The organism is Streptomyces sp. NPDC033177 (genome assembly GCF_055577715.1).
The window spans coordinates 351,008-405,962 of the sequence record NZ_JBVIPS010000003.1 but is presented as its reverse complement, the minus strand read 5'-3'; the positions used below and the strand labels follow the sequence as shown (position 1 = coordinate 405,962).

The 54,955-nt window shown below is 70.9% G+C and carries 56 protein-coding genes (2 of these 56 cut by a window edge); 36 read left to right on the top strand and 20 right to left on the bottom strand.

Features of this window, described 5'->3' with window-relative positions; translation table 11 throughout:
• Together ACZ5U5_RS13040 and ACZ5U5_RS13035 are read left to right on the top strand one after the other, a co-directional pair.
• On the top strand, positions 1-843 hold the 3' portion of the coding sequence (locus ACZ5U5_RS13040; RefSeq protein WP_469020116.1) for an aminoglycoside phosphotransferase family protein. It extends 54 nt beyond the left edge of the window; only the last 843 of its 897 coding nucleotides appear in the window; its start codon lies beyond the left edge, outside the window; its stop codon occupies positions 841-843.
• Positions 844-896: 53 nt separating this feature from the next.
• A complete protein-coding gene (locus ACZ5U5_RS13035; protein ID WP_469020115.1) occupies positions 897-1,661 on the top strand; it encodes an AraC family transcriptional regulator in 765 nt (254 codons plus the stop codon).
• A gap of 18 nt (positions 1,662-1,679) precedes the next feature.
• Here the strand turns inward: ACZ5U5_RS13035 and ACZ5U5_RS13030 are convergent, their stop codons facing one another.
• Positions 1,680-2,717: a GlxA family transcriptional regulator gene (locus ACZ5U5_RS13030; protein WP_469020112.1), complete on the bottom strand. Its 1,038-nt coding sequence runs from the start codon at positions 2,715-2,717 to the stop codon at positions 1,680-1,682.
• A gap of 168 nt (positions 2,718-2,885) precedes the next feature.
• Between ACZ5U5_RS13030 and ACZ5U5_RS13025 the strand changes: the two genes are divergently transcribed.
• Together ACZ5U5_RS13025 and ACZ5U5_RS13020 are read left to right on the top strand one after the other, a co-directional pair.
• On the top strand, positions 2,886-3,533 hold the full coding sequence (locus tag ACZ5U5_RS13025) for an HD domain-containing protein (RefSeq protein WP_469020111.1): 648 nt from the start codon (positions 2,886-2,888) through the stop codon (positions 3,531-3,533).
• A gap of 78 nt (positions 3,534-3,611) precedes the next feature.
• On the top strand, positions 3,612-4,346 hold the full coding sequence (locus tag ACZ5U5_RS13020) for a Clp protease N-terminal domain-containing protein (protein WP_469020109.1): 735 nt from the start codon (positions 3,612-3,614) through the stop codon (positions 4,344-4,346).
• Here the strand turns inward: ACZ5U5_RS13020 and ACZ5U5_RS13015 are convergent.
• Both ACZ5U5_RS13015 and ACZ5U5_RS13010 read right to left on the bottom strand, forming a co-directional pair.
• Positions 4,333-5,388: an isopenicillin N synthase family dioxygenase gene (locus tag ACZ5U5_RS13015; RefSeq protein WP_469020107.1), complete on the bottom strand. Its 1,056-nt coding sequence runs from the start codon at positions 5,386-5,388 to the stop codon at positions 4,333-4,335. The genes ACZ5U5_RS13020 and ACZ5U5_RS13015 overlap by 14 nt on opposite strands.
• Positions 5,389-5,438: 50 nt before the next feature.
• Positions 5,439-6,308 carry a (2Fe-2S)-binding protein gene (locus tag ACZ5U5_RS13010; protein WP_469020105.1) on the bottom strand — a complete coding sequence of 290 codons (870 nt, stop codon included), beginning with the start codon at positions 6,306-6,308 and terminating at the stop codon, positions 5,439-5,441.
• A gap of 496 nt (positions 6,309-6,804) precedes the next feature.
• Between ACZ5U5_RS13010 and ACZ5U5_RS13005 the strand changes: the two genes are divergently transcribed.
• The 4 genes from ACZ5U5_RS13005 (at position 6,805) to ACZ5U5_RS12990 (ending at position 13,113) form a co-directional block, all read left to right on the top strand.
• Entirely contained in the window at positions 6,805-8,001 is a 1,197-nt protein-coding gene (locus ACZ5U5_RS13005) for an ATP-grasp domain-containing protein (protein WP_469020102.1), read from the top strand.
• A 17-nt stretch (positions 8,002-8,018) separates the two neighbouring features.
• Complete coding sequence (locus tag ACZ5U5_RS13000) at positions 8,019-9,791, top strand: IucA/IucC family protein (RefSeq protein ID WP_469020854.1); 1,773 nt, start codon at positions 8,019-8,021, stop codon at positions 9,789-9,791.
• A 248-nt stretch (positions 9,792-10,039) separates the two neighbouring features.
• The gene (locus ACZ5U5_RS12995) at positions 10,040-11,914 is read left to right on the top strand and encodes an IucA/IucC family protein (RefSeq protein ID WP_469020101.1); all 1,875 of its coding nucleotides are present in this window, start codon (positions 10,040-10,042) and stop codon (positions 11,912-11,914) included.
• Positions 11,911-13,113 (top strand): type III PLP-dependent enzyme, encoded by a 1,203-nt coding sequence (locus tag ACZ5U5_RS12990; RefSeq protein WP_469020100.1) that lies wholly within the window; start codon positions 11,911-11,913, stop codon positions 13,111-13,113. The genes ACZ5U5_RS12995 and ACZ5U5_RS12990 overlap by 4 nt, the downstream gene beginning before the upstream one ends.
• 36 nt (positions 13,114-13,149) lie before the next feature.
• On the opposite strand, the gene ACZ5U5_RS12985 is transcribed toward ACZ5U5_RS12990, so the two are convergent.
• Both ACZ5U5_RS12985 and ACZ5U5_RS12980 read right to left on the bottom strand, forming a co-directional pair.
• Entirely contained in the window at positions 13,150-13,284 is a 135-nt protein-coding gene (locus ACZ5U5_RS12985; protein ID WP_469020097.1) for a hypothetical protein, read from the bottom strand.
• A 120-nt stretch (positions 13,285-13,404) separates the two neighbouring features.
• Complete coding sequence (locus ACZ5U5_RS12980; RefSeq protein WP_469020095.1) at positions 13,405-13,932, bottom strand: hypothetical protein; 528 nt, start codon at positions 13,930-13,932, stop codon at positions 13,405-13,407.
• A gap of 221 nt (positions 13,933-14,153) precedes the next feature.
• On the opposite strand from ACZ5U5_RS12980, the gene ACZ5U5_RS12975 reads away from it, so the two are divergent.
• Positions 14,154-15,092, top strand: a complete 939-nt coding sequence (locus ACZ5U5_RS12975) for a GlxA family transcriptional regulator (RefSeq protein WP_469020092.1) — start codon at positions 14,154-14,156, stop codon at positions 15,090-15,092.
• A 34-nt stretch (positions 15,093-15,126) separates the two neighbouring features.
• Here ACZ5U5_RS12975 and ACZ5U5_RS12970 read toward each other — a convergent pair whose 3' ends face one another.
• Complete coding sequence (locus ACZ5U5_RS12970; protein WP_469020090.1) at positions 15,127-15,855, bottom strand: class I SAM-dependent methyltransferase; 729 nt, start codon at positions 15,853-15,855, stop codon at positions 15,127-15,129.
• Between the two features lie 103 nt (positions 15,856-15,958).
• On the opposite strand from ACZ5U5_RS12970, the gene ACZ5U5_RS12965 reads away from it, so the two are divergent.
• Both ACZ5U5_RS12965 and ACZ5U5_RS12960 read left to right on the top strand, forming a co-directional pair.
• A complete protein-coding gene (locus tag ACZ5U5_RS12965) occupies positions 15,959-16,795 on the top strand; it encodes a slipin family protein (RefSeq protein WP_469020088.1) in 837 nt (278 codons plus the stop codon).
• Positions 16,796-16,817: 22 nt separating this feature from the next.
• Complete coding sequence (locus tag ACZ5U5_RS12960) at positions 16,818-17,645, top strand: hypothetical protein (RefSeq protein ID WP_469020085.1); 828 nt, start codon at positions 16,818-16,820, stop codon at positions 17,643-17,645.
• Between the two features lie 35 nt (positions 17,646-17,680).
• Here the strand turns inward: ACZ5U5_RS12960 and ACZ5U5_RS12955 are convergent, their stop codons facing one another.
• Positions 17,681-18,364 (bottom strand): alpha/beta fold hydrolase, encoded by a 684-nt coding sequence (locus ACZ5U5_RS12955; protein WP_469020084.1) that lies wholly within the window; start codon positions 18,362-18,364, stop codon positions 17,681-17,683.
• Between the two features lie 128 nt (positions 18,365-18,492).
• Here ACZ5U5_RS12955 and ACZ5U5_RS12950 point away from each other — a divergent pair, with 128 nt between their 5' ends.
• From ACZ5U5_RS12950 to ACZ5U5_RS12925, 6 genes are all read left to right on the top strand, one after another.
• Positions 18,493-20,928: a polysaccharide lyase 8 family protein gene (locus ACZ5U5_RS12950; protein WP_469020081.1), complete on the top strand. Its 2,436-nt coding sequence runs from the start codon at positions 18,493-18,495 to the stop codon at positions 20,926-20,928.
• A 357-nt stretch (positions 20,929-21,285) separates the two neighbouring features.
• Positions 21,286-21,729: a subtilase-type protease inhibitor gene (locus tag ACZ5U5_RS12945; protein ID WP_469020079.1), complete on the top strand. Its 444-nt coding sequence runs from the start codon at positions 21,286-21,288 to the stop codon at positions 21,727-21,729.
• 126 nt (positions 21,730-21,855) lie between these two features.
• A complete protein-coding gene (locus ACZ5U5_RS12940; protein ID WP_469020077.1) occupies positions 21,856-22,089 on the top strand; it encodes a hypothetical protein in 234 nt (77 codons plus the stop codon).
• A 132-nt stretch (positions 22,090-22,221) separates the two neighbouring features.
• Positions 22,222-22,572 (top strand): YciI family protein, encoded by a 351-nt coding sequence (locus ACZ5U5_RS12935; protein WP_469020075.1) that lies wholly within the window; start codon positions 22,222-22,224, stop codon positions 22,570-22,572.
• Positions 22,572-23,816, top strand: a complete 1,245-nt coding sequence (locus ACZ5U5_RS12930) for an RNA polymerase sigma factor (protein WP_469020073.1) — start codon at positions 22,572-22,574, stop codon at positions 23,814-23,816. Before ACZ5U5_RS12935 ends, ACZ5U5_RS12930 begins: the two co-directional genes overlap by 1 nt.
• A gap of 3 nt (positions 23,817-23,819) precedes the next feature.
• On the top strand, positions 23,820-24,347 hold the full coding sequence (locus ACZ5U5_RS12925) for a GNAT family N-acetyltransferase (RefSeq protein ID WP_469020071.1): 528 nt from the start codon (positions 23,820-23,822) through the stop codon (positions 24,345-24,347).
• A 24-nt stretch (positions 24,348-24,371) separates the two neighbouring features.
• On the opposite strand, the gene ACZ5U5_RS12920 is transcribed toward ACZ5U5_RS12925, so the two are convergent.
• From ACZ5U5_RS12920 to ACZ5U5_RS12910, 3 genes are all read right to left on the bottom strand, one after another.
• Positions 24,372-25,604: an epoxide hydrolase family protein gene (locus ACZ5U5_RS12920; protein WP_469020068.1), complete on the bottom strand. Its 1,233-nt coding sequence runs from the start codon at positions 25,602-25,604 to the stop codon at positions 24,372-24,374.
• Between the two features lie 29 nt (positions 25,605-25,633).
• Positions 25,634-26,509, bottom strand: coding sequence for a TauD/TfdA dioxygenase family protein (locus ACZ5U5_RS12915; protein ID WP_453635965.1), 876 nt, complete (start codon positions 26,507-26,509; stop codon positions 25,634-25,636).
• 265 nt (positions 26,510-26,774) lie between these two features.
• Complete coding sequence (locus ACZ5U5_RS12910) at positions 26,775-27,623, bottom strand: SAM-dependent methyltransferase (RefSeq protein ID WP_469020066.1); 849 nt, start codon at positions 27,621-27,623, stop codon at positions 26,775-26,777.
• A gap of 266 nt (positions 27,624-27,889) precedes the next feature.
• Between ACZ5U5_RS12910 and lpdA the strand changes: the two genes are divergently transcribed.
• Entirely contained in the window at positions 27,890-29,293 is a 1,404-nt protein-coding gene (lpdA, locus tag ACZ5U5_RS12905) for a dihydrolipoyl dehydrogenase (RefSeq protein WP_469020065.1), read from the top strand.
• A 164-nt stretch (positions 29,294-29,457) separates the two neighbouring features.
• Positions 29,458-31,638 carry an MMPL family transporter gene (locus ACZ5U5_RS12900; RefSeq protein ID WP_469020062.1) on the top strand — a complete coding sequence of 727 codons (2,181 nt, stop codon included), beginning with the start codon at positions 29,458-29,460 and terminating at the stop codon, positions 31,636-31,638.
• On the opposite strand, the gene ACZ5U5_RS12895 is transcribed toward ACZ5U5_RS12900, so the two are convergent.
• The gene (locus ACZ5U5_RS12895; protein ID WP_469020060.1) at positions 31,620-32,426 is read right to left on the bottom strand and encodes an isocitrate lyase/PEP mutase family protein; all 807 of its coding nucleotides are present in this window, start codon (positions 32,424-32,426) and stop codon (positions 31,620-31,622) included. The two genes, ACZ5U5_RS12900 and ACZ5U5_RS12895, sit on opposite strands and share 19 nt — an antisense overlap.
• Positions 32,427-32,613: 187 nt before the next feature.
• On the opposite strand from ACZ5U5_RS12895, the gene ACZ5U5_RS12890 reads away from it, so the two are divergent.
• The 4 genes from ACZ5U5_RS12890 to ACZ5U5_RS12875 all read left to right on the top strand — a co-directional run bounded on the left by ACZ5U5_RS12890 (position 32,614) and on the right by ACZ5U5_RS12875 (position 35,474).
• Complete coding sequence (locus tag ACZ5U5_RS12890) at positions 32,614-33,030, top strand: YciI family protein (RefSeq protein WP_469020059.1); 417 nt, start codon at positions 32,614-32,616, stop codon at positions 33,028-33,030.
• The gene (locus tag ACZ5U5_RS12885) at positions 33,027-34,262 is read left to right on the top strand and encodes an RNA polymerase sigma factor (RefSeq protein WP_469020851.1); all 1,236 of its coding nucleotides are present in this window, start codon (positions 33,027-33,029) and stop codon (positions 34,260-34,262) included. The genes ACZ5U5_RS12890 and ACZ5U5_RS12885 overlap by 4 nt, the downstream gene beginning before the upstream one ends.
• Before the next feature lie 14 nt (positions 34,263-34,276).
• Positions 34,277-34,936: a formylglycine-generating enzyme family protein gene (locus ACZ5U5_RS12880; RefSeq protein ID WP_469020057.1), complete on the top strand. Its 660-nt coding sequence runs from the start codon at positions 34,277-34,279 to the stop codon at positions 34,934-34,936.
• A gap of 211 nt (positions 34,937-35,147) precedes the next feature.
• Entirely contained in the window at positions 35,148-35,474 is a 327-nt protein-coding gene (locus ACZ5U5_RS12875) for a hypothetical protein (protein ID WP_469020055.1), read from the top strand.
• A gap of 23 nt (positions 35,475-35,497) precedes the next feature.
• Here ACZ5U5_RS12875 and ACZ5U5_RS12870 read toward each other — a convergent pair whose 3' ends face one another.
• A complete protein-coding gene (locus tag ACZ5U5_RS12870; RefSeq protein ID WP_469020848.1) occupies positions 35,498-36,052 on the bottom strand; it encodes a TetR/AcrR family transcriptional regulator in 555 nt (184 codons plus the stop codon).
• Positions 36,053-36,191: 139 nt separating this feature from the next.
• Between ACZ5U5_RS12870 and ACZ5U5_RS12865 the strand changes: the two genes are divergently transcribed.
• Complete coding sequence (locus ACZ5U5_RS12865; protein ID WP_469020053.1) at positions 36,192-37,139, top strand: DMT family transporter; 948 nt, start codon at positions 36,192-36,194, stop codon at positions 37,137-37,139.
• Here the strand turns inward: ACZ5U5_RS12865 and ACZ5U5_RS12860 are convergent.
• Positions 37,112-37,558, bottom strand: coding sequence for a cupin domain-containing protein (locus tag ACZ5U5_RS12860; protein WP_469020050.1), 447 nt, complete (start codon positions 37,556-37,558; stop codon positions 37,112-37,114). The genes ACZ5U5_RS12865 and ACZ5U5_RS12860 overlap by 28 nt on opposite strands.
• Positions 37,559-37,758: 200 nt before the next feature.
• Here ACZ5U5_RS12860 and ACZ5U5_RS12855 point away from each other — a divergent pair, with 200 nt between their 5' ends.
• The 4 genes from ACZ5U5_RS12855 to ACZ5U5_RS12840 all read left to right on the top strand — a co-directional run bounded on the left by ACZ5U5_RS12855 (position 37,759) and on the right by ACZ5U5_RS12840 (position 41,927).
• On the top strand, positions 37,759-38,655 hold the full coding sequence (locus ACZ5U5_RS12855) for a Gfo/Idh/MocA family protein (protein ID WP_469020047.1): 897 nt from the start codon (positions 37,759-37,761) through the stop codon (positions 38,653-38,655).
• Positions 38,656-39,101: 446 nt separating this feature from the next.
• Positions 39,102-39,923 (top strand): helix-turn-helix transcriptional regulator, encoded by an 822-nt coding sequence (locus ACZ5U5_RS12850; protein ID WP_469020045.1) that lies wholly within the window; start codon positions 39,102-39,104, stop codon positions 39,921-39,923.
• Between the two features lie 110 nt (positions 39,924-40,033).
• Positions 40,034-41,074, top strand: coding sequence for a PhlD (locus tag ACZ5U5_RS12845; RefSeq protein WP_469020044.1), 1,041 nt, complete (start codon positions 40,034-40,036; stop codon positions 41,072-41,074).
• 55 nt (positions 41,075-41,129) lie between these two features.
• Positions 41,130-41,927 (top strand): GNAT family N-acetyltransferase, encoded by a 798-nt coding sequence (locus ACZ5U5_RS12840; RefSeq protein WP_469020042.1) that lies wholly within the window; start codon positions 41,130-41,132, stop codon positions 41,925-41,927.
• Here ACZ5U5_RS12840 and ACZ5U5_RS12835 read toward each other — a convergent pair whose 3' ends face one another.
• From ACZ5U5_RS12835 to ACZ5U5_RS12825, 3 genes are all read right to left on the bottom strand, one after another.
• Complete coding sequence (locus tag ACZ5U5_RS12835; RefSeq protein WP_469020039.1) at positions 41,928-42,485, bottom strand: isochorismatase family protein; 558 nt, start codon at positions 42,483-42,485, stop codon at positions 41,928-41,930.
• A 258-nt stretch (positions 42,486-42,743) separates the two neighbouring features.
• Positions 42,744-43,184 (bottom strand): MarR family winged helix-turn-helix transcriptional regulator, encoded by a 441-nt coding sequence (locus ACZ5U5_RS12830; protein WP_469020037.1) that lies wholly within the window; start codon positions 43,182-43,184, stop codon positions 42,744-42,746.
• A 137-nt stretch (positions 43,185-43,321) separates the two neighbouring features.
• Positions 43,322-44,548: an acyl-CoA dehydrogenase family protein gene (locus ACZ5U5_RS12825; RefSeq protein WP_469020036.1), complete on the bottom strand. Its 1,227-nt coding sequence runs from the start codon at positions 44,546-44,548 to the stop codon at positions 43,322-43,324.
• 167 nt (positions 44,549-44,715) lie between these two features.
• Here ACZ5U5_RS12825 and ACZ5U5_RS12820 point away from each other — a divergent pair, with 167 nt between their 5' ends.
• Entirely contained in the window at positions 44,716-45,363 is a 648-nt protein-coding gene (locus ACZ5U5_RS12820; protein ID WP_469020034.1) for a TetR/AcrR family transcriptional regulator, read from the top strand.
• Between the two features lie 31 nt (positions 45,364-45,394).
• On the opposite strand, the gene def is transcribed toward ACZ5U5_RS12820, so the two are convergent.
• Positions 45,395-45,934 carry a peptide deformylase gene (gene def / locus ACZ5U5_RS12815; RefSeq protein ID WP_469020032.1) on the bottom strand — a complete coding sequence of 180 codons (540 nt, stop codon included), beginning with the start codon at positions 45,932-45,934 and terminating at the stop codon, positions 45,395-45,397.
• Between the two features lie 142 nt (positions 45,935-46,076).
• Between def and ACZ5U5_RS12810 the strand changes: the two genes are divergently transcribed.
• The 5 genes from ACZ5U5_RS12810 to ACZ5U5_RS12790 all read left to right on the top strand — a co-directional run bounded on the left by ACZ5U5_RS12810 (position 46,077) and on the right by ACZ5U5_RS12790 (position 50,575).
• Positions 46,077-47,315 (top strand): MurT ligase domain-containing protein, encoded by a 1,239-nt coding sequence (locus tag ACZ5U5_RS12810; protein WP_344519320.1) that lies wholly within the window; start codon positions 46,077-46,079, stop codon positions 47,313-47,315.
• A gap of 40 nt (positions 47,316-47,355) precedes the next feature.
• The gene (locus tag ACZ5U5_RS12805) at positions 47,356-48,084 is read left to right on the top strand and encodes a type 1 glutamine amidotransferase (RefSeq protein WP_160509220.1); all 729 of its coding nucleotides are present in this window, start codon (positions 47,356-47,358) and stop codon (positions 48,082-48,084) included.
• A gap of 164 nt (positions 48,085-48,248) precedes the next feature.
• Complete coding sequence (locus ACZ5U5_RS12800) at positions 48,249-49,274, top strand: 6-phosphofructokinase (RefSeq protein WP_469020029.1); 1,026 nt, start codon at positions 48,249-48,251, stop codon at positions 49,272-49,274.
• A gap of 104 nt (positions 49,275-49,378) precedes the next feature.
• Positions 49,379-50,329: a cytochrome c oxidase assembly protein gene (locus ACZ5U5_RS12795; RefSeq protein ID WP_469020027.1), complete on the top strand. Its 951-nt coding sequence runs from the start codon at positions 49,379-49,381 to the stop codon at positions 50,327-50,329.
• Positions 50,330-50,413: 84 nt separating this feature from the next.
• Positions 50,414-50,575 (top strand): hypothetical protein, encoded by a 162-nt coding sequence (locus tag ACZ5U5_RS12790; RefSeq protein ID WP_190078913.1) that lies wholly within the window; start codon positions 50,414-50,416, stop codon positions 50,573-50,575.
• 63 nt (positions 50,576-50,638) lie between these two features.
• On the opposite strand, the gene ACZ5U5_RS12785 is transcribed toward ACZ5U5_RS12790, so the two are convergent.
• Complete coding sequence (locus tag ACZ5U5_RS12785) at positions 50,639-51,058, bottom strand: SSI family serine proteinase inhibitor (RefSeq protein WP_469020025.1); 420 nt, start codon at positions 51,056-51,058, stop codon at positions 50,639-50,641.
• A 287-nt stretch (positions 51,059-51,345) separates the two neighbouring features.
• On the opposite strand from ACZ5U5_RS12785, the gene ACZ5U5_RS12780 reads away from it, so the two are divergent.
• Together ACZ5U5_RS12780 and ACZ5U5_RS12775 are read left to right on the top strand one after the other, a co-directional pair.
• Positions 51,346-52,074 carry a lysophospholipid acyltransferase family protein gene (locus ACZ5U5_RS12780; protein ID WP_469020022.1) on the top strand — a complete coding sequence of 243 codons (729 nt, stop codon included), beginning with the start codon at positions 51,346-51,348 and terminating at the stop codon, positions 52,072-52,074.
• Between the two features lie 23 nt (positions 52,075-52,097).
• Positions 52,098-52,583 carry a YbaK/EbsC family protein gene (locus tag ACZ5U5_RS12775; RefSeq protein WP_469020021.1) on the top strand — a complete coding sequence of 162 codons (486 nt, stop codon included), beginning with the start codon at positions 52,098-52,100 and terminating at the stop codon, positions 52,581-52,583.
• A gap of 78 nt (positions 52,584-52,661) precedes the next feature.
• On the opposite strand, the gene ACZ5U5_RS12770 is transcribed toward ACZ5U5_RS12775, so the two are convergent.
• Complete coding sequence (locus ACZ5U5_RS12770; RefSeq protein WP_469020018.1) at positions 52,662-54,266, bottom strand: alpha/beta hydrolase; 1,605 nt, start codon at positions 54,264-54,266, stop codon at positions 52,662-52,664.
• A gap of 151 nt (positions 54,267-54,417) precedes the next feature.
• Positions 54,418-54,955 carry the 3' portion of an urease accessory protein UreD gene (locus ACZ5U5_RS12765; protein ID WP_469020016.1) on the bottom strand. The gene runs 236 nt beyond the window's last position, so only the last 538 of its 774 coding nucleotides appear in the window; its start codon lies off the right edge, out of view — the gene reads right to left on this strand; its stop codon occupies positions 54,418-54,420.

Sequence of the window (54,955 nt, the reverse complement as noted above, 5' to 3'; positions counted from 1 at the left end):
CAGCAACCGGATCTCGCGGGCCTCGACCTCCACGGGGCGGTACGCGGCTGGGACAACCAACTGTGGCGGCTCGGAGCGGACTTGGCCGTACGCATCCCGTGCACCGAACGCGCCCCGGACCTGCTCCGCAAGGAGCACCACTGGCTCCCCGGCCTGGCCGCACGCCTTCCCCTGCCGGTGCCGACGCCCCTGCGGATCAGCGAACCGTCCGCCCGCTTCCCGAAGCCGTGGACCGTCACGGCCTGGGTCCACGGCGAACCGGCCGACCGCGCGCCCTTCACCCGCGGTGACCACGCGGCCGAGGCGCTGGCGAAGTTCCTGCGGGCGCTCCATGTGGAGGCGCCCGCGGACGCACCGGTCAACCCGACGCGCGGCCTTCCTCTCCATCACTACGCGCCCGGACTCGACGAAGGCCTCAAGGCTCTCGCCACCTTCAGTGAAGTCCCCGCCCGTGTACGTCACTTGTGGGAGGACGCCGTCTCGGCCCCCGAGCCGCCGGGCCCGCCGGTCTGGCTGCACGGCGACCTGCATCCCGCGAACGTCGTCGGCTCCGACGGCACTCTGTCCGGCGTGCTCGACTTCGGTGAACTCTGCGCGGGAGACCCCGCGACCGACCTCTCGGCGGCATGGCTGCTCCTTCCCGCGGGCGCGGCCTCACGGTTCTTCGACGCCTACGCCCTCGCGGACGAGGCGACCGTCAGGCGCGCCCGGGGCTGGGCGCTGCTCCGTGCCGTCGGCCTCATCCACATCGGCCGCGCAGGGGAGCAGGGGCTCCCCGGCGGGAAGCGGAGCTGGGGTGCGGCGGGCCGGGCGACGCTCGACCGCGTCCTGGCGGACTGCTGACACCTCGGCACGTCCCGACCTCACCCGTCCCCCTCCCGGTAAAATCCCCCCTTGTGCCGAACATCCGCCACTCCCCCCGCGCGACCACCGGCCTCCTCCCCCTCCGTGCGGGCGCGGAGGTCGACGCGCACCGGCACGACGAACACCAGATCGTGTACGCGGGCCAGGGCGTCCTGTCGGTCACCACCGACGCGGGCAGCTGGGTCGCCCCCGCGACGCGGGCCATCTGGATCCCCGCGGGAACCGTCCACGAGCACCGCGCGTACGGCGACACGGACCTGCACCTGGTGGGCCTGCCGGTGCCGGACAACCCACTGCGCCTCGACCGGCCCGCCGTCCTCGAAGTCGCCCCACTGCTCCGCGAGTTGATCATCGAGTACACCCGGAAGCCCGAGCCGCCCGAGCCTCGTGACGAACGCGGCGCCGAGCGCCATCGCCTGCGGGCCGTCCTGCTCGACCAGCTCCGCCACTCGACCCAGCAGCCCGTCCACGTACCGGCGGCCCGCGATCCACGCCTGGTCGCGGTGTGCGACATCCTCCGCGCCGACCCTGCGGACCCCCGGACCCTGGCCCAGCTCGGCGCCGCGACCGGCGTCAGCGACCGCACCCTCACCAGGCTCTGCCGGACCGAACTCGGCATGACCTTCCCGCAGTGGCGCACCCAACTGCGCCTGCACCACGCCCTGTGCCTGCTGGCCGACGACACCCCGGTCACCGTGGTCGCGCACCGCAGCGGCTGGGCGTCGAGCAGCGCCTTCATCGACGTCTTCCACCGCGCCTTCGGCCACACGCCCGGCACTTGGCGGACGCACACCTGACACCACCACGGCCAGGCCCTACCCCTGGGCACGTACCGCCGGATTGACCTCGACCCGTGTCGTACGAAAACGCGCGGCGTACGCGGATGGCGTCGTCCCCAGGTGACGGGCGAAGGCCCTGCGCAGGGTCTCGTCGCTGCCGAGGCCGCTGCGCTCGGCCGCGTCGGTGACGCTCGCGCCGCGTTCCAGGAGCATGCGGGCGGCCTCCAGCCTGAGGGACTCCACGTACGCGGCCGGGGTGGTGCCGAGCTGTCGCGTGAAGAGCCGGGTCAGATGCCGGGAGCTCACGGCTGCCCGCCCGGCCAGGGTCGCGAGGCGGTGGTCGGCCGCCGGGTCGGAGGCGATGGCGTCGAGGAGGGGGCGCAGCACCGGATGACGGGTCGCCGGGGCGCGCGAGGCCGCGGAGAACTGGGACTGCCCGCCGGGCCGCTGGAGGAAGACGACCAGATCACGGGCGACCCGCCGCGCGATGTCGGGGCCGTGATCCTGCTCCACGAGAGCCAGGCAGACGTCGATGCCCGCGGTGACCCCGGCCGAGGTGAGTACCGGTCCGTCCTGGACGTAGATGGCATCCGCCGTGACGGTGATGTCGGGGTACAGGCGGGCCAGTTTCGCCGCGTGCTCCCAGTGCGTCGTCGCCCGGCGGCCGCGCAGGAGTCCCGCCGCGGCGAGGGCGAAGGCGCCGGTGCACACGGCGGCCACCCGCCCTGCCCCGCTCGCCAGTCGGGCCACGAGCTCGACGAGGTCGGGCCGTTCGGCGAAGGTGACGAGTTCGGCGTGACCGGGCACGACGAGGGTGTCCGCGACGCCTGCGTCACCCGCTTCGCCCGCGTCACCCGCTTCGCCCGCCGGAAGATCCGCTGCGATCCGCAGCCCGGTGGAGGTCCTGACGTCCAGCCCGTCGGGGGTGCAGACCCGCACGGTGTAGCGGCCACCGGTGTAACGGCTCGCGGTGGCGAAGACCTCCAAGGGGGCCGCGACGTCGAGAAGGCGCACGCCGTCGAACGCGAGGACGTAGACATGGTGGGGGCGGGGCCCACTCGATTGATCGTTCACAGCGCCACGGTAGCGGGAGGGCGTGTCCAGATGTGTGGGGTACGTGTCCACAGAGACATGGCCGTCACACACGTACGACGAGCAGGCTGGTCCCAGGAGCCGACTCACCCTTCTCGATCTCCCCGATCTCGTCGATCTTTTCGATGACCTGACGACAGGAGCCACACCGTGACCACTCACGCCTCTTCCGCCGCCGGTGTATCCGTGCCGGACACCAAGCTGGCCGCCGCCGCCACCGAGCTGGTGCGGGACACGGCGAGCGAGCTGATCTACCACCACTCCCGCCGCGTCTTCTGGTTCGGCAGCTTTCAGGGCGCACGAAGGGACCTGAGCTTCGATCCCGAACTGCTCTACATCGGCGCGATGTTCCACGACCTGGGCCTGGGCGAGCGGTTCCGGGACAGCGGGCGGCGCTTCGAGGTGGACAGCGCCGAGGAAGCCCGCCGCTTCCTGCACGGTCACGGCGTACCGGAGGACAGCGTGCGCCGGGTGTGGACCGCCATCGCCCTGCACACCACCCCGGGCATCCCCGAGTTCATGGAGCCGGAGGTCGCCCTGGTCACCGCCGGGGTGGAGTACGACGTCCTGGGCATCGGCTACGAAGATCTCAGTGCCGCCGAGCGCGCCGAGGTCACGGCGCTGCATCCGCGCCCCGACTTCAAGCGGCGGATCCTGGAGGCGTTCACCGAGGGCATCGCCCCCAAGCCGGAGACCACCTTCGGGAACGTGAAGGCCGACGTCCTCGCGCACTTCGTCCCCGGCTACAAGCGAGGCGACTTCGTCGAGGTCATCCGGAACTCCCCCTGGACGGAGTAGACGAAGGGGAGGGTGGAGCAGAAAGAGGGTGTCAACTCGGGGTTGACGCCCTCCCGACTGTCAACCTACCGTTGACACATGACGCAACCCACCCAACCCATCCGCCTTGACGACCTAATCCAGGCCATCAAAAAGGCCCACCCCGAAGCCGCCCTCGACCAGCTCTCCGACGCCGTCATCGCCGCCGATCACCTGGGCCATGTCGCCGACCATCTGATCGGCCACTTCGTGGACCAGGCGCGCCGCTCGGGCGCCTCATGGACGGACATCGGCAAGAGCATGGGGGTCACCCGGCAGGCCGCCCAGAAGCGGTTCGTGGCCAAGGACCCCGGCGAGATGTCGGACCTCGACCCCCGGCAGGGCTTCGCCCGCTTCACCGACAGGGCGAAGAACGTGGTCATGGCCTCGCAGGAGGAGGCCCGCGCCGCGGGGAACGACGAGATCGGCCCCGGGCATCTGACGCTCGCCCTCCTGACCGAACCGGACGCCCTCGCCGCGAAGGCCCTCGTCGCGCAGGGGAGTTCGCTCGACGCGATCCGCGAGAGCGTCGCCGCGGCGCTGCCGCCGGCGGTCGGCGAGGTGCCCGACCTCATCCCGTACGACGCCGGGGCGAAGAAGGTCCTTGAGCTCACCTACCGCGAGGCCCTGCGGCTCGGGCACAACTACATCGGGACCGAGCACATCCTGCTCTCGCTCCTGGAGGCCGAGGGCGGCACGGGCACGCTCGCCGGGCTCGGCATCGACAAGGCGGCAGCCGAGGCGAACATCACTGAGACCCTGGAGGCGATCCGCGCCTCGCTCAACCAGGGGTGAGGGGACCGGTCCCGGCCGCACGCACTCGCGCCGCCTCCCGGACGGCCGCCGCGTTCGCCTTGCCCTGCCGGGACCCGGCGAGCTTCGCCTTGATGTGGTCACGCACGAGGATCGGTTCATAGCCGAACTCGTCGGAGGCGTCGAGGTGGCTCGGCAGCGTGGAGATGACCGCATCGACGTTGCCGTCGTGGAAGTAGGCGGCCGACCTGCGCCGGACGATGCCGCCGTCCACGATCGGCGGCTTGACCCGGTGCAGGGTGGACATCCAGCGGTCGTTGGTGAGCCGCGCCGTGAGATCGCCGAGGTTGACCAGGAGCGCGCCGTCGACGGGGGACACGTCGTGCCAGGCCCCGTCGGCGCCGAGCACCTGCAGCCCGGCGACCTGGTCCGCCCACAACACGGTGACCAGGCCGAAGTCCGTGTGTTCACCCATCCCCGTCAGCTCGCCGTCGAGGGTGACGGCGCCTTCGGGAAGGGCGTAGTTGTTCATGCGCAGGACGTCGATGGAGTGGTCGGTCAGCGACTCGAAGAAGTCGGCCGGCTCCCCCAGGGCGTCCGCGAAGACGCGGGTCAAGGTACGGGCCACGCGGCCGGCCTCGGCGAAGTACCTCAGCACGGCCGGTTCGAAGCCCTCGACCTGCGTGGGCCAGACGTTGAGTCCGTAGTCGTCCTCGGACAGGTCGAGCCCGGGGAACGAGCGGGCTTCGGTGCCGATGTTGAACGCCTCGAAGAAGTCGTTCATGCGCCCGGCCGACTCCACACCCAGGCTCAAGCTGAGGGATTCACTCTTGGGCGGGCTGTAGCCGCGGTTCGCACCGGTGACCCGGTAGCTCTTCCGCACCTCCAGGGGCAGGCCGAAGAAGCCGTCGACGGCGGCGGTCAGGCCGTCCACCGTCTCATCGGGAATTCCGTGCCCGAGGATCTGGATGAAGCCGACGCGGGCGCAGGCGTCATTCAACTCCTGTGCCACCCGCGCACGTTCGGATGCCGGTCCGTCCTCGACGTACGGCGTGATGTCGATGACGGGAACCTGGAAGGGCATGGGCGTCTCCTGGCACGAGCGAGGGGCTACGCCGACTCCCTATCATGACTTCACCCGCCGGATTCCGACTCCAGCCTCCGCAGACGTTCCGCGTCGCAGACGCGCGGGCAGGTGCCGCACGCCTCGGCGGCGCGGATCGTGTAGTAGAGGCAGCAGCCGAGCCGCGTACGGGTCGGGTGCCGCTCCCCGTCACGGGTCGTCAGATGACGGAAGGCCGCGCCACCGGGAAAGGGCTCGACCGGTCCGGGGAGCAGCGCGTCCACCGCCCGCAGCGCCTCGTCCTCCTGGCCGAGCATGCGCCCCAGGTACCAGATCCCGGAGATGAGATCGTCCCCCGCCATGCCCCACAACGCCCGCTGCCCGCGACGCAGTCGGGGCCCGATGGCGGAGAGCAGCGGTCGCATGTGCGCGACGACGGCGGCGCGCAGTTCGACGCGCAGCGACTCCTCGTCGGCGAGAACCCGCGTCCCGGGGAGCCCGGCCGCCGGATCGTCCGGGAAACAGGCGAAGGAGCCGGGGACGATCTCGAAGGCACCGGTCTCCAGGTGGACGCGTACGTCCTGCGGGCGGATGCGCGGTACGCGCCGCTCCAGGTACCAGGCACCGCTCATCAGCAGGGACACCGACCAGAGGTAGCCGTGCAGGGCGCGGGACGCGGCGACGTCCGGGCGCGGGGTGTGGTCGTGGCCGCCGCGGATGCGTGCGGCCTCCGCCGCGACGAAGGCTTCCATGACGTCGTGATGTGACGTCAGTTCGGCGCCGGTCACCCACCCTTGGCCCGCGTACGAGTCAGGTCGCGCCACCGCGACGGCGAGCGTGCCGCAGTGCGCGGTGAGTCGCCGATAGGTCGCGGCGAGCAGGGCGGCGGGGCTCAGGGCGGTGGCGTCGGGCGCCAGGTCCGGGGCCACGGTGAGCGGCACTCGTACTCCTTGGAAGGCAGGTCCATGGGTCGTCCGACGGCGGTCCCGCCACCGTCAACTAGGTAAGGCTTACCTTATTTTGCTTCAACTTGCCGCATCGTGAGCGGCGCGCCGCGGACCTCGATGTCGCGAGTGATGCACCGCTCACCGCGAGTTGACATCGTTAGGCATACCTAACCTAAACTCTCACCCCGTGTCCAAGATCGCTCGGGCCGTCCCGCCGGACAGCCTCTTCACACGGCGCGGTGGTGAGGACCCGCCTGGCCGGGGGCATCGCGGCCGTAGTGCCGGCGGGCCCGGCGGTGGCGGTCGCCGGGTCCGTCGCCCTCACCGGACCCGCGGGAGAAGCGTGGCCCTGGCGACGGGTGTCGCGTCCACGGTCAAACCGGCGCACCCGTAGGGCGGGCGGCGGGCCGTTCGACGCCTCCGCCCGCCCCTCCCCCTTCCCTCCCCGTCACACACGCACCTTCGCTCGCACCCGGAAGTGGACTCGCACATGCGGCTGTACGTCCTTGCCCGCAACCCCACCGACTCGGTCACCGAAGGCTTTCTGCCCGCCGCGCGCGGGCTCGGCCTCGACGTCACCCTCCTCACCGATCAGCCGGACGCGCACCGTCTCCCCGAAGGGCCGGCTACCCCGGAGATCCTGGAGTGCGACGTACGAGACTTCCGCGCTGTCATCAGCCGGATCTCCACCCACCGCTCCCCCGGCGCCATCTTCACCAACAGTGACCACCTGCAGACGCAGGCGGCGCTGACCGCCGAGTACTTCGGGCTGCCCGGCAAGGACTGGCGGGTGGCGCTGCGCACCAAGGACAAGGCGCACATGCGACGCCACCTCGCGGCCGAGGGTGCCGACGCGGTCTGGTCCGCGGAGCTGGCAGCGGGCCAGGACCCGGCCGAACTCGGCGCTCTCGACGTGCCGTTCCCCTGCGTGGTCAAGCCGAGGGAAGGCGTGGCCAGCGAGGACGTGGTGCTGGTCGAGGGTCTGGAGCAGTTGGTACGGCGGTGCGCGGAGATTCAGCAGCGGCGTCCGGGGGCCGCGCTGGTCGTCGAGGAGTATCTCGCAGGGGAGTTGTGCACCTTGGAGACGCTCGGCGACGGCCGCGTCCGGCATGTCCTGGGCGGTTTCCGTACGGAGGTGTCGCCGCCGCCGTACTTCATAGAGGAACGGATGACGTTCGCCCCCGCGCATCCGGCGCCGGTGGTGGCTCAGGTGCTGCACCAACTGGACGTGCTGGGAGTGGGGTTCGGGGTCTGCCACACGGAGTTCGTGGTGTCGGCAGGGCGAGCGCGGCTCATCGAGGTCAACTACCGCGCCATCGGCGACCAATGTGATCTGCTCCTCGCTCAGCTCCTGGACATCCCGCTCTTCGAGCACATCCTCCGTACGCATATGGGCGAGTCGCTGCCGTCCGACCTGGGTGCGCGAACGGACGGCCGGGCACGGCTCGACTACCCGTGCGCACGGCGTGCGGGAACGCTGACGGCAGCGCCACGCGCGACCGAGGTGACGGCGGGCGGGGTGCGCCTCACGTACCGCCCCCTGCGTGAGATCGGCGAGCGGCACGAACTCCACGGCACGAACCGCGACTTCCTCGGCGTGGTGCGCGCCACCGGCACCGACCAGACAGCGGTCGACCGAGCCGTGGCCGACTTCCTCGCCGCGCACCACTGGGAGATCACGCCGTGATCCGACCGCCTCGCGGCATGCCCGCGACCGGGGCCGAGGCCGACCTCCTCCTACGCGTGCTGAGCGCGCTCCTGCGCGAGGACGTCCTGGGGTGGCGCAACCGAAGCGAGGGCGTGCGCCGCCCTGACGGCTTGTGGCTGAGGCTGCCGGTGCCCGCTGCGAGAGGCGTTGACGGCGATGCGCTGCTCATGCCGGTCCGTGCCGATGGGTTTCAGGCCACCTACGCCGCCCGGCTCCCCCTGCTCCGTCGAGAGTCCGACGGGGGTGAGCTCGCCGACGCGGGCAGCGTGCTGGCCGCGCTGCGTGACCTCGCCGACCCCGTCGACCGTGGCGGGTTCGACGCGTTCGCCGTGGAGTGCGAGCAGGCCCTCGACGCGATGCGGCTGCACGCCGGGACGAAGGGCGAGGTGGAGGCCCTGCTTTCCGGGCGGTACGGCTCGGATCCCGCCGCCTGGACCGGGCTCGCGGAGGGAATCGGGTACGACTGCCTCGCCGCGCGCGCGGATCATCCCGTATATCCGACCTCACGCGGCCGCTCCGGGCTCTCCACCGCCCAACTGCGTTCGTACGCACCTGAGTTCCATCCCACCTTCGCACTGCGCCGGCTTGCCCTGCCCCGCGAGGCCGTCACCGTCGGCGGCGACAGCGATGCCTGGCTTTCTCCCCGCGCGGCGGGCGTGCCCGAGCTCGAAGGAAGTCACCTCGTGCTGCCCGTGCACCCCTTGACCGCGGACGGGCCCCTGCGGGACACGCTGCGGGCAGCGGGGCTCGACGGGCGGGCCCATTTCATCGACGAGCCCGGCCCCGACGTCGTACCCACCCTGTCCATGCGCACCGTCGCCCTCATCTCCGACCCCACCCGGCACCTCAAGCTGCCGCTCGCCACCGCCACGCTGGGCCTGCGCAATCGGCGCACCATCAAGCCGGACACCCTCACCGACGGTGCGGCGGGCCAACGGCTGGTCGAAGCCGTCGTCGAGCGCGAACCCCGGTTCAAGGGTGTCGTCCTGCACGCGGACGAGACCCGCTTCGCGCACGCGGGCCACGAACTCCTCGCCGTGCTGCTGCGCCGCTACCCCGCCGGGCTCGACAACGCCGTCGTCGTACCGATGGCCGCGCTGCTGTGCCCGGCACCCGGCGACCGCCTGGTCGTCGAGCACCTCGCCGACCGCTTCTACGGCGGTGATCCTCTCGCCCTCCTGGACGCCACGCTCACCCTCCTCTTCGACTGGCAGACCACACTCTTCACCTACGGGATCGCCCTGGAGTCACATCAGCAGAACATCTCGCTGGTCCTTGACCACCACCCCGCGGATGCGAGTAGGGGTCGCCGTACCCGGTTGCGACTGCTCTTCAAGGACAACGACGGGCCGCGCATCAACCTCGCGCGGCTGCGTGACGCCATGGGGCAACAGGCTCCGCATGCCGCTGAGTTCGATGATGCGCGCATCTTCGTCGTCGGCGATCGGCCCGTGCTCGACGTGTTCACCACCATCACCCTCCACCTCTGCGCCGGCGTCTACGCTTTCGGGCTCGCCCGGCACGGTCACGCCCCGCTGCGGCGGCTGCTCGGTCTCGTGCGCGAGCGGCTCGCCGAGGCCGTCGAAAGGCTCGGGCCCGGCGAACCTGGCACCCTTCTGAGGGCCCACGTCCTGGACGCGCCGGAGCTGCCCGTCAAGGCGATGGTGACCGCGGGCACCCTGCTGTCCAAGGAACGCTCCGGAGCAGCCGACATCAACAAGCACTACACGACGGGCCCCAACTACCTGCGCTGCGCGGGGGTTTCATGATGGCCGACGCGTCCACCGCCGAGTGTGCTCAAGGCAGATCTCCCGGCGGGAAGTTCGGCACGCTGGAGCTCGATTCCATAGGCGGCGCGGTCGCCGCCGGTCTCGTGGCAGCGGGCGCACACAGCCGCATCGGCCGGCCCGCCCCTCCTGACCGGCACCGCGACCGCCCTGGCAGCCTTGGCCGCCTTGGTCGCCGTCACTCTTCCCGCCCTGTTCCGCCGCTCGTCCCGCATCCGCTGGAGCCGTTGATGTCCTTGCCGACCGGCACATTCGCCGCCCCGTCCGCCGCACCCGCCCTGCCCACGGCACCCGCCCAGCCCGCCACCCTCGTCGCCTGTGCCCCCGTCGCCGGCGCCGCGCCCACCCGGCTGCCCAGCGCCGACCAAGCGGTGGCGCACACCCTGCTCAACTGCCTGCTGCGCGAAGTCTCCGGCCCCGAGCGCCAGACCGCCGTGGTCGACGGTGATCTCCTGCTCCGGCTGCCGCGCCGCGGGGTCCTCCTGCGTGTCGCGCTGCGCCGCACCTCCCTCCTGGGCGCCCACCGCTTCACCGGCCCGGTGACCGAGCAGCGGGACGGCACCTGGGTGGAGGTGGACTGGCCTCGCCTCGCCGAGTACACCCATGCCGAGCTCTCGCTGCGTACAGGTGTGAGCAATGAGGAGTTCCTGGAGCAGTTCGCCTCCAACCATGAGGGGGTCAGTGCGGGCCTCGCCGCCGCCCGCTCGGCGTCCGGCACGGGGACGGCCGCCGCGGCGGATGCGGCTCCCAAGTCGACGAAGACGGACCCGAAGTGGCTCGCGGACTACCTCGCCTCCGAGCAGTCCCTGCTGTTCGGCCACCGCTTCCACCCCACACCCAAGGCCCGCGGCGGCGACCTCGCCGACTGGTCCGCGTACGCCCCGGAGACCGGAGCCGCCTTCCCGCTGCGCCACCTCGCCGTACGGGACCACCTCATCGCCGAGGAGTCGGCGCGGCCGGGCGCCACGGCACCGCTCGACCGCCTCGGGCCGGCGCCCGAGGGCTACCGGCTACTCCCGGTACACCCCTGGCAGTACGACCTGCTGCGGGAGCACCCGGGGCTGCGCGCGGCCCTTGCCCGCGAGGACATCATCGACCTGGGCCCCGGCAGCTCCCCCTTCGCGGCCACCGCATCCGTGCGCACCCTGTTCGACGGTGACACCTTCCTGAAGTTCAGCCTGAACGTCCGCATCACCAACTGCCTGCGCAAGAACGCCAGTTACGAGCTGTCAGGTGCCGTCGCGCTCACCCGCGTACTCGAAGGCTCCCTGGACGACCTGGCCACCCGCTTCCCGGGCAGCGCGGTGCTGCGTGAGCCCGCCTACCGCAGCCTGGCGCTCACCGGGGCCGACGGGCGTACCGACCTCGCCCTACTGGAGGGCTTCGGCGTCATCGTCCGCGAAGGCCTGGCCGGGCGACTCCTTCCCGGTACGACGCCACTGCTCGCCGCGGCCGTCGCGGACGAGTACCCGACGGGTCCCGGCCACATCTCCCGCCTCCTGGCGGGCGCGGGTCCGCAGCGGGCGCTCGACTGGTGGCGGACGTACCTCCGGCTCCTGCTGCCGCCTGTGCTCGCCGCGTTCTTCGACCACGGCCTGGTGCTCGAACCGCATCTGCAGAACGTCCTCGTCTGCGTGGACGGCGCCGGCATGCCCGCGCAGGTGCTCTTCCGCGACCTGGAGGGCACCAAGCTGATCCCCGAGCATCATGCACGGACCCTGGACGCGCTCCCGCCGGAGGTCGCGGGGCCGATGACCTACGACGCGCAGCGCGGCTGGGACCGCGTCGTGTACTGCCTCCTGGTGAACCACGTCGCCGAGCTGCTCGCCGCCCTCGCCGACCTCCATCCGCAGACCGAGCCCGCGCTCTGGTCGCAGGTCCGCGCCACCATGCGGGAGTTCGCGGACACGCACGGCTGCCCGCCACGGCTCGGCGCCCTGCTCGCCGGGGGGCCGCTGCCCGCCAAGGCCAACCTGCTCACCCGCTGGGAGCGCAAGGCCGACCGGGACGCGGGCTATGTCCGGCTCACCTCACCCTTTCCGCTCGCCGAGCACGTACGGGACCTGGGTGTCCGTACCGACGCACCTTGGAGCACCGCCGGATGACCGCCCCCACTGCCGCCGTACGTGAGCATGCCCTCGGCCTCGCCACCGAGGAACTCCCCGCTTATCTCTACGACGTGTCCGCACTCGACGCCCATGTCGCCGCGGTGCGTGCCGCGCTCCCCCGGCAGGTCGAGCTCTACTACGCCGCCAAGGCCAACCCCGAGCCGGAGATCCTGACCGCCCTCGACCCGCATGTCGACGGTTACGAGGTGTCGTCGGGCGGCGAACTCGCCCATGTGGCCGCGGCGGTGGCCGGGCGCCCGCTGGCCTTCGGTGGTCCCGGGAAGACGCCGGACGAGATCGCCGCCGCCCTGGAGCTCGGCGTGGATCGGTTCCATGTCGAGAGCGTCTACGAGCTGCGGATGCTGGCCTCGATCGCCGCCCGCGTGGCACCGCACACCCGCGTGGGCGTCCTGCTCCGGTTCAATCTCGGCCTCGACGCCGCGTCTCTTGAGAGCAGTGCCCTCGCGATGGGCGGACGCCCCACGCCCTTCGGTCTCGACCCGGCCGAGGCGGACCCCGCGATCTCCCTGTTCACCGACGGCAGCCTGCCCCAGCTCCATCTGCTGGGTGTGCACGCCCATTTGGCCAGTGGGCTCGACGCACCGCGGCAGCTCGCCGTCGCCGAGTCCATCGTGACGTGGTCGCAGGCACTGGCCGTACGCCATGGCATCCGCCTCACGGAGGTGAACGTCGGCGGCGGGATGAGCGTCGACTACGCCGACCCCGGCGCACGCTTCGACTGGGCCGCGTACGGCGACGGCCTCACCCGGCTCTGCGCGGCGCACCCCGGACTGACGCTCCGCATCGAGCCGGGGCGAGCGCTGACCGCGTACTGCGGCTGGTACGCCACCGAGGTCCTGGACGTGAAGCGGAGCCACGGCGAGGAGTTCGCTGTGGTGCGCGGCGGCACCCACCATCTGCGCACTCCGGCGGCCAAGGGCCACGACCAGCCGTGCACCGTGCTCCCGGCGGCCGGGCCATGGCCGCACCCCTGGCCCCGGTCCGAGGCACGGACGGACCGGGTGACGTTCGCGGGGCAGTTGTGCACGCCGAAGGATGTCCTGGCCCGACAGGTTCCGGTGGCGGGCCTGCGGGCCGGGGACCGGGTGGTGTTCGGGATGGCGGGCGCGTACGCGTGGAACATCTCGCACCACGATTTCCTGATGCACCCGCGGCCGGGCTTCCACTTCCTCTGATCACCCTCGCCTGCCCGACGGCGTGGCGGCACCCGCTCATCGGCGGTTCCTGCTCCGCATCAGCAGAGCCACGAGGGCTATCGCGAAGACGACGAAGACGATGACGAACATCGTCGCTCCGCCGCGTGACGCCCACACCTTGGCGAGCTCGACCGACGTATCTGGGTGCACGTCCTGTCTCCTTCCATGCAGCCCGGTCAGAGTTGACGGAAGTCCGTGTGCCCCCGGCTTCACGGTTGAAGCTCCAGTCCCTCTGGGTCACCGCACGAGGTTGTCGGTTGAAGGGCGGGATCAGGCGCCGGTCGTGGAACCCGGCCTGATGATCATGAGGACAGTGACGGTGGCCCAGAGAAGGTTGAAAATGCCTGTGTACATGGCGAGTTGAGAACTGGTGCGCTCCCCCACGGCCACCACGCCCGCTCCCTCGGCGAGTTGGCCGCCCGCATGACCGTCCGCGTCCGCACCACCCTGCCCTGCTCCTGCCACCGCTTCGAGCGCCGCCTCCTGGCACGGCAGGACGAGGACGATGAGCACCACGGCCGCCGCCATCGTGAGGATGATCGAGGCGATCAGCCAGGCGCTGCCGAGCACGCCCAGGCTCTGCGCGGTCACCAGCCCGGTGACGGGGACGGCGACGCCGACGAACGCGTAGACCGAGCAGATGCGCTGCAGCAGCCGCAGCGAGGCGAGGGCCCCCGCGTCCCGCGGGTCGGCCTGGGCGCGCCGCAGGGCCGCGGGGAACATGCTGGCGGCGACGGTGACCGGGCCGACCGTGAGGATGGCGGCCAGCACATGCAGCGTCAGGAAGAACTTGGTCACGACGGGCCCTCGGGATTCGAAGAACGGGGATGGTCACACGGCCCCGACCGGGACCCGCCCGCCGAGATTAGTCAGCGTCCCCGCCCGGCGAACAGTGGCATTAGTGACAGGCTTCGCAGAGATACCGCCATCGGATGCCAGGCCAGTTCATGGGCGGGGAAGAGCCATCCACGCCGGTGCATCCGCTTGGCGGGATCCCGACTCTGACGTACGTTGCCGCCATGCATACCGTGGCCGTCCTGGCGCTGGACACCGTCATCCCGTTCGACCTGTCCACCCCCATCGAGGTCTTCGGGCGCACCCGGTTGCCCGGCGGTCGGCCCGGCTACCGGGTGCGTGTCTGCGCCGCCGCGCCCGAGATCGACGCCGGCCTGTTCACCCTCCGGGCTCCGTGGGGCCTGGAGGGGCTCGCGGACGCGGACACGATCATCGTGCCCGGCAGCGCCGACCTGTCCCGGCCCCTCCCCGACGCGGCACTCGACGCGCTGCGGGACGCTGCCGCCGACGGGACACGGATCGCCTCGATCTGCGCCGGAACCTTCACGCTCGCCGCGGCCGGTCTGCTCTCCGGGCTGCGCGCCACCACGCACTGGGCGGCCGCGGCCGAACTCGCCGCACGCCATCCCGACATCGACGTCGACCCGGACGTGCTCTACGTCGACAACGGGCAGATCCTGACCTCCGCCGGCGCCGCCGCCGGGCTCGACCTGTGTCTGCACCTGATCCGCAGGGACTACGGCTCAGCCGTCGCGGCGGACGCCGCCCGGCTCTCGGTGATGCCCCTGGAACGCGAGGGCGGCCAGGCCCAGTTCATCGTCCCGGAGGCTCCGCCCACACCGCAGGGCTCCGAGCTCGAGCCGCTCCTGCGCTGGCTGGAGGAGAACGCCGGCCGTGAGCTCACCCTGGAGGACATCGCGGGCCGGGCGGGCATGAGCACCCGTACGCTGCTGCGCCGCTTCCGGGAGCAGACGGGCAGCACACCGCTGCAGTGGCTGCACCGCGCCCGCATCCGGCAGGCCCAGCATCTGCTCGAATCGACGGGGCACTCCGTCGAGCGCATCGCCGTCCAGGTCGGCTTCGGTTCGCCCACCGCGTTCCGCGACCGCTTCAAGCGGGTCGCCGGAGTCAGCCCGCAGGCGTATCGCAGGGCGTTCCAGTAACGCCCGCCACCGCCGTCAGGGGCCGCTCAGCCGTTCAGACCTTGCGCGCCTCGACGAGGCACCAGTGGGGGCTGCCGTCGGCGCGGCGCCCGAACTCCTCCAGCGGGTGCAGCCGCATCGTGAAGCCGGTCCGGAGCAGGTCCTCGAGCACACCCCGCAGCGGGAAGGTCCTGTAGTACATGACGAACGGCGGACGCCACAGCAGGTTCCGCACCCGCATCATCCCGTCGAAGCCGAGCAGCGCCCAGTACAGCGGTGAGGTCAGGGGCGGTGGCGCGCCGATCGGGAAGGCGAAGACCCCGCCGGGCCGCAGCGCCCCGCAGACCTCCGCGAACAGCTTCGGCCGCTCGGCGGGCAGGAAGTGCCCGAACGCCCCGAAGCTGACCGCCAGGTCGAAGACGTCGACGAAGGGCAGGGCACGGGCGTCGGCCCGCACCCAGTCCACGGCGGGCCCGCCGTGGCGCGGGACCACGGCCGCCCGTGCCTCGGTCAGCATCCCCGAGCTGAAGTCGACGCCGGTGACCCGCTCCCGGCACAGCGGCAGCAGCGTCTCGACGCCCGCGCCGGTGCCGCAGCAGACATCGAGCCCGGCGTCGAACGGCCCGAGGCGCCCCAGCGTGTCCGCGACGGCGTGCAGCATCCGGTCGGGCGTACGGAAAGGGGTGTGGTCGAACTTCGGGGCCAGCAGGTCGTAGCCGTCCTCGATGGAGGAGAGAGCCTGCACGGCCAGTTCGCGGAGTGTGGGTCCCTGGGAGGTGAACACCGTCCCCACCCTAGTCAGCGGCGGGGCGGCCGGGGCTCGACCCCGGACAAACCGGGGCATATCTTGGTATGGAGACGGGCGACTCGGAAGAAGGGGGGTCGTCATGGTCGAAGAGCTGCTCACGGCAGGTGCCGCGGTCGCGGCTGCCGGGTTCATGTACATGGCATCGGCGGCCCGTGTGGTCAAGCAGTACGAGCGCGGCGTGGTGTTCCGCCTCGGGCGGCTGCGGGAGGAGGTCCGCCAGCCGGGATTCACCATGATCGTTCCTGGTGTCGACCGCCTGAACAAGGTGAACATGCAGATCGTGACGATGCCGGTCCCGGCGCAGGACGGCATCACCCGGGACAACGTGACCGTGCGCGTGGACGCGGTCATCTACTTCAAGGTGATCGACGCGGCGGACGCGGTGATCAAGGTCGAGGACTACCGCTTCGCGGTCTCGCAGATGGCGCAGACGTCGCTGCGTTCGATCATCGGCAAGAGCGATCTGGACGATCTGCTCTCCAACCGCGAGAAACTCAACCAAGGCCTTGAGTTGATGATCGACTCCCCCGCCATGGGCTGGGGCGTACAGATCGACCGGGTCGAGATCAAGGACGTGTCGCTCCCCGAGACCATGAAGCGCTCCATGGCCCGGCAGGCCGAGGCCGACCGCGAGCGGCGGGCCCGCGTGATCAACGCGGACGCCGAGCTGCAGGCCTCCAAGAAGCTCGCCGAGGCCGCACATCAGATGGCGGAGGAGCCCGCGGCGCTCCAACTGCGGTTGCTGCAGACCGTGGTGGCCGTCGCCGCCGAGAAGAACTCGACCCTCGTCCTGCCCTTCCCCGTGGAGCTCCTGCGCTTCCTGGAGAAGGCCCAGCAGTCGCAGGCGCCGCCGACCGCACCACCGGCCACGGCGGCGGCCCCGGAACCGGGACGACCGGAGGCGGCACGGGCATGAGCACGAGCAGGAGGCATGCCTCATGACCGGTGCCCGGACCACCACCGCGGCGGGCAAGACCCGGTTCGACGACATCTACGACCAGCCTGACCCCCGCGCGTACTTCCGCACGCTTGCCCCCTTGCGGTACGAGATACCGCAGCAGGCTCAGGGCGTCTTCCGGCGCACGCTCGCCCAGCGCTCGGCGGTGCGCGGCACCCGTCTCCCCGTCACGGTCCTCGACCTCTGCTGCTCCTACGGGATCAACGCGGCGCTGCTCAATCACGACCTCACGCTCGCCGACCTGTACGCGCACTACACCGGCGCCGAGACCGCGGCCCTGACCCGGGGGGAGCTCGTCGAGGCCGACAAGGAGTTCTACGCCACGCGGCGGCGCACCGGCGCCGTCCCGGTGATCGGTCTCGACACCGCCGGCAACGCCACGCGCTACGCCCTGGAGGTGGGGCTGCTCGACGAGGCCCACGCCGAGAACCTCGAGCGCCACCCGCCCAGCGCGGGGCTGCGCGACGCCATGGGGCGCGTCGGCCTGATCACGGTCACCGGAGGCATCGGGTACATCACCCATCGCACCTTCGACGTGCTCCTCGACGCGACCCGCATCCCGGTGTGGGTGAGCGCGTTCGTCCTGCGTACGGTGCCTTTCGGGGAGATCCTCGCGACCCTGGACGCGCACGGTCTGGCCACCGACACCGATCCCGAACGGACGTATCCGCAGCGGATGTTCACCGACATCGCCGAGATGAGCAGCGCGGTGGACCAGGTGCTCAAGGCCGGTGACGATCCCACGGGCCTGGAGGCGGAGGGCCGTTACTACACGCGCCTCCACCAGTCACGGCCCCGGCCGGTGTAGCGCACCGCGCCCGCCTCCGGGACCGCCCCACCCGGTCAGCTGGTGAAGAACTCGCTGACCTGCTCCGCGAACTGCTGCGGGCTCTGCTCGTGCACCTGGTGACCGACCGGGATCGAGATCACCCGGGAGTCGGGGATCGCGGCGGCCATGTCGGGGATGCGTTCCTGCGGCATGCTGCTGTCCGGGCCGCCCGCCACGATCAGCGTCGGCGCGACGATCTCGGCCAGGCGTTCGGCCCACTCCGGGTCGGGGTCGAAGATCTGCGCGCGGACCGCGGGAGACACGGGCCAGTCGAAGTCGATGGCCTCGTCGGGGCGCGGGGCCTCGACCCAGTCGCGCGGGTAGGGCGGCGGCGTCTCCTCCAGGACGAGGCGCTCGACGCGGTCCGGGTGCTCCTGGGCGAGCAGGTAGGCCACGACCCCGCCCATGGAGTGGCCCACGACGCCCACCCGGTCGAGGGAGAGCTCATCGAGGAAGCCGAGCACGTCGTCCCGCATCAGCTCGACCGTGTACTCGTCCGGCCAGTCGCTCTCCCCGTGCCCGCGCAGATCGAGCGCGTACACCCGCCACTCCTCGCCGAGCGCCTGCCCGACCTTCTCCCAGCCCGCCGAGGAACCGCCGAGCCCGTGCAGCAGCACGACGGGCGCTCCGTACGAGTCGCCCCAGGTCCGATAGGCCAGGCGTACGTCGCCCACATCCACCACTGCGTGATCGCTCATGCCCCTGACGCTACAGCGCGTTGCGCGACCCATTGAGCAGTGGCCCGGACCCATGCTAGAAAGCGCTTGCTCTTCTCGCGGCCCGCGCGCCTCCTCCGCCGCACCTTCCCCTCACCATCGGAGAACCCATGCACTCTCCTTGGTCACGCCGCGCTTTCCTGCTCACCACCGGTGGCTCCGCGCTCGCCCTGACGGCCTCGGGACTCCCCGCCGACGAGGCGGCAGCGACGGAGCGAGCGGACGCCTACGAGGCGCTGCGCACCAGGTGGCGCACCCTGCTTCTCGGCGAGGACTTCTCCCCGGGGGCCGAGCCCTTCAAGAGCCGCCTCGCCGAACTCGGCGCCACCGCGCGGGAACTGCGCGACTCCATGGCCCCCGCCACGGGCTCTCTGTGGCCGGACCTCTCGTACGCCGACCCCGATCCGGACACCGACCAGGAGTCGTACGGATACTCCGCCAACGTGGTAACCGGTTACAGCAGGCTCAGCATCATGGCCCAGGCCTACCGGCAGGAAGGCACGGGCCTGATCGGCGACGCGAGCCTCAGGGCCGGCATCCTCCAGGGCCTCGATCATCTCTACGTCGAGGTCTACAACGAGAATCAGGCACCCTTCGGCAATTGGTACAGCTGGCAGATAGGCGCCCCGCAGGCCCTCCTCGACGTCTGCGTGCTGATGTACGACCACCTGTCGGCGACCCAGGTGGCCGACTACTGCAAGGCCGTGGACCACTTCGTGCCCGACTCCGCGGTGGGCAGCTACACCGGGACGAGCACCGGAGCCAATCGTGTCGACCTGTGCCGGGTGCTCGCGCTGCGCGGGGTCGTCGGCGCCAGTGCCGCGAAGATCGCGCTGGCCAGGGACGCGCTCTCCCCCGTCTTCCCTTACGTGACGACCGGCGACGGCCTCTACACCGACGGCTCGTTCATCCAGCACACCACCGTGCCCTACACGGGCTCGTACGGATCGGTGATGCTGGGCGGCCTCGGCATGCTCTTCTCGTTGCTGCGGGGCTCCAGTTGGGAGGTCACGGACACCAAGAAGCAGATCGTCTTCGACGCCGTGGAGAAGGCGTGGGCGCCGTTTATCTACAACGGCCTCGTCATGGACGGAGTGGCGGGGCGCGCCATCAGCCGCGGCCTCTCCGCGTCCGACACCAAGAAGATCCAGGCGGACGACCACCGGCGCGGCCACCCCATCATGGCGGCCGTGGTGCTTCTCGGTCAGGGCGCCGGCACCGCCGAGAACGCGCGCTGGCGCGGCCTGGTCAAGGGCTGGATGCGGCGCGACTACTACAGCCCGCCGCTGAGCGACTCCTCGCTCGGTCTGACAAGTCTGGCCCGGCTGCAGGGCGTCGAGGACGACGCGTCGGTGACCGCCCTTGCCGAGCCCACCGGCCACCGCCTCTTCCCCAACATGGCGCGCGCCACGCACCGGCGCCCCGGCTGGGCCGCGTCGATCAGCATGGCCGACCCCCGCATCACGTACTACGAGACGGGCAACGGCGAGAATCTGCGCGGCTGGCACACCGGCTCCGGCATGCTCTATTGGTGGGGCGACAGCTACGCCAACGGGCAGTACAGCGACGCCTTCTGGCCCACCGTCGACCCGTACCGGCTGCCCGGCATCACGGCCTCCCGCAAGGCGCTCGCGGATGCGGCGGGCGGCGACTGGGGCGCGTCCCTGCCGGACGTGAAGTGGGTGGGCGGGGCCAGTGACGGGCAACGCGCCGCCATCGGCCAGTACTTGAAGGGCCTGCAGAGCACCCTGCGTGCGAAGAAGTCGTGGTTCTGCCTGGACGACGCGATCGTCTGCCTGGGCGCGGGCATCGCCTGCACGGACGGCGCGGCGGTCGAGACAACCGTCGAGAACCGCAACCTCGGCCCGACGGGCACCACCTCCTTCCAGGTGGACGGCGCCGCCAAGCCGGCCGCGTCCCCCTGGTCGGCGACGCTCACCGGCGCCAAGTGGGCGCACATCGGAGGCCACGGCGGCTACGTCTTCCCCGGCGGCGCGACGGTGAAGGCGCTGCGCGAGGAGCGCACCGGCAGGTGGAGCGACATCAACAAGGGCGGCGCGACGACCGCGATCGCCCGCAAGTACCTCACGATGTACGTCGACCACGGCACCGCCCCGACGAACGGCACGTACGCCTACGTCCTGATGCCGGGCGCGGGCGCGGCGCAGACGGCGACCCGGTCGGCGGCCACCGGATGGCTCCAGATCCTTGCCAACTCCGACAACCAGCAGGGCGTTTCCGTCCCCTCGCTCGGCTTCACCGGGGTCAACTTCTGGTTCGGCGGCACGGTCGGCAAACTCACCGCGAGCGCCCCCTGCTCCGTGCAGATCAGCGAGAAGAGCGACGGCACCGCGGTCATCTGCGTCAGCGACCCGATGCGCGCGCAGACCTCTTTGACGCTGACCTGGAGCCGCGCCGTGGCCGCGGTGACGGCCAAGCCCGTCACGGTCACCTCGGCGGCGACGGGGGCGTCCCTGAAGCTGACCTTCGGGGATCTCAGCGGCACGAAGGGGGCCACGCAGCGGATCACGGTCAGGCTGGGCTGAGGTCGGTCGGGGCGCGGTCGCCGCACGGTCGCCACGCACCGCGTCCCGTAGCCTCAGCACCCTTAGCACCGATGCTTTCCGGTCGACCCTCGATTCCGGTAGAAAATCAAATCAACTGTCCTCGCAGGTCAGGCAGTTGTTCTTGCTTGCACCATCGCTTCCGGTCCATATGTTGGACACGCGCGAGGCCTCTCCTCACACGCTTGCCGCCCGCCCTGAGCTGCCCGAACAGTCGTCCGTCAACCGCTCAGCGGACACATGCATCCGGAAATCGACCATGCATTTGGTGCTCACTCTCCGCACCGGCAAGACTCCCGTCAGCAACCAGGACCACACCCGCATCAAAGGAGAGTTGACGTGCGTTTCTTCCTCAAGACGGTGGGCGCCACCGCTGTCGTGGCCGCCTGCGTGATGTCCGGAACCTCTGGCACGGCACAGGCGCAGCCCAAGGCGGCCGACGCCGGCCTCCACGCGCCCTCGTCACTGGTCCTCGCCGTCGGCCAGGGCGAGGAGGCGGACACCGCGACCATGCAACGCGCCGTGACGCTGAACTGCGCGCCCAAGGCCTCGGGTACCCACCCCTCGGCCTCCGCCGCCTGCGCCGAACTGCGCTCCGTGAACGGCGAGTTCGCCCAGCTGGTCAGCACCTCACCCGCCGCGTTCTGCACGAAGGAGTGGCAGCCCGTCGTGGTCACCGTCGACGGTGTGTGGCAGGGCAAGCGCGTCTCGTGGAGCCAGACCTTCGGCAACGGCTGCGAGATGCGGGCGAGCCTCGCGGAAGGCGCCGCCTTCACGTTCTGAGCCGCCACCTGCCGCGCACCTGACGGTAATTGGGTGGACGCGACCTCGCCCCTGACGGTGGGATGAGGCCTCGTCCTTCACGACCGCGCCTTGGACGACGCCCCAGCGACGTCCAAGGCGCTTGCCATGGCAGGGAGTTGCCCACGTGACAGAGCAGGCGGACCCGAAGACCGTCACGCCACGCGGGACCTCGACGCCGGCCGCGAAGCGGACCGCGACCCGCTCATCGACACGGACCCGCGGGGCCGCGGGATCGCGCTCGCGGGGTCGCTGCCCGTCCCCGACGACCCGTTCTTCGACGATCCGGCGCGGGTGACGGCGGCGCTGCGGCACCTCGACGCGGTCATCACCGATCGCTGAGAATCCACTCACGAAATGTCGCCGGAAAGTTTTCTCCCGGCATGTCGATCCGGCCGATCGCCGTTCGTATGGACAGTGAGAGGCCGGCAGCGGCCGGCCAGGGTGATCCGCCACTCCGCGGGAGAGACAGCCATGAACCAGTACTTGATCAGCGTCTACCAGCCCGACGGCGGCGTGCCGGAGCCGGAGATCCTCGAGCCGATCATGCGTGACGTCGAGGCGGTGAACGCCGAGCTCAGGGAGGCGGGCGCCTGGGTGTTCGCCGGGGGCCTCTTCCCGCCGAGCACGGCGACCGTGCTGCGCCTGAAGGGCAGCGAGGTGCTCACGACCGACGGCCCGTACGTCGAGGGCAAGGAGCACCTGGGCGGCTTCACCGTCATCCGGGCGGCCGATCTGGACGAGGCGCTCGCCTGGGGCGCCAAGGTGGCCCGCGCCATCACCCTGCCCGTCGAGGTCAGGCCGCTGCAGTCCGGAACCTGCTAGTGACCTCGGGTCCCCCGGAGGTCACATCGGAGGTCATCGAGCAGGTCTTCCGTGCGGAGTACGGGCGCGCGGTGGCCGTACTGGTCCGCGTCTTCGGCGACATCGACATCGCCGAGGAGGCGGTCCAGGAGGCGTTCACCACGGCGGCGCAGCGGTGGCCCTCCACCGGTCTGCCGCCGAGCCCGGCGGGCTGGATCATCACCACCGCCCGCAACCGAGCGATCGACCGCCTGCGCCGCGAGGCGTCCCGCGAGGACCGGCACGCGCAGGCCGCCCTGCTGCACGCCCACGAGCCACCGGCCTGGGAGGGACCCGTGCGCGACGACCGACTGCGTCTGATCTTCACCTGCTGCCATCCGGCGCTCGCCCCCGCGGCCCGGGTGGCCCTCACGCTGCGCCTCCTGGGCGGTCTCACCACCACGGAGATCGCCCGCGCCTTCCTGGTGCCGGAGCCGACGATGGCCCAGCGGATCGTGCGGGCCAAGGGCAAGATCCGCGACGCGCACATCCCGTACCGGATTCCCAGCGACGCGGATCTGCCGGAACGGCTTCGCGCGGTCCTGGCCGTCGTCTACCTCGTCTTCAACGAAGGGCACACGGCCAGCGCGGGCGACACGCTCGTCCGCGACGACCTCTGCGCGGAAGCCATCCGCCTGGGACGGCTCCTGACCGAGCTGATGCCCGACGAGCCGGAGGCCCTGGGGCTGCTCGCGCTGATGCTGCTCTCCGAGTCGCGGCGGCCGGCCAGGACCACCGCCGACGGCGGGCTCGTCCTCCTCGCCGACCAGGACCGCGGACGATGGGACCGCGCCCTGATCGCCGAGGGCCAGGAACTCGTCCGCCGCTGCCTGCGCCGCGGCCGACCGGGGCCGTACCAGATCCAGGCCGCGATCAACGCCGTGCACAGCGACGCGACGACCGCGGCCGCCACGGACTGGGGCCAGATCCTGCAGCTGTACGACCAGCTCCTGGCCGTCGCCCCGAGCCCGGTCGCGGCCCTCAACCGCGCGGTGGCCGTCGCCGAAGTCAAGGGCCCCGCCGAGGCGTTGACCCTCGTCGACGAGCTGGGCCTCGACGGTTACCACGTCTTCCACGCCGTCCGCGCCGACCTGCTCCGGCGCCTGGGCCGCACCGACGAGGCGAACGCCGCGTACGATGCCGCCCTCACCCGCACCGAGAACGCGGCCGAGCGGGCGTTCCTGCTGGGCCGCCGGCAGCAGGGGCCGGCCCCGCGGTTAGGCTGACGCATGCCCACGGTCCACGCCCAGGAGATCAGCACCGCCCGCCTCGTCCTCGTACCCCTCCGGGTCGAGCACGCCGACGAGATGGCCCTGGCGCTCTCCGATCCCGCCCTGCACACCTTCATCGGTGGCTCTCCCGACGATCCGCAGGCGCTGCGTGCCCGCTACCGGCGGATGACCGCCGGGTCCCCCGACCCCGCGGTCTCCTGGTGCAACTGGGTGCTGCGGCTGCGGGACGAGGAGTGCCTCGTCGGGACCGTGCAGGCGACGGTGGTGCCCGCCGACGCCGGTGGCGAGCTGGTCGCCGAGATCGCCTGGGTGGTGGGAACTCCCTGGCAGGGGCGGGGCATCGCCGTGGAAGCGGCCCGCGCCCTCGTCGGCCGGCTGGCCGAGAACCCGGCCGTGCACGCCATCATCGCCCACGTCCACCCGGACCACCGGGCATCGGCCGCCGTCGCCACCGCCGCGGGGCTCACCCCCACGGACGAGTGGCAGGACGGCGAGGTCAAGTGGCAGCGAACGCTTGGGCGTTGAGCGAGGCCACCGTGCGCGCCTCGCTCAGCGTCGGCCGCGGAACGTGCGGCGCAGGTCGCTCACCCAGCCGTCGGGCAGCTCCCACGGGATGAAGTGACCGCCGCGCTCGTGCGCGGTGAGGTTCACGTGGTGGTACCAGTCGGCCCGGTCACCGGCGAGCCAGCTCTCGACGCGCTGCTCGGGGGTGGTGACACCGGGCGGGTTCTCGTGGGCGACGAAGGTGATGCCGGTGGGGGCCTCGACGGCCGGCTGCCGGTCGTGCGAGGGCGTCCAGGGGTAGCGGTTGTTGTTGGCGTAGTAGCGCACCGACGTACCGATGGTGTTGTTCACCCAGAAGATCATGGCGTGGGTGAGGAGGTCGTCCTTCGAGAAGACGCTCTCCACGTCGCCTCCGTTGTCGCTCCACCTGTCCCAGCGCTCCAGGATCCAGGCAAGCAGGCCCACCGGTGAGTCGCTCAGCCCGAAGGAGAGGGTGCTCGGCCCGAGGACGTGCACGGCCAGGTGCGCGGCGAAGCGCTTCTCCAGGGACAGCAGTTGGCGGTGCGCGGGCTCGGGCAGACCTTCCGGGAACGGCTGACCGCCGCTGAGGTCCCAGCCCCGGTCGCCGTTGAACATGGTGAGTTTCTGGCCGGAGCCGATGTGGATGCCGTGCAGTTCGTCCGCGTACTTGTGGCCGAGCTGGCCGGTGACGAGGGCGCCGACGTCACACCCCGCGGCGGCGTACATCTCGTGGCCGAGCGTCTCGGTCATCAAGGTGTGCCAGAGGTCGGCGACCTTCCAGAAGTTCATGTCGGGGTGGTCCGGCAGCGGCGACGAGAAACCGAAGCCGGGCAGCGAGGGCACGATGACGTCGAACGCGTCGGCCGGGTCACCATCAAACGCGGCGGGGTCGGCGAGCCGGTCGACGACCTTGGACCAGTGCCAGAAGGTCCAGGGCCAGCCGTGCGTGAGGATCAGCGGGGTGGGGGCGGGGCCGACGCCGGGCCTGCGCATGAAATGCACGGGCACACCGTCGACCCGCACCCGGTAATGCTCATAGGCGTTGATGGCCGCCTCGGCCTTGCGCCAGTCGTAGCCGTCGAGCCAGTACTCGGCCAACTCCTGGAGGTAGCCGCGGCGGACGCCGTAGTAGCCGTCGTCGTTGCCCACGTCGTCGGGCCACCTCGTCAGCCGCAGCCGCGCCCTGAGGTCGTCGAGCACCGCGTCGGGGACGTGGATCGGCTCGGGCGTCAACGGGAAGCGCGCTGCGGCTGTCATCAGGAATCAGGTTCCTTCCGAGAGGTAGCTCAGTACGGGCGGTCGCCCGCGATCGCGACGCGTTCGGCCACGCGGCGGTGCGGGGCGTAGTCGTCGACGGCGTAGTGCTGGGTGGAGCGGTTGTCCCAGAAGGCGACGTCACCGGCCTGCCAGTGGAACCGCACCTGGTACTCCGGGACCTGCGCCTGCCGCACGAGGTAGCTCAGCAGCCGGTCACTCTCGGCCCGCTCCATGCCCACGATGTGCGTGGTGAAGGAGGTGTTCACGAAGAGCATCTTCCGGCCGGTCTCCGGGTGCCTGCGCACCACGGGGTGGGTGACCGGCGGGAACTGCTCCTGGAGCGGGATCAGCTTCTCGGGGCCGTAGAAACGGACGAAGCCGGGAATGAAGTCGTGCACCGCGTGGGCGTCCTCGATGCGGGCCTTCACCTCGTCGGGGAGGTTGTCGTACGCGGCGGCCATGTCCGCCCACATCGTGTCGCCGCCCACCGGGGGCACCTCGCGCAGCTGCAGGACCGCGCCGAGCGCGGGGCGTTCGCGGAAGGTGACGTCGGCGTGCCAGACGTTCTCGTACGTGGGTGTCGCGCTGCCGCCCTTGTCGAAGCGGACGACGTCGTCGGCCGAACCGCGCGCGAGCAGCGGGTTGGTCTCCAACTCGCCCCAGTTCAGGGCGAAGGCGCGCTGCTGCTCGGAGGTGATCCCGGCGCCGCGGAAGAAGAGCACCTTCCACTCCAGGAGGGCGCGGTTGAGCTCCTCGCGCAGCGCGGGCGTCAGCGGCTGAGCGAGGTCGACGCCGCGGATCTCGGCGCCGATGAGACGGCCCTGGGGGACGACGTCAATCAGTTCGTACGGGCGCTCCTCCCAGCCCTCGGGGACGCGGCGCAGGGTGCGACGGCCTTCGTACATGCCGTCGGCGGGTACGCGGGCGTCACGGAGCGTGGGAGAGCCGGTGGAGGCGGGAGAGGCAGGTGAGACGGCAGGGGAAACCACGGCCATGGTGATCCTTCAGTTGTGAGTGAGCGGGCGGCGTCACGGAGCAACAACCCCGGACGGCTGGAGACGAATCCCCGGGCAGCTAGCGACCCGATCGCTCGCACCCACAGCGCCACGGGACCTGGAAGGTCCTCACGGCGGCGGTCAGGTGCTGGATCATGCACACCATTGTGTATGGCTATGCCTTGCGGAGCAAACCCCCGTACTCGTAGATCCCCTTGTTCTGCTCGGTGGCACCCACATAAGGGGCCAGGTCCTCGTGGACCGGTGCCAGCGGGGGCTGGCCGGCGTCGGGGCGCCAGTCGACCAGGTTCACCAGGCCGGGCTCGACCGGGTCGAGGCCGTCCAGGAGGGTGTCGACCTCGGCCGGGGTGCGGGTCTGCCACGGGACGCCGCCGCCGGAGATGTGCGCGCTCATCGCGGCGCCGCGGGCGGGATCGTCGGCGACGACCTGCGAGAGGCCGAGATAACTGCCGGGCGCCGCCTTGTCGATGAGCGTGCGCAGCACGTGGCGGGGGTCATCGGCGTCGGTGAGGTGGTGCACCACGGAGAGGAAGAGCACGGCGACCGGCTCGTCGAAGTCGATCAGCCGGACGACGTCGGGGTGATTCAGGATCGCGTCCTGGTCACGCATGTCGCCGTGGACGACGGCGGTGGTGGAGTCGTCGGCGAGCAGCGCCCTGCCGTGCGCGAGGACGATCGGGTCGACGTCCACGTAGACGACGCGGGTGTCGGGTGCGAAGCGCCGGGCGACCTGGTGGACGTTGTCGTCGGTCGGCAGACCGCAGCCCATGTCGATGAACTGGCGGATGCCGGCCTCGGTGAGGTGGCGCACGACACGGAACAGGAACTCGCGGTTCTGGCGGGCGATGTCGACGCACTCGGGGAAGTCGGGCAGCGTCCGCAGCAGGAACTCACGGTCGACCGCGTAGTTGTCCTTGCCGCCGAGCATCCAGCCGTAGGCGCGCGCCGATGTCGGCACGTCGAAGGGAATGGACATCAACTCGGCTTGGTCGTCTGCCGCCACAGCGCGTTCTCCACCTCTCCCGAAGGGACATGCGTTCTGCTCCGTCACGGCGACACTATCCCGTGACTCACGACCGGGTGAACCTGGGACAGACCGCCAACGGGCGTGCCCTCAGGGGTGGTTGGGGAGACGGGCCAGAACGGGTGGCATGACATCGGACACCCGACCGCCCGCGGGGCGGCCGGATGACGCATGATCGGACGTGCGCGAGTCACCCACCACCGGATACGTGCCACCGGACACGTACCACCAGAGAGGACCTCCCCATGGAAGACCGCTTCGACGTCGTCGTGCTCGGAGCAGGACCCGGCGGCTATGTGGCCGCCATCCGCGCCGCCCAGCTGGGCAAGCGGGTAGCGGTCGTCGAGGAGAAGTACTGGGGAGGTGTCTGCCTGAACGTCGGCTGCATCCCGACCAAGGCGCTGCTGCGCAATGCCGAGCTGGCCCATCTGTTCACGCACGAGCAGAAGACGTACGGCATCAAGGTCGACGGGAACGTGTCCTTCGACTACGGCGAGGCGTTCAACCGCAGCCGCACGGTCGCGGACGGCCGCGTCAAGGGCGTCCACTTCCTGATGAAGAAGAACAAGATCACCGAGTTCTACGGCCGTGGCACGTTCCTCGACGCGAACACGCTCCAGGTCGCCAAGTCGGACGGCTCCACGGACACGATCACGTTCGAGAACTGCATCATCGCCACGGGCGCGACGCCGAAGCTGCTGCCCGGCACGCAGCGCTCCGAGCGGGTCGTGACGTACGAGGAGCAGATCCTCGCCGACTCCGTGCCGGAGTCCATCGTGATCGCGGGCGCGGGCGCCATCGGCATCGAGTTCGCCTACGTCCTGCACAACTACGGCGTGAAGGTCACGATCGTCGAGTTCCTCGACCGCATCGCGCCGCTGGAGGACGCGGACGTCTCCACGGAGCTGGCCAAGCAGTACCGCAAGCTCGGCATCGACGTGAAGACCTCGACCCGCGTCGAGTCGATCGACGAGTCCGGTGCCAAGGTCAAGGTCACGGTGACGGGCAAGGACGGCAAGCAGGAGGTCCTGGAGGCGGACAAGGTCCTCCAGGCGATCGGCTTCGCGCCGAACGTCACGGGCTTCGGCCTGGAGGCGGCGGGCGTGGCGCTGACCGAGCGCGGCGCCATCGACATCGACGGGCGCGGACGGACGAACGTGCCGCACATCTACGCCATCGGTGATGTCACCGCGAAGCTGATGCTCGCGCACACCGCCGAGGCGATGGGTGTCGTGGCCGCCGAGACCCTCGCGGGCGCCGAGACGATGGAACTCGACTACCCGATGATCCCGCGCGCCACCTACTCCCAGCCGCAGATCGCCAGCTTCGGCTGGACCGAGGCGCAGGCCAAGGAGAAGGGGTTCGACGTCAAGGTCGCCAAGTTCCCGTTCATGGCGAACGGCAAGGCGCACGGCCTCGGCGACACCGTCGGCTTCGTCAAGATCATCAGCGATGCGCGGTACGGCGAGATCATCGGCGCCCACCTGATCGGCCCGGACGTCACCGAGCTCCTGCCCGAGCTGACCCTGGCCCAGCAGTGGGACCTGACCGTGCACGAGGTCTCCCGCAATGTGCACGCGCACCCGACGCTCGGCGAGGCGGTCAAGGAAGCGGTGCACGGCCTGGCCGGGCACATGATCAACTTCTGATCCCCGTCCGGACCGCGGGGCGGGATGCCTTCTGATCCCCGCCCGGACTCCGGGGCGGCCCCGCCCTTGCGCCGAACGGCTCAAGTGGCGGGGCCGCCCGGTCCGGAAGATCCTTGGTCAGAACGTGCCGTTACGCCTCGGGGGCGAGGGAGAGGCAGCAGCCGATGTTCTCTGGCCTGGGCCGATTCGTGGTCCGTCGCCCGTGGTGGATCATCCTGGCGTGGGTCGTGGTGGCCGGCGCCGTGATCTCCCTGGCGCCCAAACTCACCTCCAGCAGCGACGAGGCGAGCTTCCTCCCGGACCACTACGAGTCCATTCGCGCGGCGGACGTGCAGGAATCGGAGTTTCCCAAACAGCAGAACGTCGGCGCGATCATCGTCTTCCAGCGTTCCGACGGCGGAAAGCTGACGGCGGCCGACTCCGCGGACATCACCCGCGTCTCCAAGGATCTGCAGGCCAAGAAGATCCCCGAGGTGCAGGCGGTCGTGCCGGGCGCGGTCTCGCCCAACAGGCTCGTGCAGACGTCGGTCGTCGCGATGCCGAAGATCACCAACCCCGAGGACACCGCACAGCAGGACGCGGTCGAGGAGCTGCGCTCCGACCTCAGGCCCGAGCTGAAGGGCACGGACCTCTCGGCCGGGATCACCGGTTCCGCCGCCCAGGCCCTGGACGAGAGCGACGCATCGGAGCGGGCCGGACTGCTCGTCGGCGTGGGCACGATCGTGATCATCATCGTGCTGCTCCTGGTGATCTTCCGGAGCCCGATCATCGCGCTGCTCCCCGTGGTCCTGATCGGTCTCATCTCGCCGATGGCGACCGGCCTCATCGCCTCCGCGAACAAGGCCTTCGACATGAAGGCCGACTCCTCCATCCAGGAACTCCTGACCGTCGTCCTGTTCGGCGTCGGCACCGACTACATCCTGTTCCTGCTCTTCCGCTACCGAGAGGCTCTGCGGGCGGGCGAGGAACCCAAGGGCGCCATGGTGCACGCCGTCGAGCGGGTCGGCGAGGCGATCACCTCGGCGGCGGGCGCCGTCATCGTCGCGTTCGCCGCCCTCACGCTCTCCTCGCTCGGCATGCTGCAGTCCATGGGTCCTGCCCTGGCCATCGCGGTCTTCGTGACGCTGCTCGCCGGGCTCACCCTGGTCCCCGCCGTCGTCTCGCTGCTCGGCACCAAGGTGTTCTGGCCCTCGAAGTCGTGGCAGCGGGAGCCGCAGGGCACCGGGTTCGCACGGCTCGGCGCCTCCATCGCCCGTAAGCCCGCGATCTGGGCGCTGGTGTCGGCGCTGTTCATGGGCGCTCTCACGCTCGGCGCCCTCGGCTACCGGGCCAACTTCGACCTGGCGGGCTCCTCGCTGCCCAAGGACAAGGAGTCGATGGTCGCCCTGAAGGACCTCCAGAAGGGCTTCCCCGCGGGCACCACCGACCCCACCTTCGTCTACCTCACCTCGACGGACGACGGCTCGCTCCCCGCAGCGCGGACGGCCGCCTTCCGAGGGCAGCTGGACAAGGTCGACGGCGTGGGCGAGGTGTCCCCGCCCCGGCTGAGCAAGGACGGCGGCACGGCGTCGTTCTCCGTGGTGCTCGCGGATCCGCCCGCCTCCGACCAGGCCCTGGAGACCGTCAAGGACCGCCTGCGCCCGGTCGCCCACGAGGACGCCCCGGCCGGCACCGAAGCACTCGTCGGCGGCACCACCGCGGTGTACGTCGACATCAACAAGGCCGTGGACCGCGACTACTCGGTGGTCTTCCCCGTGGCCGCCCTCGCCATCATGGTCATCCTCGGCCTGCTCCTGCGGAGCCTGGTGGCGCCCTGGTACCTGATGCTGTCGGTCGCGCTCGGCTTCGGCGCGACCCTGGGCGCGACCTCGCTGCTCTTCCAGCAGATCGGCAGCCAGCCCGGGCTGATGTTCATGCTGCCCGTGATCATGTACTTGTTCGTGGTCGCCCTCGGCACGGACTACAACATCCTCATGGTGTCGCGGCTGCGCGAGGAGGCCCGCGAGGGCCGGACCCCGCACGACGCGGCGGGCACGGCGGTGCGCCACTCGGGCCCGACGATCGGCTCGGCGGGCGTGATCCTGGCGGGCACGTTCGCGACGCTGATGCTCGCGGGCAACTCGACGCTCTCCCAGATGGGCTTCTCCCTCTCCTTCGGCATCCTCATCGCCGCCTTCGTCATGGCGATGATCTTCACGCCCGCGCTGACGGCACTGATCGGGCACAAGGCGTGGTGGCCGGGCCACGGGGACGAGAAGCGCGACGGACGCGGATCCCGGGACGGCGGAGGCGAGAGGCCCGACGGGTCCGACGCCGACGGGCCGCCCTACACCTCATCGCCGTAAGCCGCCGAGAGCGCCTGGGCGTCCGCGTACGAGGGCAGGTCCTGTGGCACGGCCCCGCCGCGGGCGATCGCGCGCGCCGCCTCGACGGCTCCGTGCAGCGCCGCACGGAAGAGCAGCGAGCCGCTGCTCACCCGGCGCACGCCGAGCTCCGCGAGGCGCTCGTAGGTCAGGGATCCGGGTGCGAAGAGGATGTTGAGCGGCATGCCGACCACGCCTTCGACCAGTCCCGTGATGACCTTCTCGTCCTGCAGCCCGGGGACGAACAGGCCGTCGGCTCCCGCCAGTTGGTAGTCGGCGGCCCGGCGCTCGGTCTCGCCCGCTCCCCCGGCGCGCAGCCAGTACGTGTCCGTGCGCGCGTTGATGAACAGGTCGGGGGCCGCCTCCTTGACCGCGCGGATCAGCTCGCACTGCAGCACGGTGTCGGTCAGCGTCCCGTCCGGGCGGCCGTCCTCGATGTTCACGCCCACGACACCCGCCCCCGCGAGTTCCGCCGCGAGCGCCGCGACCTCCCCCGGCCGGTCGCTGAAGCCGCCCTCGATGTCCACGGTGACCAGGGCGGGCAGTCTTGCCAGGCCGCGGGCCAGGCTCAGGGTCTCCTCCCGGGTGCCACCGGTGGCGTCCGCCTTGCCGGCGGCGGCCGCCACGCCCAGGCTCGTGGTGCCGATCGCCGGGAAGCCGCCGTGGGCGAGGGCCGCGGCGGAGGCGTGGTCCCAGGCGTTGGGCAGCAACAGGGGGGCACCGGTGCGGTGCAGGGCGCGGAACTGCTCGGCTCGCTGTGCGTACGTCATGGCGGGACCGTAGCCGCGCGTCGGTTCGGGGGCCACCGAAACGTGCTGGTGGGCGCGGGCCGGGCGGCTCTCTCAAGAAGTCACGAGGTTTCTTCCGGCGTAATGTCGAGAACAGGTGGCCGGCCCCGACGTCCCCTGTGAGAGTTGCCCACAAGGGGTGACCACCGCACAGTCGAGGAGAGACGTCATGAAGTACCTGGTGATGGTGCAGGGCACGCAGGCGGACTACGAGGCGCAGAGCGGCAAGGCCAACGCGACGAGCCCGGCGTGGAGCGAGAAGGACCTGCAGGCGATGTTCGCCTTCATGGGCGCGCTCAACGACGATCTGGCCGAGTCCGGCGAGATCGTCGACGGGCAGGGTCTGGCCGAACCCGCCCGGACCCGCCTGGTCGACGTGGACAAGGAGGGCCGCCCGGTCATCACGGACGGTCCCTACGGCGAGACGAAGGAAGTCCTCGCCGGTTACTGGGTCCTGGAGTGCGAGAGCCTGGACCGCGTCACCGAGATCGCCAACCGCATCCAGCAGTGCCCGATTCCCGAGGGCGCCCCGAACTACCCCGTGGTGATCCGCCCCATCATGGGCGGCCCGGACGACGCGTCCTGAACAGCACGGTTGCGGTCGAGGACCTGCTGCGCCTGCACGCGCCGCAGGTCCTCGGCGCGCTCGTGCGCCGGTACGGGCACTTCGGCGAGGCCGAGGACGCCGTGCAGGAGGCGCTGCTCGCCGCGGCGCGGCAGTGGCCCGAGCAGGGCGTTCCCGAGAATCCCCGCGGCTGGCTGATCAGGGTCGCGTCGCGGCGGCTCATGGATCAGCTGCGCAGTGACGAGGCCCGGCGCAGGCGCGAGGAGGAGGCGGCCCAGCTGTCGCCCCGGGACACCTTCACGGCGCCCCCGCCGGGCGAGAGCCGCGCGCCGTCCGACGACGACACCCTGACCCTGCTCTTCCTGTGCTGCCATCCGGCGCTGAGCCCGGCCGCGCAGGTCGCCCTCACACTGCGTGCGGTCGGCGGGCTGACCACGGCCGAGATCGCCCGTGCGCATCTCGTGCCCGAGGCGACGATGGCGCAGCGCATCAGCAGGGCGAAGGCGAAGGTCAAGGGCGAGCCGTTCCGGCAGCCGGGCCCTGCGGACCGTGACCAGCGGCTAGCGGTGGTGCTCCAGGTGCTCTACCTGATCTTCAACGAGGGGTACACGGCGACCTCCGGCAGCGCCCTGCACCGCTCGGATCTGGCGCGGGAGGCGATCCGGCTCACCCGGTCCGTGCGCACGCTGCTGCCCGACGAGGGCGCGGTGACCGGGCTGCTCGCGCTGATGCTGCTCACCGAGGCCCGCAGCGCGGCCCGTACCGGCCCGCACGGAGAGCTCATCCCGCTCGACGAGCAGGACCGCTCGCGCTGGGACCGGCGCGCGATCGAGGAAGGTTCCGGTCTGGTCGAGAAGGCCCTGTCCCAAGGCCCGGCGGGCGCCTACCAGTTGCAGGCGGCGATCGCCGCGCTGCACGACGAGGCCGCGCGCGCCGACGACACCGACTGGCCGCAGATCCTCGCTCTCTACGACCTCCTCGTACGCCGCGCCCCCGAACCCATGGCCGAACTCAGCCGGGCCGTGGCCTTCGCCATGGTGCACGGGCCACGCGCCGGCCTCGCCGAAGTGGCTTCGCTGGAGGACCGGTTGGCGGGTCATCACCGGCTCGATGCCGTGCGCGCCCATCTCCTGGAGCGGGCGGGCGAGACGGAAGCGGCCCTCGCCGCCTACCAGTTGGCGGCCAAGCGTACGCTGAGCATCCCCGAGACGCGCTATCTGCAGATGCGTGCGGCCCGCCTGCTGTCGACCTGAGTACGGAGCACGAAATGATCAGCGTCCAGGCGGGGCAGGTGACGCTGTCGGACAGGCGGACACAACGGAGCTGGGTGGTCGAGGTCGCGGCCCACGAACTCGCGCCGTACCCCGTCACCCAGCAGCAGTACGCCCAGGTCACCGGCGAGCGGCCGAGCAGCGCGCGCGGCGACCGGCTGCCCGTGGAGGGCGTCTCCTGGCTGGACGCGGCCCGGTTCTGCAACGCGCTGTCCCTGCGGGAGGGTCTCGCCCCCGCCTATCGCCTGCCCGCCGATGACGCGGAGGGAGACATCGAGTGGGACACGGCCTGCGGCGGTTACCGGCTGCCGACCGAGGCCGAGTGGGAACACGCGTGCCGGGCGGGTACGACCGGTGCGCGGTACGGGCCGCTCGACGAGATCGCCTGGTACGGCGGCAACGGCTCGGGGCGCATCCACGAGGTGGGCGCCAAGCAGCCCAACGCGTGGGGCCTGCACGACATGCTCGGCAACGTGTGGGAGTGGTGCTGGGACCTCTACGACCCCGAGGTGTACGGCGCCTATCGGGTGCTCCGTGGCGGTGGGTGGTTCGACGAGCACTGGAGCTGCCGGGCCTCGGTGCGGCGCCGCAGCCACCCCACGTTCCGCATCGACGACGTGGGTTTCCGCGTCGCGCGTTCCCTTGTCGGCACGTAACGCAGCTCACAACCACAGGCTCCCTACCTGGGAACACTGACCGTTGGTTCACCGTTTAACATTATGTAGGTCCCGATCGCGATTCCCCCGTCCGGTCGGGGCCTACCTCTCTTTGCGACCGCTCATGTCCACTCGGGGCCGTTTCACGCCTTCGAGGGCGAATATGCCAACCGCACCGCGCGGCGCACCCCCCGGGCGGCATCATGCGTTCATGGACGGTGCCAAGCCTGTGCAGGTCTTGTTCACACCCGACGAGTACGAGGCGGTCCTGCGGAACGCGGACCAGCTCGGGCTCCCGGTCGATGAGTTCATACGCCGGGCCGTGACCGTCGACGCCACGGAATCACCCTGCCCCGCCGCCGGGACCCGGCGCGGTGCGGACGCCCCGGCGACCGTGCCGCCCATCCGCCGCAGCCTGGGCCCGGGTGGCGCACCCGCTCTCCAGCGCTTCCTCGACACCCTCGCGACCACGGTGGAGCCCGACGCCGAGGACCGGGTCCCGCCGCAGCCGACGGTCCGCAACTGCTCGGGACAGTGAGACGGAGGTGAGGCCTGGGCCCGTCAGGCTCGGGCCGGGAGCAGTGCCGCCGCCTGGTCACGGGCGTGCTCGATCGCGTCCGGGAAGATGTGCAGGCCGTGCGCGACCAAGGCGCCCTCGTGCAGCAGCATGAGCGTCCGGCCGAGTTCCACCGCCCGCCGGGGCGCGATGTCGCGGGCCAGACCGGTGAACAGGGCGAGCATCCAGGCTTTCTGGCCGGTGATGACCCGATAGGCGGGGTGCGCGGGATCGCTGATCTCGGCGTGCGCGTTGACCATGCTGCAGCCCTTGCCGCTGAACGCACCGGCCCAGTCGCGCGAGGCGTCGAAGACGGCCAGGATCCTGGCCCGCGGGGTGGTCGCGGACTCGACGTACGGCGCGAGGAACGCCTGCCAGCGCTCGTCACGGGCCGCCAGGTACTCGACGACGATCTGCTCCTTGGAGCTGAAGCGGTCGTAGAGCGTCTTCTTGGTGACTCCGGCCTCGGCGGCGATGAGGTCCACCCCGACGGCGTGGATGCCGCGGTCGTAGAACAGCGCGCTCGCGGCGTCCAGGGCTCGCCGCGCGGCAGGCGTCATGACGATCCTGCGCGGTGCGTCCTCGGCCCCGCCGACGTTCTTCACGATCTCGCTCAGCTCGGTCATGCCTCCATAGTAAACCGATCTGTATACTCGTGCCGGAGTAGACAGATCTGTATACCTCGCTCGGAGGAACGACATGAACGTCCTGCTCTCGATCGCGTTCGTACTGACCTGGAGCTCGGGCTTCATCGGGGCCAAAATGGGCGCCGGGAGCGCGTCAGCCGTGACGGTCCTGATGTGGCGGTTCCTGCCCTTGGCCCTCGTGCTCGTGGTCATCGCCCTCACCGTGGCGCGGGCGTCCTGGCGCGGCTTCACGGCACGTGACGCGGTACGCCAGGCCGCGGTCGGCGCGCTGTCACAGAGCGGCTATCTGCTCACCGTGTACTACGCGATCCAGCTCGGCGTCTCCAGCGGCACCACCGCCCTTATCGACGGCACCCAGCCACTGGTGGCGGGCGCCCTGGCCGGACCGCTGCTGGGCCAGTACGTCTCGCGCACCCAGTGGGTGGGCCTCGCTCTCGGCGTGACCGGGGTCGTCATCGTGACCGCGGCGGACGCCACGGGCGGCACCGACGCTCCCTGGTGGGCCTACGCCGTGCCGTTCCTCGGGATGTTCTCGCTGGTCGCGGCGACCTTCCTGGACCGCCGCTCCCCCCGCCCGGTCGCTCCGGCGGTCTCGATGACGGTCCATTGCGTGACCAGCGCCGTCATCTTCACGGCGCTGGCCGCGGGCGCCGGCGCCGCGACACCGCCGGCGGAGGCGTCGTTCTGGGTGGCGATCAGCTGGCTGGTGACGCTCTCCACCTTCGGCGGGTACGGCCTCTACTGGCTGATCCTGCGGCGCTCCGGGGTCACGCAGGTCAACACGCTCATGTTCCTGATGGCACCGGTCACGGCCGTGTGGGGAGCCTTGATGTTCGGCGAACACTTCGGCGTACAGACGGCGTTGGGCCTCGCGGTCGGGCTCGCGGCGGTCGGCGTCGTGCACCGCGGGAAGAGCTCCGCGCCATCGGTGGTGTGCTCGTCGCAGGACACGCCCGCGACCGCGACGCCTCGTCAGTCCGCGAGCCGGAAGTCCGCGTAGTCGAAGCCGGGCGCGACGACGCAGCTCACCAGGACCGGTTCGCCACCGGCGGGGCGCGCCGCCTGCCACACGCCACCGGGCACCAGGATCTGCGGGCGCTCGCCGCGCTCGACACCCGGGCCGAGGCGCATGGGCGCCGCACCCTCCTTCGGGAGCGCGCCGTCACCTCCCAGGCGCAGGTCGAGCGGGCCGCCGCGGTGCCACAGCCAGATCTCGTCCGAGCGCACCACGTGCCAGCGGGACTCCTCTCCCGGGCACAGCAGGAAGTAGATGGCGGTGGCCGCCGTACGGGCGCCGGGGTAGCCGGCGGGCGTGAAGGAGTGGTCCGAGGCCCAGGTCTCGACGAACCAGCCGCCTTCGGGGTGCGGCTCCATGCCCAATTCGCTCGCCAGGGCCGGGCGCTCACTCGCGTCGTTCATGCGTGCTCTCCGTCCGGAGAAGTGAAGGAATGTGAAATGAAGTGAATGGGAATTCACCCTAGCCGGTGAATGTGCTTTCACCGCCGCCGACTTCGGAAACGAGATCAAGCCATCGGCGACTCGGGCACAAGAGCGAAGAGCGGCCAACTACCGTGCGGCCACTGGGCGTCGGCGCAGCCGGCGGTATGGAGTCGGCCATAATGCCGACCATGAAGAAATTGCGAATGGGACTGGTCGGCACGGGCCCCTGGGCCTCGTCCACGCACGCTCCCGCGCTCGCCGCGCACCCGGACGTGGAGCTCTCCGGCGTGTGGGGACGGCGGCCCGACGCGGCGGCCGCGCTGGCGTCGGCGCACGCGACGACGGCGTACGCGGAGGTGGACGACCTGTTCGCCGCGAGCGACGCCGTGGCGTTCGCCGTACCGCCGGACGTGCAGGCACCGCTGGCCGCCCGGGCCGCGGCGGCGGGCTGTCATCTGCTCCTGGACAAGCCGGTGGCGACGACGCCGGCCGCGGCGCGCGATCTCGCGGCGGCCGCCGAGGCGGCCCGGGTGGCGTCCGTCGTCTTCTTCACGCTGCGCTTCGCCGGGCCGACGGCGGCCTGGGTGACGGAGCAGGCGGCCACGGAGGGCTGGTTCACGGGTCGCGCCGACTGGTACGGCTCGTTCTACGCGGCGGACGGGACCAGCCCGTTCTCCTCGCCGTGGCGGGCGCGGCGGGGTGGCCTGTGGGACGTCGGCCCGCACGCCCTGTCCATCCTGATGCCGGTGCTCGGCGATGTCACCGCCGTGACGGCGGCTGCGGGGCAGGCGGACCTGGTCCATCTGATCCTGCGGCACAGCGGAGGGGCGTCGAGCACGGCGACGCTGAGCCTGACCACGCCGCCGAAGGCCGCGGGCGTGACGGTGGAGCTGCGCGGCGAGGCGGGAACAGCGCTGATGCCGACGGGGGGCGGGGCGCTCGACGCGTTCCGCTGCGCGGTCGACGCGCTCGTCGACGCGGCACGATCGGGCCGGTCACACGCCTGCGACGTGCGGTTCGGTCTGCGCGTGACGGAGATCCTGGCCCAGGCCGAGGAGCAGCTTCCCGCCGGGTGACTCCCCCGGGTGCACCGCCCGGGGACGACCGCGGGCGGCCGGTACCGTGGCCGCTACGTAATGGCGAGTGACGGCACCGGCCGCAGCCAGTGGACCCAGGAACCGGTCCGGGAAGTCATGCGCCGTACGTCCCGAGTGCGACGTTTCCGACCACACGCATCGGAATACGAACAACCGATCCATACTCTTCCCGCAGCGGCCCAATGGGCCTAGGGGGTACCCGACGCCGAGGAATTTCAGCCAATTTCAAGCTCCTCGGCCAAGGCGCCCCACACTTGTGTCCGCGTGCCCACCGGCGTCGGAACTCGCAGGTCGGTGGTCCCGCTCCCTCCATGGTGCCGCATCGGCTGATCGTTTTTCTTCGGGCAATCTTTACTACCAAAGCTGGTGAGAATATTTAGACTGCTGATGCTCAACTCGGCGTGCACCAAGAGGGATTACCCACCATGAACAAGACGGCGCTCCGCGCACTGCTCCGCGAACGACGCGCCCTCATAGCCCCCGAATCGCACGGCTTCAGCCGCCCCACGGGCCAGGGGCGACGCGCCCGCGGCCTGTCCCAGCACCAGGTCGACCAGCTGCTGCACCGCGCCATCGGCACGTACCACCGCCTGGAGTCGGGCAGTTACCCCAATCCGCCGGCTTCGCTGCTGCGGGACGTCGCGCTGCTCTTCGGACTCAACGAGCAGGAGTGGGTGTCGCTCTGCCGGTTCGCGCTGCTGCAGGAACCCCCGGGGCCGCTCCACCAGTCGTCCGGCAAGGAGATCCCCGGGGTCTGGCAGGAGGCAGTCGAGAGTATCCGGCACATGGCATACGTCACCGACGCGTCGTGGGACATGCTCGCCTACAACGAGCCCTTCGCCGAGTTGTTCCCCCACGGGAACGTGCCCGGCAACACGATGCGCTGGATGCTCCTCGACCCCCAGGCGCGCCGGTCCCTGACGGACTGGCACAAGGCATGGGCCCCCATGGTCCTTCCGCAGCTGCGTGCCGCGCTTGCGGCACGGCCGGAGGACGAAGTCCTGCGCCAGATAGAGAAGGAAGTCCTCGAAGACCCCGAAGCCGCTCCCCTCTATGGAGCCGGTGACTTCGTCTCGCACCCGGACGGCGACGAACGGCCCCTGTACCACGCACAACAGGGCCCCGGCTGGCTGACCATGTGCGCGGCCCAGCCCATGACGGCGCCCGGCGCCCGGCTGATCATCATGGTGTTCCACCCCGGAGAGAAGCGGGCTCACACCCGGGCTCCCATGCTGCGGGCTCGCTGACCGAAGGGCACGTTCTCCAGGACTCCGGTTGTCGGAGGGGTACCAGTTCAGCGCGGTGAAGTACGTTGTGCCGCACCCCCCACATCCGACAAGCCAGTGGGAGCCACCTCGTGCCCGCCTACGTCTCAAGACCCCGGACCGTCTTCGGCGACCACAAGGTCACGACCGCTGAGATCGCGGATGACATACGGGTGCACCATTCCGACCATCCCCGGCTCGGCGCGATCCTCCGCGTGGTGGGCAACTGCGGTGTTCACACCCGCTATTTCACGCGTCCCGTCGACTCCCCCACCGTCGCGGGCGGGGCCGGCATCACCGCGCGGGCCGAGACCGCGTTCAGCGATGCCGTCGACATGGCCGAGCGCGCGGCCCGCGCGGCCCTCGACACCGCCGGGCTCGAAGCCGACGACATCGACGCGATCGTCACCGCCCACGTCACCGGCTGGGCGGTGCCGAACGTTGACGTACATCTGGTGTCCCGCCTGGGGCTGCGCCCCACCGTGCGCCGCATCGCGCTGACGACCCTGGCCTGCGCCGGGGGCGCCCAGGCCCTGCTCCGCGCCGCCGACCTGGTGACCGCCCGCCCCGGCAGCAAGGTCCTCGTGGTCGCCGCGGAGGTCATATCCACGGTCTACAACCACGCGGACACCACGATCGAATCGATGATCTACAAGGCACTGTTCGGGGACTCGGCAGCCGCGACCGTTCTCACCGGCGAACCCTTGGCGCCCGGGATCGCGATCGACGACAGCTTCGAGTACGTCCTGCCGGACAGCCTCGACCGCTATCAAGGACGCATCGCCACCGACGGGTTCCACTTCGACTCCACGAAGAAGGCCCTCACCGCCGCCGACGACGTGCTGCCCGCCGTCATGGACTGGCACGGTCCGCAGAAACCGGACTTCGCCGTCGTCCACCCCGGCAGCCCCCGCATCATCTCCGACACGGCCGCCGCCCTGGGCCTGACCCCGCACGACAGCCGCCACTCCACCGACACCCTCGCGGACGAGGGCAACCTCGGTGGCGTCAGCGTCCTGAGAGTCCTCGAACGTACCCACGCCGCGCCCCCCGCCGAGGGCGCCCGCGGCGTCGTGGTCGCCTTCGGCCCTGGCTTCGCCACCGCGGCCCTGCGCTGTTACTGGCAGGCGTAACCTGCCCCCGGCTAATTCGTTTGCCGCTCCCCAGCACCCCTGCTGTAGTGCCCGCATGGATCATCAAGCGGTACTGACGGCGTACGACCGGCAGATCCGGCGCGGTGCGCAGGCGGACAGTCCCGGTGCGCGCGTCGAGCGGGACGGGGCCGTCGTCCGGCAGACCGGCGCGGCGCACGACTGGAACGGCGTGCACTGGGCGGACCTCGACGAAACCACGGCGGACGCCGTCATCGCCGAGCAGGTCCGCCACTTCACCTCTCTCCAGCGCGAGTTCGAGTGGAAGCTGCACTCCCACGACCGCCCGGCCGACCTCGCCGACCGGCTGCGGGCGGCCGGCTTCGTCCCGGAGCCGCCGGAGACCGTGATGGTGGCCGAGGTCGCGGCTCTGCCCATGGAGCCCGAACTGCCCGCGGGGGTGAGCCTGCTTCCGGTGACCGACGCGGCCGGCGTACGGCTCATGGTGGACGCCCACGACGCGGCCTTCGGCGAGGACAGCTCAGGACTCGGCGAACGCCTCGCCCAGCGCGTCCTCACCCAGCTGACCGAAGCCCCCGACACCATCGTCGCGGTGGTCGCGATGGCCGGCGACCTACCGGTGAGCTCGGCCCGGATGGAGTTCTCCCCCGGCACCGACTTCGCCGGCCTCTGGGGCGGCGGCACCGCACCGCAGTGGCGGGGCAAGGGCGTCTACCGCGCCCTGGTCGCGTACCGCGCCCGCATCGCCGCCGCCCGCGGCTACCGCTATCTCCAGGTGGACGCCTCCGACGACAGCCGCCCGATCCTGCGGCGCCTGGGCTTCGCACAGCTGAGCGTGACGACGCCGTACGTCTACGCGCCCCGGGCGAACTGACTAGGACGCCTGCAGCAGCTGCGCGATCGCCTCCGCCGTGTCCGTCTCGCCGAGCCTCGGGAAGATCTTCTCGATGCTGTTGCGGTGGGCCTGGGCGTCCATGTCGGTCACCGCGTCCACGGCGACCGTGACGTGGTAGCCGTGCTCGTGTGCCGCGCGGGCCGTCGACTCGACGCCGATGCTCGTCGCGATCCCGGCGACGACGACCTGGGTGACGCCCCTGCGGCGCAACTGGAGGTCGAGGTCGGTGCCGTAGAAGGCGCCCCACTGCTGCTTGGTGACGACGATGTCGCTGTCCTGGCGGCCGAGTTCGGGGACCAGGTCGGCCCAGTCGGCGGGCACCTCGCCGCCGCGAGCGGGGCCTTCGGTGCGCCCGGGGGCGCCGCCGGTGACCCGGACGAGGACCACGGGCAGGCCGCGCTCGCGGAAGGCATCGGCGAGCCGGGCCGACCGTTCGACGATCTCCGCGGAGGGGTGGGCCGTGGGCAGGGCGGTGATGCCTTTCTGGAGGTCGACGAGGACGAGGGCCGTGGTGGGGTCGAGGGTGGTGGCAGTCATGGCTTGGATCTCTCTCGCGTGGGTGGGGGGGTCGGTCAGGGACGGGCGCGCAGGCCCCGGACGGTGAGGGCCGGGGCTACCGGGGCGAGTGTCACGACGGGGCCGACGTACCGGTCCGGGCACCGCGGCCCCGCGACGGAGCCGATCGCATCGGCGGGGGCGTGACTCCGCCGAGCGCCGAGCAGCAGGGATGCGGAGAGGCGCGCCCCGAATCCCGGTCTCTCGCCTGTCGGCCGCGGGCGCATGGCGACCGTACTCTCACTCCTGCACCAGCCGTTCCAACAGCGCCGCAGCGCCGGAGAGTTGACGTCGCTCGTCGGCGTCGAGGCCTTCGGCGATCGCGCCGGAGAGCCAGTCGCGCTTGGCGACGCGCGCCTCCATGAGCGTGCTCCGCCCCTTGGCCGTCACGGAGACGACGGACTGGCGTCCGTCGTTCGGGTCGGGGGCGCGCTCGACCAGCTCCATACCCTCCAGGGCGCCGACCGTCATCCGCATCGACTGCGGCCGTACGAACTCCGCGCGGGCCAGGGCCGCCGTGGTGGCGGGCCCTTCCCTGTCCAGGAGGGCGAGGACGGTGCGCTGCGAGGCGCTGAGACCGGCGGCGGGGGACGCGGTCCGCAACCGCCGCACGAAGCGGCCGACGACGGCCGTGAGCTCGGCGGCGACCTGCTCGGAGCTGGGCTCAGGGTTCCCGGTCATGATTCGACCGTAGAAGGAAGACAGTTAAACTTGCAAATTTGCCTGTTTACCTTGATGAGGGGCGCCGGAGGTCGGGGCAAACGGAACGCCCCTGCCGCCTCGAAGGCGACAGGGGCGGATGCTGACGGCGAAGACGCCTAACGAATCTGCATCCCCGACAGCGTGCGCGCGATCACCAGACGCTGGATCTCGCTCGTGCCCTCGAAGATCGTGTAGATCGCGGCGTCCCGGTGCATCCGCTCCACCGGGTATTCCCGCGTGAAGCCGTTGCCGCCGAGGATCTGCAGGGCCTGCGCGGTGACCTTCTTGGCGACCTCGCTCGCGTACAGCTTCGACATCGACCCCTCGGCCGACTCGAACTTCTTGCCCGTGCTCGCCATCCACGAGGCGCGCCAGACGAGCAGACGGGCCGCGTCGATCTGCGTACGCATGTCGGCGAGCTGGAAGGCGACGCCCTGGTTGTCGATGATGGGACGGCCGAACTGCGTACGCGTCTTGGCGTACTCCAGGGCCTCTTCGTACGCGGCGCGCGCGGTGCCCACGGCCATGGCGCCGACCGCCGGGCGGGACGCCTCGAAGGTGGCCATCGCCGCGTTCTTCACGCGCTCACCGCCGGTCTTGGCGCGCTCACGGGCGCGGGCGAGGCGCTCGTCGAGCTTGTCCTTGCCGCCGAGCAGGCAGTGGCCGGGGACGCGCACGTCCTCCAGGACGACCTCGGCGGTGTGCGAGGCGCGGATGCCGTGCTTCTTGAACTTCTGGCCCTGGGATAGGCCGGGGGTGTTCGGCGGGACGATGAAGGAGGCGTGCCCCTTGGACCCGAGTTCCGGGTCGACGACCGCGACGACGACGTGGACGTTGGCGATGCCGCCGTTGGTCGCCCAGGTCTTGGTGCCGTTGAGGACCCACTCGTCCTTGGCCTCGTCGTAGACGGCGCGGGTGCGCATCGCCGCCACGTCGGAGCCCGCGTCGGGCTCGGAGGAGCAGAAGGCGGCGACCTTGACGTCGTTCACGTCGCCGTACATCTGCGGTATCCAGGTGCCGATCTGCTCCTCGGTGCCGTTGGCGAGCACGCCGACGGCGGCCAGGCCGGTGCCCATGATGGACAGGCCGATGCCGGCGTCACCCCAGAAGATCTCCTCGGTGGCCATCACGATGCCGAGGCCCGTGGGGTCGAAGAACTGCTGGGCGTAGAAGTCGAGGGAGTAGATCCCCAGCTTCGACGCCTCCTGGATGATCGGCCACGGGGTCTCTTCGCGCTCGTCCCACTCGGCGGCCGCGGGACGGATCACGTCGGCGGCGAACCCGTGGAGCCAGTCCCGGACCTCCTTCTGTTCGTCGTTGAGCTCCATGGTGAACTCGGCCATGACCCCTCCAGGACCTGCGGTGAAGACGAGCGTTACTTGCGGTAACTGGAGTCTGTTACTGGCGGGTAGCCGATGTCAACTCCCGGCCGCCCGTTCGATCGAGGGAGCGTGCGGGGTGTTACGTTGCGCGTGCGGGGCGCAATCGCACGGGCGGGGAGAGAAACGCTATGGAGACCACCACACCGCAGACCGATCAGCAACGGTCTGCCGAGCGCCGGCGGCGCGAGCTGCTGGAGGCCGCCGACCGGGTGGTGCTTCGTGACGGGCCCGGCGCCTCGATGAACGCCATCGCCGCGGAGGCCGGCATCACCAAGCCGATCCTCTACCGGCACTTCGGCGACAAGGGCGGACTGTACGCCGCGCTCGCCAAGCGGCACACCGACGCGCTCCTCGAAGCGCTGCGCGCCGCCCTGGACGCCCCGGCCGACCGACGGGAGCGGGTCGAGCGGACGCTCGACACCTACCTCGCGGCGATCGAGGCCCGCCCGCAGGTCTACCGCTTCCTCATGCACCCCTCGGACGCCGCCGCACCCGGCGATCAAGGCTTCGACGTGGGCCTGCACTCCGCGCCCGTCCTTCGCCGCATGGGCGAGGAGCTCGCGCAGGTCATCGAGGAGCGCGTCGACCTCGGACCGGGCAGCGCGCAGCTCGCGCGCGTGTGGGGCCACGGCATCGTCGGCATGATGCACGCGGCGGGCGACTGGTGGCTGGGCGAACGCCCGTGCCCGCGCGCGGAGTTGGTCAGCAGCCTGGCCGACCTGCTGTGGGGTCGCCTCGCCGCGGCGGGCGACCGCGTCGGCGGCCCCGGCTTCTGAGGGCTTTTCAGGAGCGGCCCGACGCGGGAAGTCAGCTGCTCCAGGGCGCCTTGGCGGCGGCCCGCAGAACCCTGCGCCGCCGCCAGCCCGTGACGCGATCGGTGTAGACGCCGCCCTCCAGGTGGTCGCACTCGTGCTGCAAACAGCGCGCGAACCAGCCGGTCCCGTGCACCCGCACCGGCTCACCGAGCATCGTGACGCCCTCCACCACGGCATGGTCGAAGCGCGGCGTGCCCGCCTCCAGGCCCGGCAGCGAGAGACAGCCCTCCGGTCCGCGCACGACGACCCCGTCCGCCTCCACGAGGCGGGGGTTCACGACGTACCCGAGATGACGCACCTCGTCGTCGTCCGGGCAGTCGTACACGAAGACCCGCCGGTTCACGCCGATCTGGTTGGCGGCCAGGCCCACGCCCTGGGCGGCGTACATCGTGGCGTACATGTCCTCGATGAGCCGGGCCAGTTCGGCACCGAAGTCGGTGACCTCCTCACAGGGCTTGTGCAGCACGGGGTCACCGAGCAGTGTCAGAGGTCGTACGCGCCCCGAGGCGCCCGGGATCGAGCCGTGTCGCATGGCCGCAAGGGTACGGTCCTTGGTGAACCCCGGGGTCGGGGTGGTGCCGCGGTTCGGGCTTGACAGTGGATCTCGATAGGCTGAGGTTCATCGCGTTGCCGGGGGCAGGCGCGGCGCCGTAAGCAAGGAGGATCCAGAACTGATGGCAGGCAACACGGACCCGCTGTCGCCGCGGGCCAAGCTGGCCGTGACGGCGGGCAAGGCGGCCGCGGCGGTGTCGCGCGCGGCGGGCCGCGGCAGCGGATCGGTGATCGGCGGCCGCGTATCGCTCAAACTCGACCCCGACCTGCTCGGGCGTCTCGCCACGCACCTGGACGTGGTGCTCGTCTCCGCCACGAACGGCAAGACGACCACGACCCGGCTGCTCGCCGAGGCGCTGCGCGCCAGCGGGCCCGTGGTGTCGAACGCGCTGGGCGCGAACATGCCGGCCGGGATCACCTCGGCCCTCGCGGGCGGCTCGGACGCCCGGTTCGGCGTGATCGAGGTCGACGAGAAGTATCTCGCCGGTGTCGCCCGCGACGTGGAGCCCAAGGCGATCGCGCTGCTCAACCTCTCGCGCGACCAGCTGGACCGCGCGGCGGAGACCCGCATGATGGCCGAGAACTGGCGCGAGGGCCTGGCAGGCTCCAAGGCGGTCGTGATCGCCAACGCGGACGACCCGCTGGTCGTCTGGGCGGCGTCCTCGTCACCGAACGTCGTATGGGTGGCCGCAGGACAGGAGTGGAAGGACGACGCCTGGTCGTGCCCCTCCTGCGGTGGTGTGATGCAGCGCCCCGGCGACGACTGGTTCTGCGGCGAGTGCGGCTTCCGCCGCCCCGCGCCCAGCTGGGTGCTCTCCGGCGACCACGTCCTCGACCCGCACGGCTCGGCCTGGCCGATCCATCTGCAGCTGCCGGGCCGCGCGAACAAGGCGAACGCCACCACGTCGGCCGCCGTCGCCGCCGTCTTCGGCGTACCGCCGCAGGTCGCCCTGGAGCGGATGTACCAGGTGCAGGCCGTCGCAGGACGCTATGACGTCGTGCAGTTCCAGGGCCGTGACCTGCGTCTGCTGCTCGCGAAGAACCCCGCGGGCTGGCTCGAGACGTTCTCGCTGATCGACCCGCCGCCCACCCCGGTGGTGCTGTCCGTGAACGCCCGTGGCGCCGACGGCACCGACACCTCCTGGCTGTGGGACGTCGACTACACCCGCCTCGCCGGTCACCCGATCTTCGTGCTCGGCGACCGCAAGCTGGACCTCGCCGTGCGTCTTGAGGTCGCGGGCCTGGACTTCCGGGTCTGCGAGTCCCTCGACGAGGCCGTGCAGCTGGCGCCGCCCGGACGCATCGAGACGATCGCGAACTACACCGCGTTCCAGGACCTGCGCCGCCGCGTCGGCAACTGACCCCACCGGACCCTCTAGACCCTCGTAGGGACGAATGAGCATGAGCGACAACAGCCTGCGGCTGGTGTGGGTCTACCCCGACCTGCTCAGCACGTACGGAGACCAGGGCAACGCCCTGGTCGTGGAGCGCCGCGCCCACCAGCGCGGCCTCCAGGTCGAGCGTTACGACGTGCGCAGCGACCAGCCGGTTCCCACCTCCGGCGACATCTACCTGATCGGCGGCGGCGAGGACCGCCCGCAGCGCCTGGCGGCCGAGCGCCTGCGCCGCGACGGCGGCCTGCAGCGCGCCGTGGGCAACGGCGCGATCGTCTTCTCGGTCTGCGCGGGCTACCAGATCCTGGGCCAGGAGTTCATCAACGACCTCGGCCAGCGCGAGCCCGGCCTCGGCCTGCTCGACGTGATCTCCACCCGCGGCGAGGGCGACCGGTGCGTCGGCGACGTCCTCGGCGACATCGACCCGCAGCTGGGCCTGCCCCCGCTGACCGGCTTCGAGAACCACCAGGGCATCACGCACATCGGCCCGTCCGCACGCCCGCTCGCCCGCGTCACGCTCGGCCGGGGCAACGGCACGGGCGACGGCACCGAGGGCGCGTACAACGGCACCGTCTTCGGCACGTACATGCACGGTCCCGTTCTGGCCCGCAACCCGCTGATCGCGGACCTGCTCCTGAAGCTGGCCCTCGACGTGAACGCGCTGCCGCCGACCGACGACCGCTGGTACGAGGCGCTGCGCGCCGAGCGGATGAACGCCGCGCAGCAGCCCGCCTGAAGCCCCGGCCGCGCAGGTGAGCGGCCGAGTCCAGCAGTCGGACGCCCGGTGCGGCCCCGCCCCCTCCCGCCTATAGGGTGGCGGGGTTCCCGCCGGACGACGTGGTCCGGACTCCGGCCCACGCAGCACACAGGGCCCCTCTTTATGAAAGACGTTGGCGGGCTATGCGCATTGGTGTCCTCACGTCCGGCGGCGACTGCCCCGGGCTCAACGCCGTCATCCGCTCGGTCGTGCACCGTGCCGTCGTCGACCACGGCGACGAGGTCATCGGCTTCCACGACGGCTGGCGCGGTCTCCTTGAGTGCGACTACCGCAAGCTCGACCTCGACGCGGTGGGCGGCATCCTGGCGCGTGGCGGAACGATTCTCGGCTCCTCGCGTGTCCAGCCCGCGCAGCTGCGCGGCGGCGTCGAGCGGGCCAAGGGCCACCTCGCCGACCTGGGCCTCGACGCGGTCATCCCGATCGGCGGCGAGGGCACGCTGAAGGCGGCCCGGCTCCTGTCGGACGCCGGTCTGCCGATCGTCGGGGTGCCCAAGACGATCGACAACGACATCGCGGTCACCGACGTGACGTTCGGCTTCGACACCGCGGTCGGCGTGGCGACCGAGGCCCTGGACCGGCTCAAGACGACCGCCGAGTCGCACCAGCGGGTCCTGATCGTCGAGGTCATGGGCCGGCACACCGGCTGGATCGCGCTGCACTCGGGCATGGCCGCGGGCGCGCACGCGATCGTCGTGCCGGAGCGGCCCTTCGACATCGAGGAACTGACGCGGAAGGTCGGCGAGCGGTTCTCCGCCGGCAAGAAGTTCGCGATCGTGGTGGCCGCCGAGGGCGCCAAGCCTCGCGAGGGCACGATGCAGTTCGACGAGGGCATCAAGGACATGTACGGCCACGAGCGGTTCGCCGGCATCGCCCGCCAGCTCTCCATCGAGCTGGAGCAGCGCCTGGGCAAGGAGGCGCGCCCGGTGATCCTCGGGCACGTCCAGCGCGGCGGCACCCCCACCGCGTACGACCGTGTCCTCGCCACCCGCTTCGGCTGGCACGCCGTGGAGGCCGTGCATCGCGGCGAGTTCGGCAAGATGACCGCGCTGCACGGCACGGACATCACGATGGTCCCGCTCGCCGAGGCCGTCGAGACGCTGAAGACGGTGCCGGACGAGCGGTACGCCGAGGCGGAGTGCGTGTTGTAGAGCCCGGCGGTGACGGAACGGCCCCCGGACGCTTCGGCGTCCGGGGGCCGTTCTAGTCTGGTGCGGACACACAGCGCACAACCGCACGAATCAGGAGCCAGTGGATGGATCACAGCGGGCACGGCATGAACATGGATCTGCCGCCGTTCACGCTGGGGCGCGGGCTCGAGCTCTCGGCCGACCCTTTCTTCCTCATCGGCTGCCTGGTGGCGCTCGCGCTCTACGCCTGGGGCGTGGTCCGGCTCGTACGACGCGGCGACAAGTGGCAGGTCGGCCGCACGATCTCCTTCGTGGCGGGCGTGCTGACCATCCTGCTCGTGATGTGCACCAAGCTGAACGACTACGGCATGGTCATGTTCAGCGTGCACATGGTGCAGCACATGATCATCAGCATGCTCTCGCCCATCCTGATCCTGATGGGTGCCCCGATCACCCTCGCCCTGCGCGCGCTGCCGGTCGCGGCCCGCGGCAGCAAGGGCCCGCGCGAGTGGCTGCTGTGGGTCCTGCAGAGCCGCTACATGCGGATCATCACGCACCCCGCGTTCACGATCCCGCTGTTCATCGCGAGCCTGTACGCGCTGTACTTCACCCCGCTCTTCGACACCCTGATGGGGTCCAAGGTGGGCCACATCGGGATGATGGTGCACTTCCTCGCGGTCGGCCTGGTCTTCTTCTGGCCGATCATGGGCGTCGACCCGGGTCCGCACCGGCCCGGATACATCATGCGGATGCTGGAGCTGTTCGCGGGCATGCCGTTCCACGCGTTCTTCGGCATCGCCCTGATGATGGCGTCCGAGCCGATGGTCGGCACCTACAAGAACCCGCCGTCCTCGCTCGGCATCGACGCCCTCGCTGATCAGACGGCTGCCGGAGGCATCGCATGGGCGTTCAGCGAGGTGCCGTCGGTGCTCGTGCTGCTCGCGCTGCTCTTCCAGTGGTACCGCTCCGATCAGCGCCAGGCGCGGCGTACGGACCGGGCCGCCGACCGTGACGGTGACAAGGAGCTTGAGGCGTACAACGCCTATCTCGCCTCACTGGCCGCGCGCGGGCGCTAGCGGCAAAGGGTCTTCGCAGGCGAGGATGGTCTCAGGCCGCGGTCTTGGCGTCGAGGCGCCGGGCTGCCGGGAGGAGGCAGGGCGATGCCTGATTCTACGAAGACGATGGGTGTATTCACCATCGGAGGCTTGGTCGCGGTGACCGCGTACACGGTCGCGCTGGGGAGCAACGGCTGGCTGTGGTTCGGCTGGGTCGTCATCGGGATGCTCACGCTGGCGATGGTGCTCTCGCGCAGCACTCCGTAGGCGCCGCGTACCGCCGAGGAAAGGTGCGGGGCGGCGCCCGGGGTGGTCCGTCGGCCGACGCCGTCAGAAGCGGAAGACGGCGCCCGTCGAGGACCCCATCTCGCAGGCGTTGCCGTACGTCTTGTGCCAGCGGATCGGCTTGCCCCGGTGGAGCCCTGTCGCGCTCACGGCGACCGGGGCGTACTGCTTGGTGCAGATCCCCGACTTCGTCGTCGGCAGCGCGTCGAAGTCGCCGTGCGCCTTGTCGATCGCCGCGCAGGCCGCGGCCGCATGCGGATGGTGGGCGGGCCGCTGGGTCACGCAGTCGAGCAGCACCCCGCGGACCCAGGCGTTGTCCTGCCCCGTGACGGTGAGGAAGACGCCGGTGGTCCGCTCGGGGGTCGTTTCGCCTGACGCGTGGGCGGGCGCGGCGACGGCGAGGGAGACCAGCGCGGCGGCGGTGGCCGCGGCCGGGCGCAGGCGGGACGTGGGACGAGACCTCATGGGGACCTCCTGTGACGGTGACGTACTGCGTCGGAGCGAGGCCAGGCCACCCCCGCACCCGCCCTTCACCAAGAGGACACGCCGGACCCTCACCCGTATGTGTGTGGCGCGGGGTCCGGATGGGTGTGCCGTCCGTCGGCCGCACCGTTGCGCGAAGGGACCGAGGCCGCCCGGCTTCGGTCCCTTCTCCCGTCGCGGCGGCGCACTTAAACTGACCGCTGCGCGAGGACCCGTGACCTGCGACGACGCAGCACCCAGGCCGGTCCACCTACGTCAAGGAGCAACGGGTGTTCTACTACCTGCTCAAGTACGTCGTCCTGGGGCCGCTGCTGCGGCTCATGTTCCGCCCGCGCATCGAGGGGCTCGAGCATGTACCGGAGACCGGTGCGGCGATCGTGGCGGGCAACCACCTCTCGTTCTCGGACCACTTTCTGATGCCCGCCATCATCAAGCGGCGGATCACCTTCCTCGCCAAGGCCGAGTACTTCACGGGCCCCGGCATCAGGGGCCGCCTGACGGCCGCGTTCTTCCGCAGCGCCGGACAGATCCCGGTGGACCGCTCCGGCAAGGAGGCGGGCCAGGCCGCGATCCGCGAGGGCCTCGGGGTACTGCGCAAGGGTGAGCTGCTCGGCATCTATCCGGAGGGCACCCGCTCGCACGACGGGCGCCTCTACAAGGGCAAGGTCGGCGTCGCCGCGATGGCGCTCAAGGCACAGGTGCCCGTGATCCCCTGCGCGATGATCGGCACGTTCGAGGCGCAGCCGCCGGGTCAGAAGGTGCCGAACTTCCAGAGTGTGGCCATCCGCTTCGGCGCCCCGCTGGACTTCTCGCGCTACGCGGGCATGGAGAACGAGAAGGCGGTCCTGCGCGCTGTCACGGACGAGATCATGTACGCCATCCTCGGGCTGTCCGGGCAGGAGTACGTCGACAAGTACGCCGCGGTCGTCAAGGCCGAGGAAGCCGAGCGTGCCGCCGCCGCGAGCAGGCGGAAATTCCCCCGCATGCCGCTGAGTTGAGGTCCTGACATACGGTCGTGCCCATGAGCGAACACAGGCTGTACACCAAGCTGATCGGGCTGCTTGAGGAGCGGGGCGCGGCGTACCGCGTCATCGAGCACGAGGCGGAGGGCGCCACGGAGGCGGTGAGCGCGCTGCGGGGCAACACGCTGCAGCAGGCCGCCAAGTGCATCGTGGTGATGGTGAAGATCGGCAAGAAGACGAAGCGGTACGTGCTCGCCGTGGTGCCCGGCGACCGGCGTGTCGACCTGAACGCCGTCAAGCAGCTCCTGGGCGGGACGTACGCGGGCTTCGCCACGCAGGAGGCGGCCGAGCGGCTCGCGGGCAGTGTGAGCGGCACGATCCTGCCGTTCTCCTTCGATCCCGAGCTGGAGCTGGTCGTGGATCCGGGACTGCTCGCCCATGAAGAGATCTTCTTCAACGCGGCCCGTCTGGACCGCTCGCTGGCGCTGCGGACCGCTGACTACGAGGCGATCGCCGAGCCGCGTACGGCGGAGATCGCGCAGTAGGCGGCATAGCGAAGGGGCGACCGGGTGCTCCCGGTCGCCCCTCGCACAGCTGCCAGTCGGGCGCCTAGCGGCGGACCGTCACGGCTTGGGCGTGGCGTGCGGTGCGCACGTCACGTCCTTGCTGCCCACCTTGCCGGTCAGCAGGTAGGTGTCGACACGGTCGTTGAGGCACGGGTTGACCAGGTTCGTGATGCCGTGCGAGCCGGCATCCTTCTCCGTGATCAGACGCGAGCCCTTGAACCGCTTGTGCAGCTCGACGGCCCCCCCGTACGGGGTTGCCGCGTCACGCGTCGCCTGCGCGATGAGCACGGGCGGCAGACCCTTGCCGGTCTTGACCTCGACGGGCTCGTGCTGCTTGCTCGACCAGGTCGCGCAGGGCAGGTTCATCCAGGCGTTGGCCCACGTCATGAACGGGTTGTCGCGGTGGATGCGGGTGTTGTCGCGGTCCCACTTCTTCCAGCTGGTGGGCCACTTGGCGTCCGCGCACTCGACGGCCGTGTAGACGGCGTTGCCGTTCTCCGACGCGATGTTGCCCGCGGTGTCCGACAGGTCGGGGCTGGCTGCCTCGATCAGCGGCTTGGCATCACCGGCGACGTACTTGCTGAAGTTCGTCGCGATCTCGACCCAGACGGAGTCGTAGTACGGAGCGCTCTGGAAGTAGGCGATGAGCTCGGCCGGGCCGACCACTCCGCCCAGCGGCTCCTTCTTCGCGGCGGCACGCAGCTTGTCCCAGTTCTTGGCGACCTTCCCGGCGGTGTCACCGAGGTGGAAGGTGGCGTCGTACTTGGCGACCCACTTCATCCAGTCCTTGAGACGGATCTCGAAGGCGACGTCCTGGTCGAGGTTGGCCTCGTACCAGATCTTCTTCTTCGAGGGGTTGACCACCGAGTCGACGACCATGCGGCGCACGTGCGACGGGAACAGCGTCCCGTAGACCGCGCCGAGGTAGGTGCCGTAGGAGACGCCGAGGAAGTTCAGCTTCTTCTCGCCGAGCGCGGCCCGGATGACGTCCAGGTCACGCGCGGTGTTCGGCGTCGTCATGTGCGGCAGCATGTCGCCGCTGCGCTCGGCGCAGCCGTCCGCGTACTCGGCGGCGAGCTTGCGCTGGGCGCGCTTGTCCGCCTCGGAGTCCGGCACCGGGTCGAGCTTGGGGGCCTTGACGAACTCCTGCGGGTCGACACAGGAGATGGGCGCCGAGTGGCCGACACCGCGCGGGTCGAAGCCCACGAAGTCGTAGGCCTTGGCCGTCTTCTCCCAGAGCTTGGCCTTGGTGGCCACCCGGTTGGGGAAGCGGAGCCCGGAACCGCCGGGGCCGCCGGGGTTGTAGACGAGCGCGCCCTGGCGCTCCTTCTTCGTCCCGGTGTTGCCGATGTGGTCGACGGCGAGCTTGATCTTCTTGCCGTTGGGCTTGGCGTAATCGACCGGGACGGTCACCCAACCGCACGTGACGGCCTTCTCCAGACCCCAGTCCGCGGGACACGCCTGCCAGTCGATGCCGGCCTTGGCGGCACGTTGCGCGGCGAGCGCGACACCGCGCGCCTCGGAGCTGGTCCGCTGGCGGGCCTCAGCGCTGCCGCTGCCCTGGCGGGCGTCGGCATTGGCGACCGGTGCCATGATCGCGCCCGCTATGAGCGAGCCCGTGATCAGCGTGCCGGCTGCGCCGAATGCTGTGGTGCGTCTCAACTGGTTCCTCCCCCTGTCGATTTACCTGTCGATTTTCGAACAGTAGGAGGATCCTGTCGGTCTTCGGGTTCAGTGCGACAGACGCAGCCGGTGTTTCTTTACCAATCCGATAGACGGTGCCGGGAACCCCGCTGAGCGGATATGCCCCCGTTCACGTGAATGTGCGCAGCGCCTCGTCGAGGACACGGCGTACCCGCAGGGCGTCGGGGGCGACGGCGGTGACGAGCACTGCGGGGCCGGCGAGCGGGGTGAGCGTGGCCCCGTCGGCAAGGAGGGTGGGCCCAGGGAGCTCCTGTTCGAACTCCGGGCGTACGACGACGAGCTGGCCGATCGCGCGATGCCCCGCGAGGACGGCGGGACCGTCCCATCCGCCGGGCGCGCCGGGCCCGCAGGAGAGCTCCTGGTCGAGCAGGAGACGACCGGCCCGGCGCACGGTGAGGCGGCTGCTGAGGCGCCCCGGGTCCTCGCCGGTCCGCCCGAGCACCTGCTCCTCCCGCAGTACGAGGCGCGCGCTCGCGGCGAGCTCGGCCCGTGTGGTCACCCGCAGATCGCTGTCGCGTACGGAGATCAACTGCTCGGGCAGCCACAGCAGTTCCGCGTCCTCGCCCACCGTGATCCGCACGTCATGGCGCGCCGCCTCCTTCGACTGCCCCGGCAGGGCGAGGGTGGCTGCGGCCGAACCGACGCGC

Bases quoted from the DNA above. Each gene is read 5' to 3' on its own strand.
- ACZ5U5_RS12920 (WP_469020068.1), bottom strand. From the start codon at position 25,604: ATGACAGCCGCAGCGCGCTTCCCGTTGACGCCCGAGCCGATCCACGTC.
- ACZ5U5_RS12925 (WP_469020071.1), top strand. From the start codon at position 23,820: ATGCCCACGGTCCACGCCCAGGAGATCAGCACCGCCCGCCTCGTCCTC.
- ACZ5U5_RS13020 (WP_469020109.1), top strand. From the start codon at position 3,612: ATGACGCAACCCACCCAACCCATCCGCCTTGACGACCTAATCCAGGCC.
- ACZ5U5_RS12890 (WP_469020059.1), top strand. From the start codon at position 32,614: ATGAAGTACCTGGTGATGGTGCAGGGCACGCAGGCGGACTACGAGGCG.
- ACZ5U5_RS12810 (WP_344519320.1), top strand. From the start codon at position 46,077: ATGGCAGGCAACACGGACCCGCTGTCGCCGCGGGCCAAGCTGGCCGTG.
- ACZ5U5_RS12875 (WP_469020055.1), top strand. From the start codon at position 35,148: ATGGACGGTGCCAAGCCTGTGCAGGTCTTGTTCACACCCGACGAGTAC.
- ACZ5U5_RS12830 (WP_469020037.1), bottom strand. From the start codon at position 43,184: ATGACCGGGAACCCTGAGCCCAGCTCCGAGCAGGTCGCCGCCGAGCTC.
- ACZ5U5_RS12950 (WP_469020081.1), top strand. From the start codon at position 18,493: ATGCACTCTCCTTGGTCACGCCGCGCTTTCCTGCTCACCACCGGTGGC.
- ACZ5U5_RS12840 (WP_469020042.1), top strand. From the start codon at position 41,130: ATGGATCATCAAGCGGTACTGACGGCGTACGACCGGCAGATCCGGCGC.
- ACZ5U5_RS12880 (WP_469020057.1), top strand. From the start codon at position 34,277: ATGATCAGCGTCCAGGCGGGGCAGGTGACGCTGTCGGACAGGCGGACA.
- ACZ5U5_RS12900 (WP_469020062.1), top strand. From the start codon at position 29,458: ATGTTCTCTGGCCTGGGCCGATTCGTGGTCCGTCGCCCGTGGTGGATC.
- ACZ5U5_RS12825 (WP_469020036.1), bottom strand. From the start codon at position 44,548: ATGGCCGAGTTCACCATGGAGCTCAACGACGAACAGAAGGAGGTCCGG.
- ACZ5U5_RS12790 (WP_190078913.1), top strand. From the start codon at position 50,414: ATGCCTGATTCTACGAAGACGATGGGTGTATTCACCATCGGAGGCTTG.
- ACZ5U5_RS12940 (WP_469020077.1), top strand. From the start codon at position 21,856: ATGGCAGGGAGTTGCCCACGTGACAGAGCAGGCGGACCCGAAGACCGT.
- ACZ5U5_RS12955 (WP_469020084.1), bottom strand. From the start codon at position 18,364: ATGAGCGATCACGCAGTGGTGGATGTGGGCGACGTACGCCTGGCCTAT.
- ACZ5U5_RS12865 (WP_469020053.1), top strand. From the start codon at position 36,192: ATGAACGTCCTGCTCTCGATCGCGTTCGTACTGACCTGGAGCTCGGGC.
- ACZ5U5_RS12795 (WP_469020027.1), top strand. From the start codon at position 49,379: ATGGATCACAGCGGGCACGGCATGAACATGGATCTGCCGCCGTTCACG.
- ACZ5U5_RS12785 (WP_469020025.1), bottom strand. From the start codon at position 51,058: ATGAGGTCTCGTCCCACGTCCCGCCTGCGCCCGGCCGCGGCCACCGCC.
- ACZ5U5_RS12850 (WP_469020045.1), top strand. From the start codon at position 39,102: ATGAACAAGACGGCGCTCCGCGCACTGCTCCGCGAACGACGCGCCCTC.
- ACZ5U5_RS12835 (WP_469020039.1), bottom strand. From the start codon at position 42,485: ATGACTGCCACCACCCTCGACCCCACCACGGCCCTCGTCCTCGTCGAC.
- ACZ5U5_RS12960 (WP_469020085.1), top strand. From the start codon at position 16,818: ATGACCGGTGCCCGGACCACCACCGCGGCGGGCAAGACCCGGTTCGAC.
- ACZ5U5_RS12995 (WP_469020101.1), top strand. From the start codon at position 10,040: ATGTCCTTGCCGACCGGCACATTCGCCGCCCCGTCCGCCGCACCCGCC.
- def (WP_469020032.1), bottom strand. From the start codon at position 45,934: ATGCGACACGGCTCGATCCCGGGCGCCTCGGGGCGCGTACGACCTCTG.
- ACZ5U5_RS12800 (WP_469020029.1), top strand. From the start codon at position 48,249: ATGCGCATTGGTGTCCTCACGTCCGGCGGCGACTGCCCCGGGCTCAAC.
- ACZ5U5_RS12990 (WP_469020100.1), top strand. From the start codon at position 11,911: ATGACCGCCCCCACTGCCGCCGTACGTGAGCATGCCCTCGGCCTCGCC.
- ACZ5U5_RS13005 (WP_469020102.1), top strand. From the start codon at position 6,805: ATGCGGCTGTACGTCCTTGCCCGCAACCCCACCGACTCGGTCACCGAA.
- ACZ5U5_RS12775 (WP_469020021.1), top strand. From the start codon at position 52,098: ATGAGCGAACACAGGCTGTACACCAAGCTGATCGGGCTGCTTGAGGAG.
- ACZ5U5_RS13000 (WP_469020854.1), top strand. From the start codon at position 8,019: ATGCCCGCGACCGGGGCCGAGGCCGACCTCCTCCTACGCGTGCTGAGC.
- ACZ5U5_RS12870 (WP_469020848.1), bottom strand. From the start codon at position 36,052: ATGACGCCTGCCGCGCGGCGAGCCCTGGACGCCGCGAGCGCGCTGTTC.
- lpdA (WP_469020065.1), top strand. From the start codon at position 27,890: ATGGAAGACCGCTTCGACGTCGTCGTGCTCGGAGCAGGACCCGGCGGC.
- ACZ5U5_RS12820 (WP_469020034.1), top strand. From the start codon at position 44,716: ATGGAGACCACCACACCGCAGACCGATCAGCAACGGTCTGCCGAGCGC.
- ACZ5U5_RS12805 (WP_160509220.1), top strand. From the start codon at position 47,356: ATGAGCGACAACAGCCTGCGGCTGGTGTGGGTCTACCCCGACCTGCTC.
- ACZ5U5_RS12860 (WP_469020050.1), bottom strand. From the start codon at position 37,558: ATGAACGACGCGAGTGAGCGCCCGGCCCTGGCGAGCGAATTGGGCATG.
- ACZ5U5_RS12965 (WP_469020088.1), top strand. From the start codon at position 15,959: ATGGTCGAAGAGCTGCTCACGGCAGGTGCCGCGGTCGCGGCTGCCGGG.
- ACZ5U5_RS12915 (WP_453635965.1), bottom strand. From the start codon at position 26,509: ATGTACGAAGGCCGTCGCACCCTGCGCCGCGTCCCCGAGGGCTGGGAG.
- ACZ5U5_RS12895 (WP_469020060.1), bottom strand. From the start codon at position 32,426: ATGACGTACGCACAGCGAGCCGAGCAGTTCCGCGCCCTGCACCGCACC.
- ACZ5U5_RS12935 (WP_469020075.1), top strand. From the start codon at position 22,222: ATGAACCAGTACTTGATCAGCGTCTACCAGCCCGACGGCGGCGTGCCG.
- ACZ5U5_RS12975 (WP_469020092.1), top strand. From the start codon at position 14,154: ATGCATACCGTGGCCGTCCTGGCGCTGGACACCGTCATCCCGTTCGAC.
- ACZ5U5_RS12855 (WP_469020047.1), top strand. From the start codon at position 37,759: ATGCCGACCATGAAGAAATTGCGAATGGGACTGGTCGGCACGGGCCCC.
- ACZ5U5_RS13015 (WP_469020107.1), bottom strand. From the start codon at position 5,388: ATGCCCTTCCAGGTTCCCGTCATCGACATCACGCCGTACGTCGAGGAC.